The organism is Bacillus sp. es.036 (assembly GCF_002563635.1).
GTDB lineage: Bacteria > Bacillota > Bacilli > Bacillales > Guptibacillaceae > Guptibacillus.
Map to the genome: position 1 here is coordinate 3511116 of NZ_PDIZ01000001.1, position 57671 is coordinate 3568786.

The 57671-nt window shown below is 40.9% G+C and carries 50 protein-coding genes, 1 pseudogene and 1 riboswitch (2 of these 52 cut by a window edge); of the genes and pseudogenes, 17 read left to right on the plus strand and 34 right to left on the minus strand.

From position 1 onward, the window contains the following. From ATG70_RS17640 to ATG70_RS17650, 3 genes are all read right to left on the minus strand, one after another. On the minus strand, positions 1-516 hold the 5' end (the start) of the coding sequence (locus tag ATG70_RS17640) for a sucrose-6-phosphate hydrolase (protein WP_098445551.1). The gene continues 924 nt to the left of window position 1, outside the view; 516 of the gene's 1440 nt are visible here — the first part of the coding sequence; the start codon lies at positions 514-516; its stop codon lies off the left edge, out of view. Positions 517-582: 66 nt separating this feature from the next. After that, positions 583-1977 carry a sucrose-specific PTS transporter subunit IIBC gene (locus ATG70_RS17645; RefSeq protein WP_098445552.1) on the minus strand — a complete coding sequence of 465 codons (1395 nt, stop codon included), beginning with the start codon at positions 1975-1977 and terminating at the stop codon, positions 583-585. A gap of 180 nt (positions 1978-2157) precedes the next feature. Further along, positions 2158-3147: a LacI family DNA-binding transcriptional regulator gene (locus ATG70_RS17650; protein WP_098445553.1), complete on the minus strand. Its 990-nt coding sequence runs from the start codon at positions 3145-3147 to the stop codon at positions 2158-2160. Positions 3148-3367: 220 nt separating this feature from the next. Here ATG70_RS17650 and ATG70_RS17655 point away from each other — a divergent pair, with 220 nt between their 5' ends. Further along, the gene (locus ATG70_RS17655) at positions 3368-4765 is read left to right on the plus strand and encodes an MFS transporter (RefSeq protein ID WP_098445554.1); all 1398 of its coding nucleotides are present in this window, start codon (positions 3368-3370) and stop codon (positions 4763-4765) included. Positions 4766-4803: 38 nt separating this feature from the next. Here the strand turns inward: ATG70_RS17655 and ATG70_RS17660 are convergent, their stop codons facing one another. The 6 genes from ATG70_RS17660 to ATG70_RS17685 form a co-directional block, all read right to left on the minus strand. Then, entirely contained in the window at positions 4804-6135 is a 1332-nt protein-coding gene (locus tag ATG70_RS17660) for an NAD(P)/FAD-dependent oxidoreductase (RefSeq protein ID WP_098445555.1), read from the minus strand. Between the two features lie 120 nt (positions 6136-6255). After that, positions 6256-8139, minus strand: coding sequence for a cation:proton antiporter (locus ATG70_RS17665; RefSeq protein WP_098445556.1), 1884 nt, complete (start codon positions 8137-8139; stop codon positions 6256-6258). A gap of 342 nt (positions 8140-8481) precedes the next feature. Beyond that, complete coding sequence (locus tag ATG70_RS17670) at positions 8482-10644, minus strand: DNA topoisomerase III (RefSeq protein WP_098445557.1); 2163 nt, start codon at positions 10642-10644, stop codon at positions 8482-8484. Between the two features lie 126 nt (positions 10645-10770). Next, complete coding sequence (locus ATG70_RS17675; protein ID WP_098445558.1) at positions 10771-11679, minus strand: HD-GYP domain-containing protein; 909 nt, start codon at positions 11677-11679, stop codon at positions 10771-10773. Positions 11680-11778: 99 nt separating this feature from the next. Beyond that, positions 11779-12261, minus strand: a complete 483-nt coding sequence (locus ATG70_RS17680; protein ID WP_098445559.1) for a hypothetical protein — start codon at positions 12259-12261, stop codon at positions 11779-11781. Between the two features lie 228 nt (positions 12262-12489). Beyond that, positions 12490-14145: a glycoside hydrolase family 13 protein gene (locus tag ATG70_RS17685; RefSeq protein WP_098445560.1), complete on the minus strand. Its 1656-nt coding sequence runs from the start codon at positions 14143-14145 to the stop codon at positions 12490-12492. A 210-nt stretch (positions 14146-14355) separates the two neighbouring features. Next, positions 14356-14457, plus strand: a riboswitch (purine riboswitch). Positions 14458-14498: 41 nt separating this feature from the next. On the opposite strand from ATG70_RS17685, the gene ade reads away from it, so the two are divergent. After that, positions 14499-16214 carry an adenine deaminase gene (gene ade, locus ATG70_RS17690; RefSeq protein WP_098445561.1) on the plus strand — a complete coding sequence of 572 codons (1716 nt, stop codon included), beginning with the start codon at positions 14499-14501 and terminating at the stop codon, positions 16212-16214. Positions 16215-16255: 41 nt separating this feature from the next. Here ade and ATG70_RS17695 read toward each other — a convergent pair whose 3' ends face one another. Both ATG70_RS17695 and ATG70_RS17700 read right to left on the minus strand, forming a co-directional pair. After that, complete coding sequence (locus ATG70_RS17695; protein ID WP_098445562.1) at positions 16256-17419, minus strand: iron-containing alcohol dehydrogenase; 1164 nt, start codon at positions 17417-17419, stop codon at positions 16256-16258. 66 nt (positions 17420-17485) lie between these two features. Continuing rightward, positions 17486-18457, minus strand: coding sequence for a Gfo/Idh/MocA family protein (locus tag ATG70_RS17700; RefSeq protein ID WP_257147750.1), 972 nt, complete (start codon positions 18455-18457; stop codon positions 17486-17488). Between the two features lie 174 nt (positions 18458-18631). Between ATG70_RS17700 and ATG70_RS17705 the strand changes: the two genes are divergently transcribed. Beyond that, positions 18632-19117 (plus strand): CarD family transcriptional regulator, encoded by a 486-nt coding sequence (locus ATG70_RS17705; protein WP_098445563.1) that lies wholly within the window; start codon positions 18632-18634, stop codon positions 19115-19117. A 320-nt stretch (positions 19118-19437) separates the two neighbouring features. On the opposite strand, the gene gntK is transcribed toward ATG70_RS17705, so the two are convergent. Both gntK and gnd read right to left on the minus strand, forming a co-directional pair. Further along, complete coding sequence (gene gntK, locus ATG70_RS17710) at positions 19438-20970, minus strand: gluconokinase (RefSeq protein ID WP_179886341.1); 1533 nt, start codon at positions 20968-20970, stop codon at positions 19438-19440. Positions 20971-21163: 193 nt separating this feature from the next. Further along, positions 21164-22063, minus strand: a complete 900-nt coding sequence (gnd, locus tag ATG70_RS17715) for a phosphogluconate dehydrogenase (NAD(+)-dependent, decarboxylating) (protein ID WP_098445564.1) — start codon at positions 22061-22063, stop codon at positions 21164-21166. A gap of 154 nt (positions 22064-22217) precedes the next feature. Between gnd and ATG70_RS17720 the strand changes: the two genes are divergently transcribed. Next, positions 22218-23075 carry a MurR/RpiR family transcriptional regulator gene (locus tag ATG70_RS17720; RefSeq protein WP_098445565.1) on the plus strand — a complete coding sequence of 286 codons (858 nt, stop codon included), beginning with the start codon at positions 22218-22220 and terminating at the stop codon, positions 23073-23075. 150 nt (positions 23076-23225) lie between these two features. Next, entirely contained in the window at positions 23226-24344 is a 1119-nt protein-coding gene (locus ATG70_RS17725) for an NADH-dependent flavin oxidoreductase (RefSeq protein WP_098445566.1), read from the plus strand. A 39-nt stretch (positions 24345-24383) separates the two neighbouring features. Here the strand turns inward: ATG70_RS17725 and ATG70_RS17730 are convergent, their stop codons facing one another. From ATG70_RS17730 to ATG70_RS17740, 3 genes are all read right to left on the minus strand, one after another. Continuing rightward, positions 24384-24701, minus strand: coding sequence for a DUF1330 domain-containing protein (locus ATG70_RS17730; RefSeq protein ID WP_098445567.1), 318 nt, complete (start codon positions 24699-24701; stop codon positions 24384-24386). Continuing rightward, the gene (locus tag ATG70_RS17735) at positions 24673-26937 is read right to left on the minus strand and encodes a molybdopterin-dependent oxidoreductase (protein ID WP_098445568.1); all 2265 of its coding nucleotides are present in this window, start codon (positions 26935-26937) and stop codon (positions 24673-24675) included. The genes ATG70_RS17730 and ATG70_RS17735 overlap by 29 nt, the downstream gene beginning before the upstream one ends. A gap of 105 nt (positions 26938-27042) precedes the next feature. After that, a complete protein-coding gene (locus ATG70_RS17740; protein ID WP_098445569.1) occupies positions 27043-27738 on the minus strand; it encodes a helix-turn-helix domain-containing protein in 696 nt (231 codons plus the stop codon). Between the two features lie 131 nt (positions 27739-27869). Here ATG70_RS17740 and ATG70_RS17745 point away from each other — a divergent pair. The 3 genes and pseudogenes from ATG70_RS17745 (at position 27870) to ATG70_RS17755 (ending at position 31540) form a co-directional block, all read left to right on the plus strand. Beyond that, a pseudogene (locus ATG70_RS17745) lies at positions 27870-28762 on the plus strand (R2-like ligand-binding oxidase). Positions 28763-28780: 18 nt separating this feature from the next. Beyond that, entirely contained in the window at positions 28781-30310 is a 1530-nt protein-coding gene (locus ATG70_RS17750) for an aldehyde dehydrogenase family protein (protein ID WP_098445570.1), read from the plus strand. A 15-nt stretch (positions 30311-30325) separates the two neighbouring features. Then, positions 30326-31540 carry an iron-containing alcohol dehydrogenase gene (locus tag ATG70_RS17755; RefSeq protein ID WP_098445571.1) on the plus strand — a complete coding sequence of 405 codons (1215 nt, stop codon included), beginning with the start codon at positions 30326-30328 and terminating at the stop codon, positions 31538-31540. A 37-nt stretch (positions 31541-31577) separates the two neighbouring features. Here ATG70_RS17755 and ATG70_RS17760 read toward each other — a convergent pair whose 3' ends face one another. Together ATG70_RS17760 and ATG70_RS17765 are read right to left on the minus strand one after the other, a co-directional pair. Continuing rightward, positions 31578-32195, minus strand: coding sequence for an NAD(P)-dependent oxidoreductase (locus ATG70_RS17760; protein ID WP_098445572.1), 618 nt, complete (start codon positions 32193-32195; stop codon positions 31578-31580). Between the two features lie 72 nt (positions 32196-32267). Continuing rightward, positions 32268-33464, minus strand: a complete 1197-nt coding sequence (locus ATG70_RS17765) for a class I SAM-dependent rRNA methyltransferase (protein WP_098445573.1) — start codon at positions 33462-33464, stop codon at positions 32268-32270. 138 nt (positions 33465-33602) lie between these two features. Here ATG70_RS17765 and ATG70_RS22865 point away from each other — a divergent pair, with 138 nt between their 5' ends. Both ATG70_RS22865 and ATG70_RS17775 read left to right on the plus strand, forming a co-directional pair. After that, on the plus strand, positions 33603-33731 hold the full coding sequence (locus ATG70_RS22865; protein WP_257147751.1) for a hypothetical protein: 129 nt from the start codon (positions 33603-33605) through the stop codon (positions 33729-33731). A 77-nt stretch (positions 33732-33808) separates the two neighbouring features. Continuing rightward, positions 33809-35137, plus strand: coding sequence for an MFS transporter (locus ATG70_RS17775; protein ID WP_098445575.1), 1329 nt, complete (start codon positions 33809-33811; stop codon positions 35135-35137). A gap of 94 nt (positions 35138-35231) precedes the next feature. Here the strand turns inward: ATG70_RS17775 and ATG70_RS17780 are convergent, their stop codons facing one another. The 3 genes from ATG70_RS17780 to ATG70_RS17790 form a co-directional block, all read right to left on the minus strand. Next, positions 35232-36854, minus strand: coding sequence for a hypothetical protein (locus ATG70_RS17780; protein ID WP_098445576.1), 1623 nt, complete (start codon positions 36852-36854; stop codon positions 35232-35234). Then, positions 36851-37645, minus strand: coding sequence for an ABC transporter ATP-binding protein (locus ATG70_RS17785; RefSeq protein WP_098445577.1), 795 nt, complete (start codon positions 37643-37645; stop codon positions 36851-36853). The genes ATG70_RS17780 and ATG70_RS17785 overlap by 4 nt, the downstream gene beginning before the upstream one ends. 118 nt (positions 37646-37763) lie before the next feature. Beyond that, on the minus strand, positions 37764-39275 hold the full coding sequence (locus ATG70_RS17790) for an RQC-minor-2 family DNA-binding protein (RefSeq protein WP_098445578.1): 1512 nt from the start codon (positions 39273-39275) through the stop codon (positions 37764-37766). Positions 39276-39439: 164 nt separating this feature from the next. Here ATG70_RS17790 and ATG70_RS17795 point away from each other — a divergent pair, with 164 nt between their 5' ends. The 4 genes from ATG70_RS17795 to ATG70_RS17810 all read left to right on the plus strand — a co-directional run bounded on the left by ATG70_RS17795 (position 39440) and on the right by ATG70_RS17810 (position 42993). Then, entirely contained in the window at positions 39440-40888 is a 1449-nt protein-coding gene (locus ATG70_RS17795; protein WP_098445579.1) for a phospholipase D family protein, read from the plus strand. A gap of 76 nt (positions 40889-40964) precedes the next feature. Further along, positions 40965-41528 carry a helix-turn-helix domain-containing protein gene (locus ATG70_RS17800; protein ID WP_098443716.1) on the plus strand — a complete coding sequence of 188 codons (564 nt, stop codon included), beginning with the start codon at positions 40965-40967 and terminating at the stop codon, positions 41526-41528. Further along, complete coding sequence (locus ATG70_RS17805) at positions 41414-42355, plus strand: IS3 family transposase (protein ID WP_142329577.1); 942 nt, start codon at positions 41414-41416, stop codon at positions 42353-42355. Before ATG70_RS17800 ends, ATG70_RS17805 begins: the two co-directional genes overlap by 115 nt. Before the next feature lie 269 nt (positions 42356-42624). Beyond that, on the plus strand, positions 42625-42993 hold the full coding sequence (locus tag ATG70_RS17810) for a VOC family protein (protein ID WP_098445580.1): 369 nt from the start codon (positions 42625-42627) through the stop codon (positions 42991-42993). A 37-nt stretch (positions 42994-43030) separates the two neighbouring features. Here ATG70_RS17810 and ATG70_RS17815 read toward each other — a convergent pair whose 3' ends face one another. After that, positions 43031-43261 carry an excisionase family DNA-binding protein gene (locus ATG70_RS17815; protein WP_098445581.1) on the minus strand — a complete coding sequence of 77 codons (231 nt, stop codon included), beginning with the start codon at positions 43259-43261 and terminating at the stop codon, positions 43031-43033. Positions 43262-43382: 121 nt separating this feature from the next. On the opposite strand from ATG70_RS17815, the gene liaG reads away from it, so the two are divergent. Further along, on the plus strand, positions 43383-44234 hold the full coding sequence (liaG, locus tag ATG70_RS17820; protein ID WP_098445582.1) for a LiaG family protein: 852 nt from the start codon (positions 43383-43385) through the stop codon (positions 44232-44234). A gap of 127 nt (positions 44235-44361) precedes the next feature. On the opposite strand, the gene ATG70_RS17825 is transcribed toward liaG, so the two are convergent. The 4 genes from ATG70_RS17825 to nagA are packed head-to-tail and all read right to left on the minus strand — an operon-like array spanning position 44362 to position 47788. Continuing rightward, complete coding sequence (locus ATG70_RS17825; RefSeq protein ID WP_098445583.1) at positions 44362-45111, minus strand: SIS domain-containing protein; 750 nt, start codon at positions 45109-45111, stop codon at positions 44362-44364. A 13-nt stretch (positions 45112-45124) separates the two neighbouring features. Then, positions 45125-45847, minus strand: a complete 723-nt coding sequence (locus ATG70_RS17830) for a GntR family transcriptional regulator (RefSeq protein ID WP_098445584.1) — start codon at positions 45845-45847, stop codon at positions 45125-45127. Between the two features lie 14 nt (positions 45848-45861). Continuing rightward, positions 45862-46596, minus strand: coding sequence for a glucosamine-6-phosphate deaminase (gene nagB, locus ATG70_RS17835; protein WP_098445585.1), 735 nt, complete (start codon positions 46594-46596; stop codon positions 45862-45864). Further along, positions 46574-47788: an N-acetylglucosamine-6-phosphate deacetylase gene (gene nagA, locus ATG70_RS17840; protein ID WP_098445586.1), complete on the minus strand. Its 1215-nt coding sequence runs from the start codon at positions 47786-47788 to the stop codon at positions 46574-46576. Before nagA ends, nagB begins: the two co-directional genes overlap by 23 nt. Before the next feature lie 181 nt (positions 47789-47969). On the opposite strand from nagA, the gene nagE reads away from it, so the two are divergent. Next, positions 47970-49829 (plus strand): N-acetylglucosamine-specific PTS transporter subunit IIBC, encoded by a 1860-nt coding sequence (nagE, locus tag ATG70_RS17845; protein ID WP_098445587.1) that lies wholly within the window; start codon positions 47970-47972, stop codon positions 49827-49829. A 47-nt stretch (positions 49830-49876) separates the two neighbouring features. Here nagE and ATG70_RS17850 read toward each other — a convergent pair whose 3' ends face one another. The 4 genes from ATG70_RS17850 to mqo form a co-directional block, all read right to left on the minus strand. Then, entirely contained in the window at positions 49877-50437 is a 561-nt protein-coding gene (locus ATG70_RS17850) for a hypothetical protein (protein ID WP_098445588.1), read from the minus strand. Positions 50438-50449: 12 nt separating this feature from the next. Further along, a complete protein-coding gene (locus tag ATG70_RS17855; protein WP_098445589.1) occupies positions 50450-51637 on the minus strand; it encodes a ParM/StbA family protein in 1188 nt (395 codons plus the stop codon). Between the two features lie 522 nt (positions 51638-52159). After that, positions 52160-52360, minus strand: a complete 201-nt coding sequence (locus ATG70_RS17860; RefSeq protein ID WP_098445590.1) for a hypothetical protein — start codon at positions 52358-52360, stop codon at positions 52160-52162. 138 nt (positions 52361-52498) lie between these two features. Then, positions 52499-54061, minus strand: a complete 1563-nt coding sequence (gene mqo, locus ATG70_RS17865; protein WP_098445886.1) for a malate dehydrogenase (quinone) — start codon at positions 54059-54061, stop codon at positions 52499-52501. Between the two features lie 419 nt (positions 54062-54480). On the opposite strand from mqo, the gene ATG70_RS17870 reads away from it, so the two are divergent. Continuing rightward, positions 54481-55479 (plus strand): tRNA dihydrouridine synthase, encoded by a 999-nt coding sequence (locus ATG70_RS17870; protein ID WP_098445591.1) that lies wholly within the window; start codon positions 54481-54483, stop codon positions 55477-55479. Between the two features lie 148 nt (positions 55480-55627). Here the strand turns inward: ATG70_RS17870 and yiaA are convergent, their stop codons facing one another. From yiaA to ATG70_RS17890, 4 genes are all read right to left on the minus strand, one after another. Further along, a complete protein-coding gene (gene yiaA / locus ATG70_RS17875) occupies positions 55628-56092 on the minus strand; it encodes an inner membrane protein YiaA (protein WP_098445592.1) in 465 nt (154 codons plus the stop codon). 264 nt (positions 56093-56356) lie between these two features. Continuing rightward, the gene (gene rlmH / locus ATG70_RS17880) at positions 56357-56836 is read right to left on the minus strand and encodes a 23S rRNA (pseudouridine(1915)-N(3))-methyltransferase RlmH (RefSeq protein ID WP_098445593.1); all 480 of its coding nucleotides are present in this window, start codon (positions 56834-56836) and stop codon (positions 56357-56359) included. A 109-nt stretch (positions 56837-56945) separates the two neighbouring features. Further along, complete coding sequence (locus ATG70_RS17885; RefSeq protein WP_098445594.1) at positions 56946-57110, minus strand: CxxH/CxxC protein; 165 nt, start codon at positions 57108-57110, stop codon at positions 56946-56948. Positions 57111-57189: 79 nt separating this feature from the next. Then, a protein-coding gene (locus ATG70_RS17890) for a S1C family serine protease (protein ID WP_373560772.1) crosses the window boundary here: on the minus strand, positions 57190-57671 show its end. It continues 730 nt past the right edge of the window; the window shows 482 of its 1212 coding nt (coding positions 731-1212); its start codon lies beyond the right edge, outside the window; the stop codon is at positions 57190-57192.

Here is a 57671-nt window from a genome sequence, read left to right on the forward strand (position 1 = left end):
CCATTTACCTAAATGCTGCCACACTTTTGGATCACGAAAATGCGGTGTATATCCCTCTGGTAAGTGAAGTACCACACCTTTTTTCTCGAAGTGAATGCCATCTTCAGATACGGCTACACACTGATAAGTTTCTCGATTGCCTTCTTCGTCCTTCACATTCCCTGTATAAAATAGATACATTTTATCTTCATAAACCACTGCACTTCCTGAATAACAACCATTCTTGTCATACCAGTCTCCTGGAGCCAAGGCAATTGGTTGAAGTTCCCAGTTCACGAGATCTGTCGACGTATAATGACCCCAGAATTTTGCCCCATGATCCGTTTTGAACGGCATCCATTGAAAGAAAACATGATAAACGCCTTTCCAATGAATAAAGCCGTTTGGATCATTTAATAATCCAACGGGCGGCATTAAGTGAAATGCGGAACGATAATGATCTTTTTCAACCGTATTGCGATGTTCATTTATTTCTTTTATTGCTAACTCTTTTAATTCATCATTTCGATCGATCATATAAACCACCTAATTCGTCAAAATTTTGAAAAAGGGGACCCGCTTTTAATGAGGCCCCCCTTTTCTTTATTTATCTAGCATACCGTCTTTGTAGCCAAATGCCCAAGTCAGACCGAACGCAACACCGATTGAAATGATATTCACAAGAAGGTATAAAACGATCTGGCTGTTTAAGAACAAAAGGGTACCTGGAATAACCGTAACTGCAAGACCAGTTGCTTTAAGCTTAAAGAGTGATGCAAGGAATCCACCAACTGCCCCACCAATGAGTCCCATAATAAATGGCTTCATATAGCGAAGGTTTACGCCGAAGATTGCCGGCTCTGTAATCCCAAGAAAAGCAGATAATGAAGATGGAAGTGCTAGTGCTTTTAGTTTCTTCGATTTTGTTTTCATTCCGACTGCAAGCGCTGCCCCACCTTGAGCTGCGATGGCAGCTGAAATGATTGGGTTAAACGGATTATAACCAAGGTTTTCAAACAACTGAATTTCAAGGAAGTTGAAAATATGGTGAACACCCGTAATAACGATAATCTGATGGAAGAAACCAATGATCAGTCCGCTTAGTCCGAATGGAAGATCAAGAATGAAAATCGTACCATCCATAATGTACTCTTCTACTGTATGGAAAATCGGTCCGATCGCAAACAATGACAAAGTAATCATAATTAACAGGACTAGAAATGGCGTTAAAATAAGGTCCAGTGCTTCAGGAACCATTTTACGAATACGCTTTTCTAATTTTGCACCGAGAAAACCAGCAACAAATGCCGGAATAACTGAACCTTGATAGCCAACGACCGGAATAAATCCTAGAAACTTCAGAGGTTCTGCATTTCCTGCTGCTACTTCCCATGCGTTCGGAAGAGCTGGTGTGACAAGCATCAATCCGAGAACGAGACCAATAGTTGGATTACCTCCGAACACTCGGAATGTCGACCATGCTACAAGCGCTGGTAAGAAAATAAACGCTGTATCAGTTAGAACTTGAGTGAATAGAATAAAGTTTTCCGAAATGTCCCCTGGCGTTAAACCGAAAAGGGCGAGGATTTCTTCTTGTAAAACAAGACCACGAAGTCCCATAAACAGTCCAGTTGCAACTAGTGCCGGAATGATTGGAACGAACACGTCACCAAATGAGCGAATCGCACGTTGAAATGCATTTCCCTGTTTAGCGGACTCTTCTTTAATTTCGGACTTCGTTGAACCAGTCGCTCCTAGAGCCGTCACTTCATCATAAATTCGGTTAACTGTTCCTGTTCCAAAGATAACTTGATATTGTCCGGAATTATAAAAGGCACCCTTTACTTTCTCAACCCCTTCTACTCTTTCCTGATCGATTTTTTCCTGATCATGCACCATTATTCTAAGTCGTGTTGCACAATGAGCAACCGATTGGATATTTTCCTGGCCTCCAATAGCATCAATGACTTCCTGTGCAATCTCACGGTTTGTAGCCATATTATTAACTCCCTTCAAGGTTTATCTTGCTCGTGGTATCGATTCCACATTCTGCGAATAAGAATGCGAGCGTTTTCATTTACTCGCTCTTCTTTGCTAAATAATTCAGTATTAATTTTATTCGATGTGTGAACGATTCCACATTGATTAAAAAGAAATTGACATCGTTTTCACTAGTTACTATACACTATCTCTCTCGATAAGTCTATAATCAAGCTTAATTTTTTCTTTCTCCAAAACTTTCCCTGATAACTGTTCTAAAATGAGCTGGGCCGTCTTCTGTCCAGCATCTTCATTAAAATAGTCCACTGTGGATAGTGGTGGGGTCACATGTCGTGATAAATCTGATGCCCCAATCCCAAATAAAGCGATGTCCTCAGGGATTCGAATATTTTGTTCCTTCAAAAAGCCAAGCGCTCCGATCGCCATTCGGTCTGTTACAGCGAAGATCGCGGTTGGTCGTCGCTCTGATTGTTCCACTAGTTGACTTGCCGCTTCATAACCTGATTCAAACGTAAAGTTACCATATTGAACCCATCCTTTTTCAACTGGGAAACCGTGCTTTTCCATTGCATCAAGATAGCCTTGTTTTCGAACAACCCCAACAGAGTGGTCAGTCTCTTGTACACCAATAAACCCAATGTTACGATGACCTTTTTCAATAAGCAACTCGGTTACACTAAAAGCAGAATGATAATCGTCGTATACCACAGAAGTTACTCCGCTCAGCTCCTGTCCAATGGCAACAAAAGGGATCGAAGCTTCAGAAATCGTATCAAGTAAATCTTGATTGCGATTTGTGGCAAGCAAAATAATGCCGTCAACTTGACGACTTTTTAGTAGTTTAATATTTTGTATTTCTTTCTCCGGCTGTAGTTGTGTATTTGTTAAAAGAATTTGATACCCGTTGGCTGCAAGTTCTTTCTCAATGCCATTCACAACGCGACTGGCTGTTTCCGTACTAATTCTTGGCAAAATAACGCCAATGACACCAGAGCGCTTCGTTCGCATCGTTTTAGCATGTGCACTTGGGATATATCCCATTTCCTCAACGGCTTCAACGACGCGCTGCCTTGCTTCATGACTTACATAGCCATTGTCATTAAGTACTCGTGAAACTGTTGTGCGAGAGACTCCAGCACGTTTTGCTACATCTTTAATTGTTGGCATAACCGTTCCTCCATTAATGCAGTCTTTCCTTATTTCATCATAATCGATATAACCTCTAATGTCTATAACTGGGAAAATATGTACGGTTGAATCGTTTAGACAGGCAACTTAGTTTACAACTCCCTATTAGCCCTCTATGATTATATGGAGTGTGTATTATTTCGGGTTGCTAAATAAAATCTTGTTAACCGAATTTAACAATAACTAAAGGAGGGCAGCTATGTCAGACGACTATGAACACGAAAAATTGGATGCCTCGGCACGCAAAAAGTTAATTATCCTTGTTTGTACAATATTAGCTTTTGCTGTTATGAATGGAACGATGTTTAACGTAGCCATTCCCGATATTGCAGCATCTTTCAATCTTAGCCCTTCAGAAGTAAGCTGGGTCTTAACTGGATATATTCTTGTGTTTGCGATTGGATCTCTCATGTACGGCAAGTTGGCCGATATTTACCCAATTAAAACACTTTTCACTATAGGAATTAGTATCTTTGCTACTGGGGCTTTTATTGGCTTTCTTTCTCCAAACTACCCGACTTTATTAGCCGCGCGAATCCTTCAAGCGATTGGTGGTGCAACAATCCCAGCCCTTGCCTTTATCGTACCAATTCGATTCCTGCCTAATGAAAAAGGTAGAGTATTCGGACTGATTTCTTCTACGGTTGCATTTGCTTCAGGAGTTGGCCCGATCATTGGTGGCGTTGTAGGCGGCACTTTGAACTGGCGTTTTCTTTTTCTATTTTCTGTTGCCACAGTGTTCGCAATACCACTCTTTCGAAAATGGTTGCCGAATGAAGAAAAGCGATCAGGCTCAATTGATTTACCAGGCGCCGCTTTAATGGCTGTATCGGTTGCCTCACTGCTGTTCTATATTACAACGTTCCTATGGTACTTACTTGTAATCTTTATCGTCTTTTTCATTCTGTTTTTATGGCGGACATTTACGATCACCCACCCGTTTATCGATCCTGTGATATTAAAGAACACGAAATATACGATAACCGTTCTAACAAGCTTTCTAGGTACATCAGCGCTTTTCGGCCTGATTTTTGTGATTCCGATCATGTTGCGCGAACTAAATGGTTTATCCACCTTAAAGATCGGCCTTGTCTTATTTCCTGGCGCCATGGCAGCCGGATTGATTGGACAAATAGGCGGTAAAATTATTGAACAGCGTGGCGCCATTCTTGTCGTTAAAATTGCTCTGCTCCTAATTGCGAGCGGCACATTTTTTATCTCAACGTTTTCAGGTTACAACGCGTGGGTCATCGCACCTTGTTTATTAATTGCTTATCTTGGATTCCCGCTCATCCAAAGCTCAACTGCCGATTTACTATCTTCTATTCTACCTGACAACCAAAACGGCGTAGGGATGGGCGTTTTCAATTTACTGAACTTCCTTGCAGGGGCATTTAGCTCAGCTATTTTCGGAAGACTTCTTGAAATGAAAAACGTGTCATTTTCCATGAATCCCTTATCACTAACGGGAGAAAATCTTATCTTTAGTAACCTATACCTAGGGTTAACGTGTATTGCGCTAATTGCTTTTTCAATCTTCACGTTGAAGTTCTTAACGAAACGTGAAAAAGCACTATCAGAATCATCTGCTTCGTAACACTCACTAAAGAGATCGGCCATAGTGCCGATCTTTTTTTATATCATTTTTGCTACATATAAACCGCTTGCTGCTGCCTGTGATAAGGAATGCGTTTCTCCTGAGCAATCTCCAATTAAAAAGAGTCCGGTTACATCTGTTTCAAAGGAATCATTCGTTGGTATTTTTGCTTCATAAAACTTTCCATCTATGCCATATAACAAGGTTTCTTCATCAATAGGCTCTCCTATCAACTTTTCGAGACTATCAAAAAACTCCCGAAGAGCATCCAGATAGATGTTTGGCAATTCATCTATAAGGTTACCAGCTTCTCCATCAAGAGAAGGAACAATTGAATTTGAACTCAGAATGTGAGACGTTGTCGCCTGCTGTTTTTTTAAATCTTGAAGACGCTGAACAACGATTCGATCTCTTCCCCTATTGATTCCACCTATCACCTGTTGCGCAACAAGGTCGGCCTCCTCTTTCGAAGAATAAAAAGATGGTACAAATAAAGTAAAATTTATATTGTTTCCTGCGTTATCTTTTTCTCTCTTATTTTGCCCATCAGGCATCACAAGGCCATGTTGATATTTCCTTATTATTCTGCCGTTCGGGTTCATGCAATACGTCGTTCCTTCGAATGCCTCTCTTTTGATATGAAGTTTCGTTTCAAACGTATCTTTTAAGATTGCCTCAAGCTGGTTCCCTCGCATTTCAACGCGAATCCCTAAATCTAGACGAGCAGGACCAGGTAGGAGACCAAGCTGTTCACATTGACGATACATCCACTCACTCCCGCTGTTACCCGTTGATAGCACAACTTTCTTTGTTTTTATGTTTCCTTTTGAGGTATTTATTTCAAAGGAATCGCTTTTTTCAATCGAATACACGTCCGTTTCAAACAACAAATCAATTCGTTTCGTAAGAACCTCATATAAGCTTTGAAACACATGGTGAGATCGTTTCGTTCCAAGGTGTCTTACCGAAGTCGTCAACACCTCTAATCCTACGCTTTTTGCACTCACCTCTAACTCTGGGCTATGAGTATGATAGAGCTCAGCCTCTTCTCCACCAAAAGAACAAAGAATGCGGTCGACTTCCCACATCAGCTTTTCTGCTTGAACTGTTCCTATTTTTCTACCGAGATTACCACCAAAATCATTCGTATAATTAAACTTGCCTTCTGATTTACCAAGTCCAGCAAAACCAATGTATTGATCACAAACGTCACATGAACATTCTTGTTTGGAACGAGCCTTACAGTTCCGTTCTGAGAGTTTCTTCCCTTTATCAATCAACATAATTTTGGATTCTGGGTATCGCTTTATCAGCTCGTATGCCATAAAAATCCCGCTTACCCCAGCTCCGATGATGGTTACATCATACATGATCAACCCTCCCACTTTAAAGTAGCATATCATTACGGTACCCTATCAGTCTCTAGCTTTAGCACCCTTTCTATCGGACTGTTGCTTTGCACATGAAAAAAGCCCCACGCCGGGGGCTTTTTACTCATCTTCTAAATGACGTTCTTTTTCTTTCTCGCTTTTCTCATCGGTACGCTGCTTATCAAGCTTTTCACGGATACGATTAAATTCCTTACTTGGTGGCATCAGGCTTACAAGTACATCGCCTGCTTCCGCTCTCGTTTGAGAATCGTGAGCGAAAAATTCTAAGCTACCAGAAGGTTTCTTCACAAAGAGCATGATTGTTTCTTCATCTCGTTCTTTCAAATACCGATCATACGTATACTGCTGAGTAATGTTTGTTTTACGAAAAACATAGCCACTCTCTACTTTACGATTCAAGGTCTCCCACGTTGCTCCTTCTTTAAACGCCACGCGTCCACCAATCGTATGAACAAGCTCTTCAAGATCGTCGCCTCGATCGTTTCGTAAACTTAACTGGAAGAGGTTGTTCCGTCCAATTTCAGGAACGAATGTTGTACAAACAAGGGCGTTATAAGAATCGAGCTCAGTTGCCGCAATCATATACTCGTAAGGCGTTAAATCCAGACGATATTCGGTTTGTTCAGAAAGAATTTCTCCTCTATAAAACGGTACGCCTGCTTTTCTCGTTGTAAGCAGCCTTTGCCATGATGAATCCGTGATTAATACTGGGATCTTTAATTCTTTTAATGTTTTAGAAAGCGCCGTTGAGAACGTACTTCCTCCAACGATTAGAACTCCCGGTTGACCGTCACTTGCAAGTCCAAGCTTCTCTGCCGTCCAACGAATAGAAAATCCATGAACAACAACCGTTGCAAATACTAATGCAAATGTGAGAGACATTAGGATTTTTGCATCTTCAAATCCAGCATCAAGCAACACACTTGCAAAGTAACTTGCGACAGTTAATGCGACGATTCCTCGTGGCGCAATCCAACCAACAAGCGTTTTTTCCTGCCAGGATAAATCCGTTCCAATCGTGGATAACCAGATCGAAATTGGTCTTACCACAAATAGCATAAGTAGGACAAACGCAAGGATTTGCCAATGGAAGATTTCAAGCAATGTGTCAACGGATAAGGAAGCGGTTAGCATGATGAAGATCGTTGAGATTAAAAGAACTGAAATGTTTTCTTTAAAATGTCTCATATCATCAATCGATGAAATATGCATGTTCGCTAGCGTAATCCCCATTGCCGTAACAGCAAGCAATCCTGTTTCATGCGTAATTTCATCAGATACCGCAAAACAAAGGATCACGACAGCGAAAACGACTGGAGATTTTAAGAATTCAGGAACATATCCCTTCTCAAACATCCACCCAATACCACGTCCACATAGGAAACCAAATAGCGTTGCAAAAAGAGATCCTAAGAAAAAGACAAGAAGAACGGTAGCCGTTGCTTCCTCTACTTTTAGAAATTTAATAATTTCAAATGCAAAAACAGCAAGAAGTGCTCCAAGCGGATCGACGATGATTCCTTCCCACTTTAATATTTTTGCTGGTCTTGGCTTTAGTTTGGCTTGTCGTAGTAGCGGTAAGATAACGGTTGGACCCGTTACAATAAACAACCCGCCTATCACGAACGCAACACCCCAGGATAACCCTGCGACATAGTGCGCTGACAGTGAACCTAACAACCATGCTAGAAAAGCGCCTACCGTTACAATTCTTCCAACCGGTCGACCAAGACCCTTAATTTCTCTAAAATCAAGATTTAGACTGCCTTCAAATAAAATGATAGCTACTGCAATCGATACGAATGGATCGAATAAATCTCCAAATACATCTTCTGGATGAAGAAAGCCAAAAATCGGCCCGACAAGCAAACCAATAATAGACATAACGACAATGGCAGGGAAGTGAAAACGCCAGGCAACCCATTGCGAAAAGATGCCGAGGGCACCAACAAGCATAATATTAAATAATATCGAATCGACCATAGATAGCCTCCTTATGTTTAACAACTGCTCGTGCTTCATTCCTTATTCTGTCCTTCGTACTAACTTCACTATAATCGAACTGAACAGAAATGTTTGAAAATATGCTCACAATTGGCGTAATTAGTAAAAAATGAAACGCCTTTTACATGTCGTCATTTTATATGCAATTGGTCCGATTAGGCAACTATCTACTCTTTTCAATCAAAAGAACTATTATCAAGGAAATATGTAAAAGAAATAGTACCCTTTTATTAGTTAAACCAATCCATTTCCATACTATATTATTTTTTGTTAGATGAATAATAGCTAGATGAAAAAAGAAGCAGGTCACCCTGCTCCCTGTTATTTATCTTGATCTAATTTTAATTTCGCTAATGCATCAGCTAGAGCTGTATTAACCGGCTCGTCTTTCTGCTGGTTTTTCATATAGCTTGAAACATCTTTCTTCGTCGCTTTTGTATTTTTTTCTTTTTTGCGTCGTTCATTAAATGTCGACAGTTTTTCACGATGACCGCATTTGCATATAAAGGTTTGGGCATCACCTTGTCCATGAAGCTCAAGTTTCTTTTTACACTTTGGACACCTTGCGTTAGTTACTTTGCTTTTCCCTTTACGATAGCCACATTCACGATCCTGACAAACAAGCATTTTACCTTTTTTACTTTTCACTTCAAGCATCAAATTCCCACAATCAGGACATTTCGTTCCTGTTACGTTATCATGCTTATATTTCTTCGAACTGGACTTGATTTTCTGAACGGTTTCGTTCGCATAGGCTTTCATCTCTTCAATAAATGCCTGCTTTGAAAGGTTACCTTTGCCAATCGCTTCAAGCTTTTGCTCCCATTCTGCAGTTAAAGCAGGTGATTGCAATTCATCCGGAACGATATCAAGCAATTGCTTCCCTTTTGATGTGATCGTTAAATCTTTTCCATTCTTTTCAATTAAAAAGCTATTAAATAATTTCTCGATAATATCCGCACGCGTTGCAACGGTTCCGAGTCCACCGGTTTCACCAAGCGTTTTTGCAAGCTTGTTATCTTGCATGCTTAAAAATTGAGCTGGCTTTTCCATCGCAGTTAAGAGTGTTCCTTCGTTAAAACGAGGCGGAGGGTTGGTTTTCCCTTCTGTTCTTGTTAGAGAGAGCACGCGAAGTTCCTGGCCCTCTTTAAGCTCAGGAAGCACGACATCCGCTTCCTCTGTCTCGTATATTTCTTTCCAACCGGCAGAAAGCACTCTCTTTCCTTTGGCATCAAAGTTTGCTTCACCAATCTTAGCCTTTACCGTCACTTGCTCGTATTCAAATGGCTCGTATAATGCGGCTACAAACCGTTTAACAATCAAATCATATACTTTCCGATCCTTATCACTAAGTTCTCGAATAACGGGCGTTTGCTCTGTCGGAATAATCGCATGATGATCGGATACTTTTCGATCATCAATAATATGCTTCCCCGTTTGAATCGTTTTACCGAGTACTTTTCGCGCTGCTTTCTCATAAGGCGCTACAGCTTCTAATCTTTCTTTCAACGTGTCTTTCATATCAGAAGAAAGGAAGCGTGAATCTGTTCTCGGATACGTAACTAGTTTGTGCTGTTCATACAAACGCTGGGTAGCTGAAAGTGTTTCTTTCGCTGAAAATCCAAAACGTTTGTGCGCGTCTCTTTGTAGTTCAGTTAAGTCATACAATCCAGGTGCAAACGTCTTTTTCTTTGCTTTCTTCACTTCTTCTATCTTGGCTACCTTTCCTGATAACTGCTTAAGGTTAGAATCAATTCGCTCTCGGTCGAAGACACGTGAATCATTCGATTTTGGATCACGATACGTTAACGTAAAGCCATCCACCACTGCCGCCATTCCATAATAAGATTCAGGTTGGAAGGATTTAATTTCTTCCTCTCGCTTCGCAATCATCGAAAGCGTAGGCGTTTGCACTCTTCCACTTGAAAGCTGTGCATTGTATTTTGTAGTGAGCGCACGAGTTGCATTAAGACCAACATACCAATCTGCTTCTGACCTTGCTGCAGCTGCTTGATAAAGGTTTGTGTATTGATTCGCATCTTTTAAATTTTTAAATCCATCTCGAATCGCTTTGTCTGTGACGGATGAAATCCACAACCTCTTTAGTGGTTTTTTAGCTCGCGCTTTTTCAATAATCCAACGCGCCACTAACTCTCCTTCTCTTCCGGCATCCGTTGCAATGACAATTTCACTTACATCATTACGGTTCATTTGCGTTTTCACAACGCTAAATTGTTTTCCACTTCTTTTAATAACGACAAGTTTTAACGGGGCAGGAAGCATCGGCAAATCTTCTAACTTCCACGTCTTGTATGCCTCATTATAAATTTCAGGATCAGCAAGCGTCACTAGATGACCAAGTGCCCACGTTACGATGTAGCGATCTCCTTCAAGAAAACCATTTCCACCTTTTGTACAATTTAATACCCTCGCGATATCACGTCCAACAGAGGGCTTTTCTGCAAGAATGAGTTGTTTACCCACAATACCAATCTCCTCAAATTTCGATTATTTCTCTATCATACCAGCTTCAATGTTACACGTGAAACATTGCAAATCAATTGTCCTGTTTAACAAACAAAAAAGAAGATGTCTTCCATCTCCCTTCGGCTAGTTGCTATTCAGAATGCCTTCTTCAATTAAAACCGCTTCAAGAGCATCAACCACTTCAGCATCGTATAAGACGCCTGAAAGACGCTTTAATTCATTCATAGCATATTCAGGTGTATAGGCTTTTCGATATGAACGGTCGTCCGTCATCGCATCATAGGAATCGCTAACTCCAATAATTTTTGCACCAATCGTGATCTCTTCACCCTTCAAACCATCTGGGTAACCAGAACCGTTGAGGCGCTCGTGGTGCTGATGAATAATCGTGCTAATATCAGAATAATAAGAGTCTTTCACCATCTCTGCACCATCGGCTGGATGCTTTTTTATAATCTCATATTCCTCATCCGTAAGACCGCCTGTCTTATTAAGAATTTCTTCAGGAACTTTAATTTTACCTACGTCGTGGAGGACTGAAGCGACAATTAGTGTATCTAACTCATCTTTTAAAAGGTTGAGTTTTTTTCCTATTTTTATACTACTATTTTGAACCCTAACGCTATGTTTAAAAGTATATCTATCCTTTTCTTCAACCTTACTAACTACTTCTAGTAATAATGATACCTTTTGACTAATTAAATGGAAAACGGACTCATTTATCATCCAAATCATCGAGACTTCAGAAGCAGCTTCAAAAAAAACGATTTCTTTGAGATCTTTCACAAAAAAGTAATCGTCTTTTTTCAAAGTAATGGATAGTTCTTCACATACCAGTTCACCTTCTAAAATATAAAAGAATTCAAAACTTTCGGGGTTGTTACCTGGATATAGATAAAAAGTGGTTCCTTCATATACCACTTGTTTCATAACCTCAATACCAGAACCTCTTGCTAATAAACTAAGTTTGGCAGATTCTTGCACAACTTCTTCCATACACTCCTGCTTACGCCCTATAGATAAGCCGTCCAAATTTACACCTCTTTTTCCCCTAACGTACATTTTCTATATATCTTATTATATAGTACTAGACATATAATAAAAAGCATCTCAAAAGAGATGCTTTTTCAGTTAAACTCCTACGATTTGAATCGGATCAACCCATACCCAACGGTCTGCAATCTGCACATATACCCATGAACATTCTGCTTGTATGCCTTCTTTTGCAGCTTCCTCAATCATGTCTGCAGTCATTTTGTTCGTTTTGTCGATTAGATCACCGATTAGTTTATCAAGGTCCTTGTTGTACTTTGCAGTAAGCTCTGCTTTTTTTGTCTTTACTTCCTTTTCAAGCTTCGCAATGTCCGCTTCTGATGCTCCATTTTGTCTAGCCGTTTCTAGTTTTGCATCTAGCTTTGCTGCTTTTAGAGAAAGCGCTGACAATAGTTTGTCACCTTTAGCCTGTGCTGCTTGAATTTCTTGTTCAATTGCTACATTTGTTTCTTCAATCTTTTGTAATATCTCAGCGTTGTCATTTTCTGCTGCGAAAGCCCCAGTACCCATAAACGTAAAGAGCGCTACTACTGAAAATAAGGCGACAAAGAACTTTTTCATTTTAATCCTCCCTAATAAACTAGTATGTGTGAAAAGATAGATCTGGGTCATACCTCCCACTAACCAACACTATACGGTAAATTTTTCTAGAAATCTATTCATATTTACCCTAATGATTCGACAATTTTGGTAAATTATAGATAACAAAACGACTTTGGTGTGTATTTCCACCTGTAAACCTAGCAAAATAGACAGCCGTAAAGCACGGCTGCCTTCTAATGAAATATATTAAAGACGATAGACTCTTGCCTCATAAGGCTTTAATACAATAGAATCATTCACTTCTTCAATAACAGGATAGTTGTTCAAAAGCAGTTGGTTCATCTCCAACGTAAGATTCGAATCAAATACAGCTGGCTCGATCGATAGATTTGTGAGAACAAGAACTTTGTCATGCGCTGTTGTTCTTGTATAAGCATAAATTTGCGGATCTTCTTCAAGTAGTAAATCATAGCTTCCGTAAGTGAAAACAAGATTGTTTTTCTTCAGCTCAATCATCTTCTTATAGAAAGATAGAATTGAATGATCATCAGCTTCTTGCCTCTCAACATTTATATCCGTATAGTTTGGATTTACTTTCAACCACGGTGTGCCAGAAGAAAAGCCAGCGTTATTATCGGCATTCCACTGCATTGGTGTTCGGCTATTATCACGAGAAGATGCCCAAATTACTTTCATAATAGCATCATGAGCTACTCCTGCTTCTCGCTGAATGCGGTAGCGATTTTTGTCAGCTACATCATCATAATCTTCAATAGAAGGGTATTGAACATTGGTCATACCAATTTCTTGCCCCTGGTAAATAAATGGCGTTCCTTGCATAAGGAAATACATCGCTCCCATTGAAGTGGCACTTTCTCTCCAATATTCCTGATCGTTCCCCCAGGTTGACACAACACGTGGCTTATCGTGATTCTCAACAAACAAGGCATTCCACCCTTTGTTTTCAAGGCCCTTTTGCCAACGTGTTAGCACTTTTTTTAGTGAGACAATATCAAGATCAGGTTTCTCTTCGGCATCCCATAATCCAAGATGTTCGAATTGAAAAATCATGTTCATTTTGCCGTCTTTTTCATCTACCCATTGATCAGCTTCATCAATGCTTACACCATTCGCTTCTCCAACCGTCATCACATCGTACTTCGAATACGTTTCATCCTTAAATTCCTGAAGGAACTGCTGAATTCCCTTTTGGTTCATATGCATATCAAATGAAGAAACATACTTTTCATTTTTGGGGTTCGGCATATCAGGAAAACCTGAACGCTTCTTAATGTGGCTGATGGCGTCGATACGGAAACCATCAATCCCCTTATCGAGCCACCAGTTCACCGTGTCATACAGGGCATCGCGAACATTAGGATTTTCCCAGTTCACATCTGGCTGTTTCGTTGAGAAGACGTGGAGAAAATACTGATCTGTTTTCTTATCATATTCCCATGCCGAGCCTCCGAAAATGCTTTCCCAGTTATTTGGCTCCTTACCATTCTTTCCATCGCGCCAAATGTACCAATCACGCTTCGGATCTTCTTTCGATGAACGGGATTCAATAAACCACTGGTGCTCATCACTTGTGTGGTTTAAAACGAGATCAATGATCAATTTCATATCCCGTTTGTGAACTTCTTTTAACAACAAATCAAAGTCTTGCATTGTACCGAAATCTTCCATAATATCCTGGTAATCAGAAATGTCATACCCATTATCATCGTTAGGAGATTTGTACATTGGACATATCCAAATCACATCGATGCCAAGATCTTTAATATAATCTAACCTCTGAATGACGCCTTGTAAGTCACCAATACCATCACCGTTTGAATCCTGGAAGCTTCGTGGATAAATTTGATAGCCTACAGCTTCTTTCCACCAGATTCTTTTCATATCTCTACACCTCATCTATTTAGTAAGTTCGTAAAGTGCAAACGTTTGCCTAAAAATCGATAAAAAAAGCGCTTTCTTTTTTGCGTATTTACTTCTACCTACTTGTAGTTTACTTGGATTTATCTCATTTATCAATATGAATTTGAAAGTATTTTTTAGGTCGTAATGTTAGATGCTATTGACGAGCGCCCAAGACATGTATAAAATACGCTAATAATACGTACCAGGTTTCGTATAATTTTGGAGATATGGTCCAAAGGTTTCTACCAAACTACCGTAAATGGTTTGACTACGATGACAATTCTGGCAATGTGAATCTGTCATCCTCTGTCTAGACTGAGAGGAGCAAAGCAATGGATAAACTAATCCAACGAATTCAAACAGCTGCTGGAGAGCTCCCAGCCGATTGTGTAATTAAAAATGGACTTGTTTTAGATAGTTACAACCTCGAGTTTATCCAGGCTGACGTCGCGATCGTCGGTGGCGTTTTTGCAGGAATAGGAAAATTCGAAGGAAAGCACGTGATTGATGCAAGGGGAAAGTATGTTGTTCCTTCTTTAATAGATGCCCACGTTCATATTGAATCCGCAATGGTTCCTCCATCTGAATTTGCAAAAGCCGTCCTTCCTTGTGGGGTAACGACGATCATCACTGACCCTCATGAAATCGCAAATGTTTCAGGGACTGAAGGCATTTCGTATATGCTTCAAGATTCTGAGAATGTCCCAATGGACATATACTTTATGCTTCCCTCAAGCGTTCCTTCTACACCGTTTGAAAACTCAGGAGCGATTCTTTTGGCTGAAGACTTGAAGCCTTTCTATGAACATAACCGCGTTCTCGGTCTAGCTGAAGTGATGGATTATCCATCAGTCGCTAATACATCCCCTTCTATGATGCACAAATTGCATGACGCACAAAACAGAAAGATAGATGGCCACGCAGCAGGTCTTGATGCCCGTGCTTTGAATGTTTATAAAACGGCTGGCATTGGAACTGACCATGAATGTATCACGGCCGAAGAAGCACTTGAGCGAATTAAACGAGGAATGTATGTTTTTATTCGTGGAGGCTCCGTCGCGAAGAACTTAAAGCAGCTCCTTCCCGCTGTAACCGAGCGAAATGCAAGACGATTCATGTTCTGTACAGACGATAAGCATATTGACGACCTGATCACAGAGGGAAGCGTGGACCATAATGTTCGACTCGCTATCCGAGAAGGGCTAGATCCTCTCGTAGCGATTCAAATGGCCTCACTAAACGTAGCAGAGTGCTTTGGTTTAACAACGAAAGGAGCGATCGCACCAGGTCTTGATGCTGATTTCCTTCTCCTAGATGACGTCGAATCATTTTCTGTTGCAAACGTTTATCGAGCTGGAGAGCTTGTTGCAGAAAAAGGTAAAACGAAGAGGATCGCGAAGGTAACGCCTTCGAAAAGAATAACCAATTCCGTTCATTTACCAACGCTTCAAAAAGAACACCTTCATTTACCAGTAACGGACAAAGAAGCAAATGTCATTAAATTGATTCCTAATCAGATTGTGACAAAAGCAAAAAAGCTCATTGTTGATCGCAACGCGAACAATGGTTTTGTCTCAAGTGCTGAAAAGGACCTAATGAAACTAGCCGTTATTGAACGGCATCACCGTACGGGAAACATCGGACTTGGCATTGTAGAGGGTTTTCAGTTTCAAGATGGAGCGATAGCGACAACCGTTGGACACGACTCCCACAACTTAATTATGACCGGAACAAACGATGAAGATATGATGAAAGCGGCAGAAGTTATTCAAGAAATGCAGGGGGGCTTAGCGGTTGTGCGAAATCAGGAAGTGATTGCGAAATTACCACTTCCCATTGCGGGACTTCTTTCAACTAACGATTACCCATCTGTGGTGAGAGAACTAGAAGAAATCGATCTGGCGCTACAAGAAATAGGTGCCCCGAGGGATTTTAATCCTTTTTTAACACTCTCCTTTCTAAGTCTTCCGGTCATACCAGAGCTTAAATTAACCGACATGGGACTTTTTAATGTTCAAGAATTTCGCCACATTTCCATTAATGAGTAAAGAAGAAAGCAGCATGGCGCCGGCGCCATGCTGCTTTTGCATTAAAGGGAGCGTTTTAGAATATCTCGAACGCTTTCCCGATCAAGTTCTTTGTATGTGCCAACGCCTGGCTTAATAAAGGTTTTTTCAACCATACTTTCGAATTCAGCATCATCGATCTCATAATCTGCGAGACGAGATGGTGCACCAAGAGAGTTCCAGAACGTACGAAGTGCTTTCGCTCCTTCTACAGCCACTTCGTAATCACTTTTCCCTTCTGGCGATACGCCAAGAACGTTCACGGCTAACTGTTTCACTCGAGAAGGATCTTCTTCAAGGACATGTTCCAACCAGTTCGGGAATAAAATCGCCAATCCACCACCGTGAGGAATATCGTAAACGGCTGATACAGCATGTTCGATTCGGTGTGTGGCCCAATCACCGCCATCAGTGCCATTGCTCAATGTTCCGTTAAAAGCCGTCGTACTAATATACATCATCGTTTCACGATGATCATATGATTCTAGATCACTTAGTAGCTTTCGACCTGTTTGAATCGCCGTACGGAGAAGGGATTCAATAAATCCATCGACCATCGGCGTATTGCTTGTGCGGTGAAAATAATGCTCTAGCGCATGCGACATGCTATCAACAATGCCATAAACAGTGTGGTTTTCTGGAACTGAAAATAAGTATGTAGGATCAAGTACAGAAAACGTTGGAAATACGTGCGGTGATCCCCATCCTAGCTTTTCTTTCGTTTCCCAATTCGTAATAACCGAGACGGAGTTCATCTCCGAACCTGTAGCAGCAAGGGTTAGCACTGTCCCAAATGGTAGAGCTGATTCAATTGGTTCCTTTTGTGTAATCAAATCCCACGCTGAGCCTTCATAGTGCGCACCTGCAGCTATCGCTTTTGTGCAGTCAATGACGCTACCGCCACCTACTGCAAGAAGAAAATCAATGCCTTCTTTTTTACAAATGGCAGAGCCTTTTTCGACTGTGGTGAGACGAGGATTCGGTTCTACTCCCGAAAGCTCGTGCACTTCTGCATTTACTTTCTTAAGTTCAGTCATGACAGCGTCATAAACGCCGTTTCGTTTAATGCTTCCACCACCATATACCACAAGAACTTTCACCCCATAATGAAGTTCTCCTGTTAATTCCTTTATTTTGTCTTTGCCAAAATAAAGACGGGTCGGATTGTATTGTAAAAATGGTTTCATAAGGCACCTCATTGTCATTAGTCGAAGCTAGTGTACCATACTCCAATCGCCAAACTGTAGGATTGACTATCGGGGATTGATGACAACTTCAGACTTAGTTTTCTCTGCTTGATAAGCCGCTTCCATTAACACGGTTAGATCAAGAGCAAGCGCAAGGTTTTCATCTGTCCCTTTATCCGTTTGGATGTGGTCAACCCACTGTGAAAATGGAGAAGGTTTATCCGTTGGTATCATAACTTCTTCCCATTTCTCCGAAACTTTTTTGATTAGCTTTTTATCAGGTATGCCGTAGATAGCTGACCCTTTTGTGCCGTGTATTTCAATGGTAAATGGAGAGTGAGTCGTTACAAAACCCGTTTCTGCTATTCCATAAGAGCCATTCCTATACCCGAATGTTACGATAGCCTGATCCTCTACATCTTTCTTCGTTAAATATCCGAACTGAGCTGTAACTCGTTCAGGCATTCCAAGAAAAAGTCTCGTTAAGTACACTGGGTGACAACCAAGGTCAATTAATGCTCCCCCCTGACACTCCTCTTTGTTATAGAAATGGTTTGGAAGCCAATCAGCAATCGCTCCATTATGAGCAAGTCGCACGCGCGTCTGCGTCAGTTCTCCTAGCTCACCTGATTCAATCAAGTTTTGAACAGCTTCCGTATAGCCATCATAAACGCGCGGCAATGAAACAAATAACTTTACTCCAGCTTCTTTCACTGCATTCAGTATTAGGATCGCTTCTTCTTCAGTAGACGCCAGAACTTTTTCGGTAAAAATATGCTTCCCTGCTTGAGCTGCTTGTACCATTACTTCTTTATGACGATTTGTCGGTGAACTAACAACAACCCCCTCTATTTCTTTTCGGTTGAGAAGATCTTCTAAATCACTTATGTACTCTACTTCTCTTATTTGGGCTTCTTTTCTTCCACGCTCTTCATTCTCGTCCCAGATAGCTGCAATTTCCACATCAGGATGAATCCGCGCTTCTTCTGCATAATCTTTTGCATGGACGTGCCAGAAACTAATCATTCCAATCTTCATTTTTGTAACCGCCTCCATAGTTGGCCAAAACCAGATTTGTCTATAATTGTAATGGAATTTGCATCGATCAATCAATCAAAGTGCCATATCGAAAAAAATATTCCATTCGTACAAATTAATTGTTTATGTTATAATAGGAGATGTGCTATAATTTATAAATTTGGGGGTGGGCGCTTGTTTGAGGTAGGCGATAAGATTTTTTATCCCATGTACGGTGCAGGTATAGTCGAAGCAATCGAGGAAAAAGAAATACTGGGTGAAACTCAGATCTATTATATTCTTAATATGCCTTTTCGTGACATTCAGGTGATGATTCCAAAAGGAAAGACGGAAAACCTGAAAATCCGTGAAGTGTCTGACGTCAGCACAATGGATCAAGTACTTACTTCTTTTAACGAAGAAGTTGACGTAGAAGAACCCAGTGCAAATAGAAACCAGCGTTACAGGGATAATATGAACAAGCTTAAAACAGGAGACATCCACAATCATGTGGAAGTAATCCGTGAGCTCGTTGCCCTAAACAAGAAACGACCACTCGGAACTGACGATAAAAAACTACTGGAAAACGCCCAGCAGTTTCTCATAAGCGAGATCGTTTTGACAAAAGATGTTGAGTTAGATCAAGCAACTGTTATCTTAAAAGAAGCGATTAAACATTAATTTTAGCTATACAAAAAGGGACAGCCTAATGAGGCTGTCCCTTTTTGTATAGGTGAAGGCTTGACACATACGCTTTAGCTTGGGCTAGCTTCTGTGCCACAGACCCTCGGTCACTTCAGCCTTCAATCTGAACACAAAGAGCGTGTTCATTTTGAAGGCTTCCAGTGCCTGCCGGGTCTAAACGTGGCACATACGCTTTAGTTTGTGCTAGCTACAAAACCCCAGACCCTCGGCCACTTCACCTTTCAACCTGAACACAAAGGGCGTGTTCATTTTGAAAGGCTCCAGTGTCTGCCGGGTCTAAACGGGGTTTTTCCGCTTTACTTATTCCCCAATGTTTTGTTTTGAAAATTGGCTATGGCGGTGTATTCTTCGGTTAATTTTCTTGAGATTCTGATGTAGATTGGGAGTAGTTCTGAGTAGATTTGGACGTTTTCTTTTTTGGGTTCATGGCTAAATGTATCTCCTACTAGGTCTGAGACGATGCTTAGTGAGTCGATTTCGCCGAGCGCTTTTTTACCGAGAACGATGGCACCAAGGCAGGAGCTTTCATAGCTTTCTGGAACGGTTACTTCTTGGTTAAAGATGTCGGCCATCATCTGTCTCCAAAGAGCTGATCGAGCAAATCCACCTGTTGCTTTAATTTGCTTCGGTTCACCAATTAGCTCTTCAAGTGCAAGCAGGACACTGTATAAGTTATAAATAACCCCTTCAAGTACTGCACGGATCATGTGCTCTTTTTTATGATGCATCGCAAGCCCAAAGAAACTTCCGCGCGCATCAGAATTCCATAATGGAGCACGTTCGCCAGCAAGATAAGGATGGAAAAGAAGACCGTCAGATCCAGGATTCACCTGCTCGGCAATTCGAGTTAGAATTTCATACGTATCAATGCCAAGGCGTTTTGCTGTTTCTGTTTCAGATGCTGCAAACTGATCACGTACCCAGCGGAACGTGATGCCTCCGTTATTTACAGGACCACCTACAACCCACTTATCTTCTGTAAGAGCGTAGCAGAAGATGCGTCCTTTTGGATCTGTGACGGGACGGTCGGTTACGGCTCTAATTGCTCCGCTTGTCCCAATTGTTACGGCTACAACCCCTGGCTCAATGGCATTAACACCAAGGTTTGATAAGACACCATCACTTGCCCCAATGATGAAGTTGGTTTCAGAAGTAAGCCCTGTCTCTTCAATATAAGGTGCTTTTAATCCAGACATCATCTGTGTTGTGGACACCGGTTTAGACAGTTTGTCAGCTGTAATACCAGCGATTTTTAGCGCTTCCTCATCCCAATTAAGTTGCTCTAGATTAAATAAGCCTGTTGCTGAGGCGATTGAATAGTCAATCACGTATTCATGGAAAAAGCGATAGAAAACGTATTCTTTAATTGAAATGAACTTTGCAACTGATTGAAATAATTCTTTTTCATCATTTTTAAGCCAAACGAGTTTCGAGAGCGGAGACATTGGATGAATAGGTGTTCCTGTTCGGCGATAAATTTCGTGTCCATCCATATCATTTTTTATTTTCTCAGCCCACTGTGCACTTCGGTTGTCTGCCCATGTGATGCATTTTGTAAGCGGCTTTCCGTTTTCATCTACTCCAATTAAACTATGCATCGCTGAGCTAAATGAAACAAATTTCACTTGCTCCCCACGTAACTGATTATCCTGAATTACCGTCCGAATCGACTCTACGACGGCTAGTAGAATTTGCTCTGGGTCCTGTTCTGCCGTCGCGGGTGTTGGTGTAAAGAGAGGGTATTCCACATTATGTTTTGAAACAGGCTGACCGTCATCATTAAATAGAACGGCTTTTGTACTCGTTGTCCCGATATCGACACCAATCATAAATTGCTCTTTCATCGTCATAAGCCATTCCTCCTACTTGATTGATCTTCCACTTTTTTATTATAGCTTCTAGGAACGCATGTTACGAAAGTTGTCTTAAAACAACTGTAAGCGCGTTCAAATAAAGCAAACCAGTAGTCATTAAACTATCAGGAAGCATGTTTACGTCAACATGCTTCCCACGTCTATCTATTTAATTGCTTTTTTCAGTTGCGTGACCGCCGAATTCATTACGAAGAGCTGCAACGACTTTACCAGTGAAAGTATCGTCTTCTAATGAACGATAGCGCATCATTAGGGAAAGTGCGATAACAGGAGTTGCTGTTTGGAGATCAAGAGCTGTCTCTACTGTCCATTTCCCTTCACCTGATGAGTTCATCACACCACGAATTTCATCAAGATTAGCATCTTTTGAGAAAGCCTGCTCGGTTAATTCCATTAACCAAGAACGAATAACAGAACCGTTATTCCATACGCGTGCCACTTTTTCGTAGTCAAAATCGTACTCACTTTTACTTAATAAATCAAAACCTTCTGCAATGGACTGCATCATGCCATATTCTACGCCATTATGAACCATTTTCAAAAAGTGACCGCTACCCAACTCACCAGTATAGAGGTAGCCATCTTCAACGCAAATGTCTTTAAATAATGGCTCAATGGTTTCAAACACAGTGCTATCTCCACCGATCATCGTACAAGCGCCATTGCGTGCACCTGACTTCCCACCGCTTGTGCCTACATCAAAGAAATAAATGCCTTTTTCTAAAAGCATTTCGCCTCTGCGCTTTGAATCCTTATAGTGGGAATTCCCGCCATCAATGATTATATCACCACGGTCGAGAAGGCCCGACAATTCAGTTGTAACAGCTTCAGTGATATCGCCTGAAGGAACCATCATCCAAAGAATACGTGGTGATTCTAGTGATGCTACCACTTCTTTAAGAGAGTGCTTTCCTGTAAAGCCCTCTTCATTCATTTTCTGAACCTGCTCATCATTTGCATCGTGTACGATCACGTTATGTTCATGATCACGTAAGTTTAGAGCAAGGTTGTATCCCATTTTGCCAAGACCAATTAATCCGACGTTCATATGAAAAACTCCTTATACGAATGAAATATTTTTTCTTATATACTAATTATACATTAAATATTTTTTGTTTCAATTGGTTGAGCGGAATCTATTTTCATCTTAATTGTAATCGGTTACAATGATAAAATCAGGAGTGATAGAGAGGAGAATGAACATGTCCGATACGGAAACCCGTCATTGCCTTCCAAGAATCCGCTCTTCTTATTCGCAATTTAGCGAAAAAGAACGACAGGTGGCGGATTATATATTAAACAATTCGAATAAGATTATCCACAGCACAATTAATCAGGTTGCAGAAGACTTGAATGTAGCTGATGCAACAGTTTTTCGTTTTTGTAAGCGAATCGGTTTCAAAGGCTTTCAAGCGATGAAAATTGCCCTGGCTGCAGAAATTGTTAATCCGATTCAGGATATTCATGAAACCATCACAGAAACGGACTCCCCGAAAGAGGTTGCCGAAAAGGTGCTTCGATCAAACATTCGAACGCTAGAGGATACGTACCACATATTGGATGATGCGACGATTGATCAGGCCGTTCAAATTTTATTAAAAGCAACACATATTGAATTTTACGGAAATGGTGGTTCTGGAATTATTGCGATGGACGCACAGCATAAGTTTATTCGAACAGGATTACGCTCTACGTCATATAGCGATGCACATTTGCAAATCATGTCAGCCTCTCAGCTATCAAGTAGCGATGTGGCCGTCTTGATTTCTCATTCTGGTACGAATAAAGATATGCTTCGCGTAGCTGACATCGCACGTGAAACTGGGGCAACCACGATCGCTATCACGAATCTGGCTACCTCGCCACTAAGTAAAAAAGTTGATATTCCTCTCTATACCGTTTCACAAGAAACAGACTTTCGCTCTGAAGCTCTCGCATCTAGGATTGCACAGCTAAGTCTCGTTGATGCGCTTTATGTAAATATTATGATTGCGAGAAAAGAAAAATCAAAGCACTCACTGCAACTTATGCGTGAAGCCATCTCTTCAAAGCGAATTTAACTTAAACGACTACCGCCGATCCTGGCGGTTTTTTTATTTGAATGTTCCTTACTTCCAATAAAATCAAAGCACATCGTAAGACAAATTAAGAATCGTCGTGCTAAACTGTAAGGGTTAGAATTACAGTACGTGTACAAAAGGAGGAACACAATGACTTCAAATCGAAAAATGCTACAAACTTATACGCTACCTTCCGGGGTAGAATTAAAGAACCGTGTCATGCTTGCTCCAATGACCAATTTCTTATCAAATGATGACGGCACTGTATCCGCACAGGAACTTGCTTATTATGAAAAGCGCTCTGGCGGTGTAGGTGCAGTTATTACCGCTTGTGCTTATGTGCTTCCGCACGGAAAAGGCTTCGCTGGTGAAATTGGAGCGAACCGCGATGAACAGGTTCCAGGTCTCAAAAAATTAGCAGACACCATTCACTCTGAAGGGGCAAAAGCCATTCTACAAATCTTCCATGGCGGAAGAATGTGCCCTCCAGAGCTCGTTCCAGATGAAGAAATCCTTAGCGCAAGTGCTGTCCCAGCTGAGCGTGAAGGTTCGAAAACACCTCGTGCTATGACAGAAGATGAAATTCAAGAAACCATTCAAGCTTTCGGTGAAGCAACGCGAAGAGCTATTGAAGCGGGGTTTGATGGAGTAGAACTTCATGGTGCAAATACGTACCTTCTCCAACAGTTCTTTTCTCCTCATTCAAACCGAAGAGAAGATGCATGGGGTGGAAGCCTTGAAAATCGCATGAAATTCCCATTAGCTGTCTTAGAATCTGTCCAAGAAGCAATTAAAAAACACGCTAGTGGTGCTTTCGTTCTTGGTTATCGCATCTCACCTGAAGAACGTGAAAATCCTGGCATCACAATGGACGATACCCTTCAGCTTGTAGATGTGCTTGCCACACGCAATCTGGATTATGTTCACGTTTCACTATCCGATTTCTATCAAGGTTCGATGCGTGAGGAAGACCCTACACCACGCATGGAAATGATCAAAGAACGAATCGGTCACATTGTTCCTGTCATCGGTGTCGGCTCTCTTCATACTCCAGATGAAGTAGAAAAAGCACTTGATACAGGCGTACCTCTCATTGCCCTTGGTCGCGAAATGATCATGGAACCGAACTGGGTAGAGAAAGTCCAAAACGGAGACGAAGAAAACATTCGTGTAACGTTACGGAAAGATGCACAGCAAGAACTCGTTTTACCTGATCCGCTTTGGAACGCGATATTTAGCGTACCTGGCTGGTTCCCAATCGAAGAATAAAATGAAGAAAGCCCCCACATTTTTTTGCGGGGGCTTTCTTCATTTCAATACAGGGCGCAGATTTTCTAGCTTTTCAAACAAATGCCAAACAAAATCATCGACACCAAGCTCACGATGTGGATGCAAATCTTCAAGATGAGGATCATTCACGTAGTTGTAAATGCCCTCTTTCGACTCCCATTCAACAAGCATCATCACCTGCCTCGGCGCAATGTCCCCTTCTGGAGAGGAATCGAGCTTCCCAATAGCCACAACTTTTCCACCATATTGACGCAGCGGTTCTTCTGCCCTTCTAGCATATTCAGCATATTCTTCCCCGTCTTTTACATTAAATAGATTCAGTGCGTACAGTGCCATGCTTCTCCCTCCCACTCTTTGTTTTACTAACTGTTATTGGAATCCCATTTAAAACGGCGGTTCCGGAGACAGCATCACGTCTTTTTTCATCGCTTAATAGATTGGTATTCACGCCTTTGTTATCCTTTGCTACCGCCATTTTCACACCGCTAAGACCATGCCCATAGCCGTGGGGAATACTTCCTACTCCAGGCATAATGTCGGTTGTTAGCTCCACAATAACTTCAAGACGCCCTACTTCTGATTCCACAACAGCGACATCGCCATCTTGAATCTTAAGCCTCTCACCGTCTGATGGGTTAAGCCATAATGTACACCGATCTTTTCCTTTCATAAGCACAGGTAAGTTATGCATCCAAGAATTATTTGACCGCAAATTTCTTCGACCAATTAGGAGCATATCGGATCTGTTCGTCTCCTTCTTAAGTCTTGTTACGTCATCTACAATCAATTTAGGAGCGAGCTCGATCTTTCCTGTATGTGTGAGAAGTACTTCTGGAATCCGTGATTTTAACGCTCCCAAATCAATGCCATGCGGGTTCTCTTCAAGCTTCTTTAGACTTAAACCATCCTGCTTTTTAAAATGGTCTCCGTAAGGCCCTGAACGGAGCATATAATCTAGCATTCGCTCTGGACCTGTTCGTCCTTCTAATGCTTCCGATATGTCCTTTGGGTTGCGACCATAAATTGGTGAGCGATCATTATTAATATCTTTTTTGATAAGATATTGTATCGATGCATCATCTAATTTGTTTACGGCATCTTGATCTGGTTCTTCCTCTCCAACTAATGCTGCAAGCTTAAGAAGAATTTCCCACTCATCAAGCTGACCTTCATTCTTTTCAAAAACACGTGGCGAGTAGTGAGAAATATTACGAACCGAAAGTTGATAAAAGGAAAGGTCATAATGTGAGCGTTCAAGGGGTGTTGGTGCCGGAAAGATGACGTTTGCGTTTCTGGTCGTTTCATTTAAATAACAGTCAACACTTACCATAAAATCAAGATCTTCCATCGCACTTTGTAACCGCTTACTATTTGGCGTTGATAAAACAGGGTTACCCGCAACCGTGACGAATGCACGAATTTGCCCTTCACCAGGGGTATCCATTTCTTCTGCAAGACACGCAACAGGAAGTTCACCTAGTACTTCAGGCATACGACTAACTCTGCTTCTAAAACGATCAAAACGATAGCCTTTCTTAGACGTTTTTCCACCGGCAGCAGGCGTTGTGAACATGACGCCGCCTTCACGATCCAAATTACCTGTCACGTAATTTATCACGTCAATTAACCAGCTATTTACTGTTCCGAATGCCTGTGTACATGTCCCCATTCGTCCATACACAGCAGCGCACGTGGCAGAAGAAATGTCTCTTGCGATCGTACGAATCGTTTCTGCATCAAGCCCGCATGCGGCTGCCATTTTTTCAGGCGGGAAATCTTTTGCCAATTTTTTCACTTCCGAAAGGCCGTTTACATGCTGAGCAAGATGCGCTTCCTTCGTTAACTCCTCATCAAATAAGGTGTGAAGGATACTAAATAAGAAATACCCATCTGTGCCAGGTTTAATAAAATGATGGTCATTCGCCAGTTTAGCGGTAGCTGTACGAACTGGATCGACAACAACCAGACGTCCTCCTCTGTCCTGTAAAGCTTTCAGTCTCCCACGCATGTTAGGTCCCGTCATTAAGCTTCCATTTGAAACGATCGGGTTCGCGCCAATAACTAGAAAATACTGTGTCCGATCAATATCTGGGATCGGTATGCTAAAGTCGCTTCCGTACATAAACTCTGCTGCTAACTGTTTGGGAATTTGGTCAACTGTGCTGGCAGAGTATTGATTACGGCTTCCAAGCGCACGAAGAAACAGAGGCAAATAGAGCATGCCTGATAGGTTGTGCACATTTGGATTTCCAAGATAGACGCCTACAGCATCCCGCCCGTGCTTTTCAATCACACCCCGAAGGCCTTTCCTTACTTCCTTAAAAGCTTCTTCATAACTCACTGTAAACCATTCCGCCCCTTTTCGAATCATCGGCTCTCTTATCCGGTCTGGATCGTGATGCAATTCCTTTAAACTAAACCCTTTTGGACATAAATACCCTTTGCTAAAAGGATCTTGCTTATCTCCTTCAATATGCGTAACTTCTCCATTAACGGTGTGGATTTCTAACCCACACGTCGCTTCGCAAAGTGGACAGGTACGATAGTGAACGTTCTCCTTAACCGAATCCATCATAGTAACCTCCTTTATTCGATTTAAAAATACCAACTGGTCAGTATTTTAAGTTTACTGAAAATTCTATCATTATTCAAGAAAAAGAAAAATCCTGATTAGCAGCTATAGAATCCATTTTTTTCGTAATGCGTTTGCAACCGCTTCTGCACGATGGTTCGCATTTACCTTTCGAATCGCTGAACTCATATAATCTCGAGCTGTAAAATCACTTATATTAAGATGCTGAGCCATTCCTTTCGTACTATAACCATCAGCAGCATATTGAAGCACTTCGGTTTCACGTTTACTTAAAGGACTAGGGATTGTTGGAGTTGTTGGGAGCAAGTAAGCGAGTGCGTGTTGAAAATACATCATCACTTCTTCAATAAGACCTTGATGAATCGTCACTCCTTCTTCTCTCTCGTCAAGAAGGACACAACCAATTGCAATACGTTCAATGCTTAGAGGAATAATTAAAACAGATGTTAAATCGTACGCTTCGATGTATTCTTCGGGGAAAAGCTGGTGATGCTGATCCATCATTAAAAAAGCCGGTTTGTTCATAAGAAGGGCACGTTGAATAGGCGGTATCCGCCTTACGTCTTCACGAATAGCATTCATAGAGAAGACGCCATGGCGATCCACGCGAAGGATTCCTTCTCCTATACTAGTAAAGTAGGAAAAAGTGAACATGCTCGCACGCATGAATGGAAAATGAGCAAGGCACTGCTGAATCATGACTTCACAACGGTGGATTGGATCTTTGATCGAAAGCATTCGATGAAAAGAGCGCACCCACGCTTCCTCATGCATCGACATAATCCCCCCCTATCTTTTCAGGAATATAACCTTTGGACATCATTCGTTACACTAGTTATGTAAGCGCTTTCTATGATCGTTCTTTTATTATAGAAGGTGCTCATTGAAATCGCAAGGAAAGGCGGTCTATTATGCGAAAGGAAATGATCACAACGAGTGTGCGTGGGCTTAACGAAGATTCACTACCATTTAGACTCTATCAAAAAGCTAAGAAATTTGGCGGATGGGACCCAAGGGATATCGATTTTACTCAAGATGTGAAAGACTGGCAGTTTCTTACCGGTGATCAGCAGGAAGAAATTCTAAGACTCGTATCTCAATTTCAAGCTGGTGAAGAAGCCGTAACGCTTGATCTTCTTCCTTTAATCATGGTGATCGCAAAAGAAGGAAGATTGGAAGAAGAGATGTATTTAACAACCTTTCTGTACGAAGAGGCCAAACATACGGAATTTTTTCGATTGTTTCTAAATGAGATTGGTCAGACTGGCGACCTTTCACGTTTTCACTCTGACACCTATCGCACCATTTTTTACTCGATCTTGCCGGATGCGATGGAAAAGCTACAGCACGATCATTCACCTGAAGCATTAGCGGAAGCCTCTACCGTCTACAACATGTTTGTGGAAGGTGTTCTTGCTGAAACCGGCTATTTCTCTTTCTATGAATCTCTTGCAAAAGCAAATGTGATGCCAGGATTAATGAAAGGCATCGGTTTACTTAAACGAGATGAATCGCGTCATATTGGCTACGGAACATTCTTGCTACAGCGACTGATCGCTGAACATCCCCACCTCTCTTTGACCTTGTTCAGAACAAAATGAATCAACTCGCTCCTCTTGCCGCACAGCTTACACAAGAAGGAATCGGAGGAAGAACACATAGTGCATTCGGAAATACGCTTGATGCGACTATGGCTTTTTCGATGAAACAACTTTCTGTTCGTATGGATATTCTGGCACGTGCAAAAGGAAAAAGTATGAACGAGATTTATCGCACTACTGAATCAGATGTTGGCGTTCTTTAATGTAAAGGAGGAAAAAAGATGTCAGTTAACGTAGAAATCAAATCATTTCCCCTCTTCATCAATGGCGAATGGACTCCCTCGAAAGGAGGAACGCTGTTTGATGTGACGAACCCTGCAACAGGCGATGTGATTGCGAAAGTAACAGGTGGTACAGCTGAAGATGTAGATCAAGCTGTTGAAGCTGCTACTCAAGCTTTTGAAAGGGAAGAATGGCGGGAGATGCCCCCGAAAGAGCGGTCTAAATTGTTGTATACCATCGCTCAGAAAATCATGGAAAACGGAGAAGAGCTTGTCGCGTTAGAAGCACTTTCATCAGGCGGCACAGTAAGAAGGCTTGCTTCAAATGACATTATTCAAATGGTCGACCTTTTCCAAACGCTCGGCAAATTCGTGCTCGACTATACGTATTCAGAAACCCTTCCTTCTCCACCGTTCCCTGGCCCGGCCCATAACTTTATTTGGCGCGAACCAATTGGCGTATGTGCGGCCATTACGCCCTGGAACATGCCGATGCTGATTGCAACCTGGAAGATCGCTCCAGCACTGGCAATGGGAAACACCATTGTCATTAAGCCTGCTAGCTACACGCCGCTTACTACGCTCCGCCTTGCTGAGATCATTTCAGAAGTCGTCCCTAAAGGCGTCATTAATGTTGTAACTGGTAGCGGAAAAAACGTTGGTGAACCTCTTGCAACTCATCCTAAAGTTGACAAAATCGCATTCACTGGGTCCACAGAAGTAGGGCGGCACATTATGAGCCTCGCTTCTAGCACGGTTAAAAACACAACCCTCGAACTCGGCGGGAAATCACCTTCCATTATTCTTGAAGATGCTGACCTTTCACTCGCTCTTCCTGGTAGCCTATTCGGCGTTTTTCTTCACTCAGGTCAGCTCTGTGAAAGCGGAACAAGGTTGTTTGTCCCAGATAAATTATATGATTACGTCATTGATGGCCTTAAAGAACTTTCAGAAAAGCTTGTGCTTGGTAACCCGATTGACCCAGCAACGGATATGGGACCCGTGGTTTCTGCCACACAAAAAGAAGCCATTTTATCGTATATCGAGAAAGGAAAGCAGGAAGGTGCTCGTCTCATTTGCGGTGGTCATGAGGTAAACGTGAAAGGCTGTGAGAAAGGACATTTTATCGCTCCGACGATTTTTGCTGATGTGACAAACGACATGACCATTGCTCGAGAAGAAATTTTCGGACCCGTGCTATCCATCATTCGCTATAGTGACGTAGATGATGCGATTCAGATGGCGAATGATACAATTTACGGCCTTGCAGCGGGGGTTTGGACATCTGATGTGAATAAAGCCTATAAAGTTGTTCGCAAACTGCGTGCAGGCGTTGTTTGGATTAATGACTGGCATATGCTAAGGAATGATGCGCCATTTGGAGGATACAAGCAAAGCGGGATTGGTAGAGAAATGGGCAAGCATTGCCTTGATGCGTATACGCAGGTAAAACATGTGCATACGTCTATGGTTCCAGAAGCTGAGCGGAGATCGTGGTACAGTCTTCTCTTTTCAAATCAAACTAAATAAAGGAGGGCGAAACGTATGTCTTTAACCTATTCACAATATATGCTTCGAACCGCCATTCATAGTGGCGCCGGCACTCGCGCACTCGTTCCAGACCTTTTCAGAGGACTTGAAGCGAAGCGAGTGGTTCTCTTTAGTGACCGTGGGCTTGAGCAGGCAGGAGTTGTTGAAAAGATCAAAGAAATTTTTGAGCTAACACCACATGGGACAGGTCCAGAACTTGCAGGAGTTTATCTTGATATTCATCAGGATGCAGGTAGCAATGATGTGAACGCTGCACTTAAATTTGCTAGAGAAGTAAGTGCAGATGGGCTCCTCGCTGTTGGTGGCGGAAGCGTAATGGACACCGTAAAAGGAGTTAAATATGCCCTTCATCACGGCTTAACCGATATTAAAGAAGCGATCCCAGGCGGACTGCTTTATTTATCATGGCCAGAAGCGACCTACATGCCAATCCCTCATATTTCCATTCCGACGACAGCTGGGACAGGATCCGAAGTATCGCCCATTGCCGTAATCTATAACGAAGAAATAAAGATGAAGACAAATATCATTCACCCTTTCATTAATGCGGACATGGCCATTTTAGATCCCGAACTAACAACCGGTTTACCGGCTAAAATCACTGCATTTACTGGATTTGACGCCTTAACTCATGCCATTGAAGCGCTGGCCTCACCAACTGCTACTGCTCTAACAGATGCGTATGCACTACAGTCGATACGCCTCATCGAATCCCATCTTCCCACCGCAGTGAAACATGGAGAAAATCTTCATGCGCGCATGGAAATGTTGCAGGCGAGCATGATGGGAATTACGGCATTTAGCTTTGCCCTTAATGCTATTCCCGTGCACAATTTCGCACATGCATACGGTGCCCTATTTCGTATTCCGCATGGACTCGCCAATGCTGTTTTCTTACCCGTTGTGATGGAAGTACTTCCAGATCTTTACCTTCCGAAAAGTAAAGAGCTTGCTGAAGCTCTGCATTTAGAGACATCTGGGAAAGAGAAACAGACGCTATTAACAGCGGTAATTGAAAAAATCCGAAACATGCAGCAGGACATTGGACTCCCTGCTAATTTTAAGGACTATTCAATTCCACCTGAAGCATTAGAGACAACTGTTGTCGCCGTTAAAATGGATCCAGCCGCTCTCAACTATCCGCTTCCTCCAGAATTGATTAAAGCAGTTGGAGAACGAGTCATTCATGCTAAAAAAGTAACAGTATAAGCAAAAGCACCGTGAGGGTTTCCCTCACGGTGCTTTTTTAGTAAGCAAGCCCAATTGATTCTCGAATATAAAGATGATTGCTTACCGTTTGAAGCAGAAAAGAAGCCACATCTTCTCGTGATATTCGGCGTCCACCTTTTGGTATTCCCGTTCGCGCCTTTCGGTATTCCCCCGTCAAGTCATCATTCGTAAGTCCCATCGGACGAGCGATTGTCCACTCTACTTCACTTGCACTAAGTAGATCAGCAGCTCTTCTGTGATCAGCCAAAACGTTTTGCAAAAGTTTACCTGCAATGAACCCTGTTACACCCGGAATTTCTTTGTTAATTCCTGCGGAAGCCATATACACAATGCGATTCACACCATGAATACTCATCGCATCGAGAATATTCGCGGTCATCGTCGAAAGTTCCGTTGTTTTTCCAAGTCCACTTGCCCCAAGGCAAGAAACAACCGCGTCGACATCAGAAGACATGGCTTGCTTCACATCAGCCGATTGCATCGCATCGCCAATTTCAACTAACAAATTCTTATGAGACGTTTCAAGCTTTGAAGGTGTTCGAACAAATGCTGTTACGGTATGCCCTGCCGCAATCGCCTGCTTGATAAATGCATTTCCAGTACCGCCAGTCGCTCCGAATACGAGTAGCTTCATTGTATTGACCTCTCCCCTTCTCATGCGTTATATCTCTTTCATCCCTTTTTGTAAGGAATGTGAAACACCGTGCTACTTTACTTTTTTAATGAAAACGACTTTTAGATAATTTCCTTCTCTAAACTCTTTAATCGTTCGAAAATCTTCGGGAAGGGTAAATTCTTCTAGAAGCTGATAACGTCCATTCGTTTCTTTAAAGGCTTGATCAACGAATCCTTTAAATTTTTTCATATCGTAACCGCTATAGTTCGTTGAAGCGACGATTATCCCATTATCTTCTGTAATGGAAATCGCATCTTTTAAAAGATCTTTATAGTCTTTTGCTGCGCTAAACGTATGTTTCTTAGAACGCGCAAAGCTTGGAGGATCAACAATCACCATATCAAACGATAAATTCTTTTTTACAGCATATTTAAAGTACTTAAAGACATCCATGACAAGGATGTTCTGTTCTTCATAATCAATTCCATTCACGCTGAATTGCTCGATTGTTTTATTTAAGCTTCGATTGGCAAGGTCAACGCTTGTCGTATGAACGGCTCCACCTTCAACAGCAAAAACGGAGAAAGCGCCCGTATAAGAGAACGTATTTAGTACCGTTTTTCCTTTCGCATATTTATCTCGAATTAATATACGAACCGGACGCTGATCAAGAAAAACGCCTACCATTGCTCCTTCATTTAGATACACGGCAAAGTTCACACCGTTTTCTTTTACAATTAGTGGAAACTCCCCGCGTTCACCTGCGACAAAATCATCATCTTCCACATACTGCCCTTTAGCATCAAACCGCTTTTTCTCATAAATGCCTTTATAATCTACAAGCTGCTTCAACGCTCCAATGACAGCGTGCTTAAATGAATAGACACCCTCACTATACCAGTTAATGAGGTAGTATCCATCAAAATAATCAATCGTTAAACCTCCAAGACCATCTCCTTCGCCATTCACAATGCGAAAAGCAGTGGTCGTCGGATCGTTAAAAAAGGATTCGCGGTGTTGAAGCGCTGTTTGAATTTTTCTAACAAAAAAATCCAGATCGATTTTTTCGTTTTCGTTTTGCGATAGAACCCAGCCAAAACCTTTGTTTTGTCGTCCATAATAGCCTTTTGCAAGAAATTGGCCCTTCTCATCTTCTAGCCTAAGAATGACCCCTTCTTCTTTTAGGGTGTCTGCATTCACGATCGCTTCTTTAAAAATAAGGGGATAGCCTTTTTCGAATTTTTTCTGATGCTTTGCTTGCACCTGCACGCTTCGTTCGTTCCTCATCGTGTCATCCTAACTTTTCATGTTTTTTAATCTGCTTGCATTATATCACGTATTCTTTCTCCTCCATAAGTGAGTATTCTCAGGTGGATAAATCAATACATCCGTTCAAAAACTAAGAGTGAAAGGTGGTGAACCATCGTGAAAACAAAATCAGGAACAGATGTCGAGGAGGTAAAACGCCTTAACGCAAATTCCGGCCTCAGCTATAATCAAGTCAAAGAACAGTTAGCTAAAAAAATGATGAAGAAAAACAATGAGCTTCATTGAAACCTTGAAATGAGACGAATCGCGTCTTTATCGTTTACAATAAGCTGGTGCTTTACTAACGCATCAGGAGGGTTTAAATGAACGAAAAAACAACTTCAAGCTATTTCAAAACCATTCTTCTTTTAAGTGTGGCTGTCTGGCTTGTAGTCATGAATACAACTATGTTTAATGTAGCACTACCTAACGTATTAACTGAGTTTAATCTCTCACCTGCTGATGGCGCCTGGATCGTATCAGGTTACTCGATCATCCTCGCGATTTTTACGATTACGTACACACGCTTATCGGATTACCTTCCGATCAGACGGCTGTTAATTGCAGGGATCGTCATATTTGGAATAGGATCTGTTCTTGGTTTCTTTGCTACAACATTCCCTCTTCTTCTTGCTGCACGCCTTTTACAAGCGACAGGTGCAGCAGCCATTCCAGGATTATCGATGGTATTCGCAGGACGGTTTATTCCATTTGCAAGACGTGGAAGAGCAATGGCGATGATTGCCTCTGCCTCATCACTTGGTTTCGGTCTTGGCCCGGTTGTAGGCGGAGTTGTGACGGAGTATCTTAATTGGAATTACTTATTTACCGTAACGTTATTTGTCGTTTTGCTTATTCCGATTCTCTTTCGTCGTCTTCCTGAAGAAGAAGTCCGAAAAGGAACCTTTGATATTGTAGGTGGAATCTTAACTGGAGCCACCGTCACAAGCTTCTTGCTCTATATTTCAACATTTAACTGGTTATTTTTGGCGATTGGTATCATTGTAGGTGGACTGCTTTGGCTTCGAATCACTCGAACAAAGGCTCCTTTTATTCAGCCATCTCTTTTCAAAAACAAAGGATATCGAAAGCTTCTGTATATGAGCTACCTTGGCTTCACGACACACTTTGCTATCTTATTGCTAATGCCGCTCATGCTTCAGAACGTTTACGAGAAGGGTCCATCTGTTGTTGGGTATATTATCTTCCCTGGAGCTATGCTTTCTGCTGTTGCTGCCATCTATGTTGGCAGACTGCTCGATCGCTATGGGAACATGAAAGTTATTTACCTTGCTCACGGACTGCTTCTCATTTCAACCGTGCTTTTCTATTTCCTTTCTCCACTTAATGAGTACATGATTATGATTGGCTATATGTTCACAAGTTTCGGTTTCTCTAGTCTTTCTTCAAGTACGACAAATGAAGTATCACGCATTCTTCCTTCCGAAGAAATCGCGACTGGCATTGGCATGAAGCAACTCATTCAATTCGTCGGCAGCGCGTCGGGATCTGTAGCCGGAGGAATACTATTAGAGCTAAACGGATTAACCTACAGCACACAATCCTTTCAGCTCACGTATGCCTTCTTGTTCGTCTTAATGGCTCTATCAGCAGTCATTATGATTGTTTATGCAAGAAAAGCGAAATCGTAAATTGGTATTTAAACAGAACACAATATGACCCACATGAAAACCCACCCTAAAACACTAGGGTGGGTTTTCATTCGACAAAAAGCGCGAGTGCCTGTCACCTCAAGCCCCTCTGCCATGTAACCGGAACAATAAACAGCAGAAGCACGAGATAAATCCATATACCAAATGGAACATTTGTTACTACAAAATGTAGGCCTCCAAATACAGGAATTAAAAGCGCAAAAGGAATCGTCTTCCAGCCATCACTCTGCCCAGCAGACTCGAAAGGCTGTGAGAAAGGAAGCTTTCCTTTCAACATTCGAAAGCAAATGACGCTGTAAATCAAAGCGATTAAGAGTACGATAACCAAATCTGGTATGATCCGGATTCCAAATAAAAAACCATACAACATACTAATGACAACAAATACCGGAGCAAAGAGACGGATTAGGAAGGCTTTTAACGTACCTTTAATGATCACTGCGTCACTTTGCAGGGGTGTAACGTGATAAATCCACGAGCCTTTGCTCTTGCTGGAATACTGAAGCATAATCACAATCCCTGGAATCATCATCATGCTTGCATAAATGGTTAAATACATTCGCCCAGAAGTGATACTATCTAAAGATCCACCAGCAGAGTATCCATTGTAAAGGAAAACAAAAGGAAAGATGATGGCAAAGCCTAACGAAGGATAGATTTTAAGCTTTAAATCACGCTCATTCTTCAACATTCTTTCTGCAAAATGATAAAAAGCATGCTCTTCTTTACTTGTTGTTAGAAGAGAAGCTAGACGGTTCATACCTTTCGTCGTTTTCTTTTTCGACGGTCCTGCCTGATCCATTAATTTCAGTAGATTTTTTTCAAATGTAGGTAATAACGAAAGGTAAATCCATAAGGCGATTAAAGGGACTAGAAGTGCTAAAGCCATAAAAACATAGTAATAAGCTCCGCTAGCACCATTTAAAATAACGGCAAATGGCGCTCCAAACCAGACCGGCGGCAATAACACGTTCCACCATGCTGCTTCAAAGCTAGACTGTAATCCTTGAAACTCAAAGGCACGTGCAAGTACTTGGTAACCTATGACAATTGTAAAGGAAAGCCCTATTTGCACATAGTTAATGACGTCTCGCAAACGTTCTCCACCAAAAAATTTTAGAATCACATAATAGAGTAACGCTGTGATGGCCACAATGAACAAGTCGCTAAACAAGACCGTTACACTAAATAGTAATGCAAAGATAACGCCAAACTGAACAATGCCAACGACAAGAGGAACACTCACAATCGCTGCTGTTAAAAAGAACAAATAGACGGTCACATGAATCCCACGTGCAGCACTGATGGTCCTGTGATCAACTGGCCTTGTCCCTATTACCGTCTGATCACGAACGTCCAACAGTACAGATGAGAAATCGGAAATCATTGCCGTCATAATTAAAAACATTAACACTCCAAAAATCAAACTCATCTTAAACATAAAATTGTCGCCAATAAACAAAATGGGGATTAACGTTAATCCAATGAAAGCATAAAACCAGAGCGATTTCAGAAACTGGTTTGAATCCTGCTTTTTCTCCCCGCCCCTATTTTGACTCATAATCGTGGTAGGTCGCCTACCATCCATCGTCAGCTTTACCTGAAGAATACGCCTCATTGTCGGATAATCAATTTCAAATCGCTCAAATACCACTCGAAACAAATCTAGTATTTTTAACGTAGTAAAATTCTTCATCTATGATCACGCTGAACGATCTGTACAAAATTCTCTGCAAGATTTTGGTGCTCATTAAATCCTGTCAGCTGATTGAAAATTTCCTCTAAAGACCCTTCTTTGTTTTTCTGACGAAGCTGTTCAAAGCTTCCATCCGCTACGATTTTGCCATCGTTTAATAGAAGGATGCGACTGCTGATTTTTTGAACAACCTCCATAATGTGAGAAGAATAAAAAATCGTTTTCCCCTGTGATGAAAGTTGTGCAAGAATTTCCTTAAACACCATGACACTGTTCGCATCTAGCCCATTAATCGGTTCATCTAGGAACAGAATATCAGGATCATGCAGTAAGCTCGAAATCAATAAAACCTTCTGTTTCATTCCTTTTGAGTAAGAAGAAATGCGCGAATCATAAACATCTTCAAGGTTAAACACACCCATAAGTAATCGCGCTTTGTAATCGGCCGAATCCGCGGTTAAGCCATAAAGCTCTCCTGTAAACGTTAAATATTCTCTCGCAGTTAAATTATCATAAAGGTCCGCAGCTTCTGGTACGTACCCTATTCTTTTCTTGTATGCTACCCCACTTTCCTTAATGTTCTGGCCAAAAATTTCTACTTCTCCCGAATAAGACGCTTCTAGTCCAAGCATGATTTTAACCGTCGTGCTTTTTCCTGCTCCATTCGGACCTATGTAACCAATGATCTGCCCCTCATATACGTCAAGATCAATATCATCGAGAACAAGTTTCTCACCATACCATTTTGTTAATCCTTTTAAAGAAAGTATCTTGCCCGGTCCGTGGTCCATGAAATCCCCTCCGTGTGTAAGCTTCTACATCTTTCTACGAAACTTACAAAAAAAGGTTTCACTCTAAATTAGGAGCTTCAAAGAAAAGACGATGCATCATACATCGTCTAACCTCTTCTTATTGGCTCTCTCTACCTAATAACGAATTTGCCTTCTCTGTCAGCGCATAGCCTTTTGAAAGCTTTTCGAGCATGCCATCCTTCTCAATCAATTTGATTGCTTTCACAACGTGTTTTTCTTCCCAGTCGTTCAACAAACCATAGTTTTCATCCTCATGCAACCTTTGTATTCGCAGGGCATTTGTTGTTTGTCCAATTAATACTTTCGACATCACATGTAGCGGCTGATTCTCATGCATCGAAATGAACTGAAGTACACCTTTTAATTCCCCGAAAGTGAGCACATTTCCCTTTATCGTTACATACTGCTCCTCATTTCTTGGACTGTGCGTACTTAGCGAGATTAGGTTGTCTAAATAAGCACGTACACGCGTAAACTCCGTTTCATTCACAATAGGCAAAATCACTCTCGGTTTAAAAGGTTCAATGGTATCTGTAGAGATTTTTGAAAGCCATAGTAGCGGAGAACCTTCTCTCTCTTCAGGGAGACTTACCTTTCTTAACTGCTCATAAAAAGTCACTGTATCCGGCGCCTCGTCTATTTCTAATCTACTTTTGAGGTCCAGCACATCGTTATAAAGGTCTACAACTGGTTCAAACGACGAGAGTGCTTTTGCTACCTCATCAATCTTTTCAACTAAGCGAGGTGTTTTTTCTACCATTTCATTAAATTGACGTTCAATTGTCGCAATACGTTTCTGCGCACGTTCCATATTGATCTCTTCTTTTAGACGCACCCGCTCTTCCGATACGTTATAATAAACCGAAAATCTACACGAATCACAACAATATTCAATCTCCGAGCTCGCAGCGTGAAAAATCATTTGTTTTTCATGTGAGCAAATGCTTTCACCCCTCCATAACCACGCATCAGGAATTTCCCGATACGGTCGCATGACAATCTCTACACGGTGTCGCCAAAAAGAAAGATCTTCAGGAGAGTTTAACAAAGAAATTAACGGAGAATGATTGATTTTTTCTACTGCTTGAACAACTTCTTCCTTTTCTTTTGCTAGTTGAATAAAAGGATGGCGTTGAAAACCATCGACAATTTGTTGTTCCAAATCATGTCGAGTCTGTTTTGCGACATCAGCACAAAATAAATAATCGCGAAGCACCTGATCGAGATGTTGATCAAGTTCTTCCGTTGAAAGATTTATGTACGATTCACGATAGGTGGAAGAGCTATGAATTGGTATACCGTGCATCGGCGAAAAAGATTGCCAGATTAATTGCTCAGGTTTAATCAAATGTGGGTATAATTCATCTTCTTTATTTAAAGGAATCGGTAATACAGCCTCGGTATCTTGTTCAAGAAATGCCTGCAATTTCATGCGTTCTTCCCTAGTAAAAGCATCCATTTTTCGTTTCACATGATCATGAAGGCGATGAAGCAATCCTTTTTGTACTTTTTGTCCAACTGATCGAATTCGTTTGTTCTTCTTTCCCATTGGCACAAAAGCAAACATTGGATAAGCGTCAAAATGGTACGTATGTTGTTCCACAGACATTATGCAAAACCTTCTTTCTACCTTCCAGTTGGTTATCCATCAGTATAAGCCTAAGCTCACATTTCAAACAACCATTCGACATGCAAAAAACACATTCAAAATTGGGATATTTTTGTACGACATAGGGTATATAAAAAGAAAATCGAAGTTAGGGAGCAAGTCCTATGAAGAAACGGTCATGGTACAGAAGAAAGCGTTGGATTTTATTTAGTATTGTTATTCTCATTTATATCTCCGTTATTACATATCATCGTTTTAAGCCTTTACCAGAAGGAGTTTCTTATGCAAGTAAGGTTCATGAATTAAGCAGTGATGAAATCGAATTCCTGTATGATTTAACGTACGATAAAGATAATGAAGAAGTGTATGACCATAGTATCTTTGACGAAGTCAACAAAACGATTAAAGAAGCGGATGAATTTCTCATTTTAGACCTCTTCTTATTTAATGGATATACAGATGGAAAACGTGATTATCCGAAAATTAGCGAGGAATTGTCAAAAGCTGTTGTTGAAACGATGGAAAAGAAACCTGACCTAAATGTGATTCTAATAAGTGATGAAGTGAATACAACGTACGGTTCTCATGAAGCAAAACAAATCAAGAAAATTGAAGACATGGGGGCGGAAGTGATTTTTACAGATTTAGAACGACTTCGCGACCCTAGTTTGTTTTATTCAGGGGTATGGAGAATGGCGTTTTCCTGGTTCGGACAAGATGGAAAAGGATGGCTTCCAAATCCAATGGCTCCTTCTGCACCGAAAGTGACGGCACGGTCCTACCTGGAACTCTTAAATGTAAAAGCTAATCATAGAAAAACGGTTATCACAGAAGATGCAGGAATGATCATGTCTGCCAATCCACATGATGCGAGTGGTTTTCATTCGAATATCGCTTTCAAGGTGAAAGGTACAATTTTAAATGAGCTCATCAAATCAGAGAAGGCTGTTGCCGCGTACTCAGGAGGGGATGTGTCAAAGTTTCCAGACAAACCAATCTCTAATGCAAAAGCGACAGAAGAAGTAAAAGCGCAAATCGTAACCGAAAGTAAAATTCAAGATAGCGTTGTAACCGCGATTGATGATGCTAAGGAAGATGATCTTATTTATATCGGCATGTTCTACCTTGCTGATCGAGATATTATTGATGCTATCGTTGATGCGACGGAACGAGCAGTTGACGTAAGACTGATACTCGATCCTAACCAAAATGCCTTCGGACAACAAAAAATAGGCTTACCTAATCTACCTATTACTGCAGAACTGACGAAACAGGGAAATAAGCACCTCTCTATCCGCTGGTATGATACGAACAAAGAACAGTTTCATACAAAACTCCTCTATGTAAAAGGAAAAGAAGAAAGCACGATCGTCGGTGGATCAGGAAACTATACCTCTCGAAACATGGATGATTATAACATGGAAACAAATATCCATATAAAAGCATCAAACGATCAGAAAGTGATGGAAGACGTTGATCGCTATTTTGAAAGAATGTGGACGAATGAAGATGGTACGTATACAGTCGATTACGAAAAATATCAAAATTCCTTATCATCTTATAAGTATGTCATGTACATTTTACAGAAATTATTCCAGGTAACAACCTATTAAACCTAACTAAAAAACCCCGGGCGGGTGGTGCACCCCGAAAGTTAGAGTTAAAAACTAACTTTCGGGGTGTTTTTGTATGGCAAAGTATAGTGAAAAATTTAAATTAGAAGTGGTAATGGAGTATCTCCAAGGATCTCTGGGATACACTTTATTAGCCAAAAAGTATGGAATGCCTCATAAATCTCCCATCATTGGTTGGGTTCGTGCTTATCAAACCTTTGGAGAAGAGGGATTGAAGAGAAAGCGTTCAAGACAAGTCTTCCCTGTCCAATTTAAGTTAAATGTATTAAACTTTATGAAACAGACAGGCGCTTCTTATCGGGAGACTGCGATTGCCTTTAAAATGAACAATCCTTCGTTAATTGCGAATTGGTCTAGTACATTACGGAAGGAAGGAATCGGAGGCCTCCAAGAAAAAGCGAAAGGACGGCCACCTATGCCAAAAAATCACAAACAACAATCATCGAAATCAGAAAAAGAGTTAACGCGTGAAGAACAACTAGAACGCGAAAATGAGCTTCTGCGATTAGAGATTTCCTATCTAAAAAAGTTAAAAGCTTTTCAGGAGAACCCGAATGCCTATCTCGAAAAGCACAAGCAGCGCTGGTATTCGAACTCAAAAAAGAAGGATTCAAATTAAAGGACGCTTTGCGGAGAGTAGCCATTCCCGAGGCCACCTATCATTACCAGGTAACGCAATTAAAGAACGAAGATCCAAATAAAGAGTGGAAAGAAGTGATCAAGGAACTCTTCCATAAGCACGAGGGAAAATACGGATATCGCCGCATTTACTTAGCGCTTCGAAACCAGGGATATGTCATCAACCACAAAAAAGTGCAACGAATGATGAGTGAGTTGGGATTGAAGTGTGAAAAATTCACTCGGAAATCCCGGTATAAATCGTACAAAGGTACGGTTGGAAAAGTGGCTCAAAACCGATTGAAACGCAGATTCAATACGTCCGTCCGTCTCCAAAAAATTGTCACAGATGTGACTGAATTTAAATGTAGAGGAAATGAAAAGCTTTATTTGAGCCCGATGATGGACTTATTTAATGGAGAAATTGTTTCTTTTGGGATTTCCAACCGACCCGCACTCAATCTTGTTTTAAAGCCTTTGACTGAAGCGTTAGAAACCATTCGAACGGAAGCCAAATATCGGACCACCATCCACTCAGATCAAGGCTGGCATTATCAGCACAACACGTGGGTGAAGACATTAAAGAAGAATCGAATCTTCCAGAGTATGTCCAGAAAAGCAACCTGTGCCGATAATGCGGCCATGGAGAACTTCTTCGGGATTCTCAAACAAGAAATGTATTATGGAGAAGAGCTTGTCTCTTATGAAGAACTGAAAAGAAAACTTGAGGTATACGTGGACTATTATAACCATGAACGCGTAAAAGCAAAATTGGCTGGTTTAAGCCCGATACAATATCGAACTCAAACCAGCCAAACAGCTGCATAATAAAAACTCTAACTTTTAGGGGTCACTACCGCGACCGGGGTTTTTCTTTACCGTGTTCTTCGTTTATTTCGCATTTTTTTCACAATCGGATAAATAATCGGACCGTATTTCATCGCTTTTTTAATCAGGTTTCTCATAAAAAGATACCCTCCTCTGTTACTTAGGACTATTCCCGTTTTCCTATGACATAAACGAAAAAAATTAAAGGGATTTCATCTTATGAAGTAGAAATAGCAACTAAGCTTAAAACTAGGAGGAAAATCCCTTTTATGATCAAACAAGTGAGCCAGATTGCGATTCCCGTGAAAAAAATGGAACGAGCTGTCCAGTTTTACAAGGAAATTCTGGAGCTACAGTTATTATTTGAAACTGATCAAATGGCCTTTTTTGATTGTAACGGACTGCGTCTTCTTCTTAGCCTCCCGGATAAAGAAAAATTTGCTCACGCTAGCTCTATTGTTTATTTTGAAGTAAAAAACATTGAAAAAAGCTATGAGCGATTAAAAAAAGATGGCGTGCTATTTAATAGTAAGCCTCATTTGGTTGCGAAAATGGATTATACCGAAACCTGGATGGCTTTTTTCGAGGATAGTGAGCAAAATACGCATGCCATTATGAGTGAAATTTCTACGAAGTAAAGAAAGGATGCCAACTGGCATCCTTTCTTTACTGTCATTAATCTTCATCTTTTACATCAGGATCTTCTGGAATTGGCTCATTCGCTTCCTCTTCTAATCTTAGCTTCATTTTTTCAAGCTGTTCAAAGTGAGTGTTAAACTGCTCTTTATATAACAAATGCTGCTCACCATCAAAAATGGTACGAACGCGGTTTTCACGAATGAGCGTTTCAATATAAGATTCAGGTAGAGATAAATATTCTGCAGTCTCTTTAATTGTGAGGTACATACCGTGGCCTCCAATGCCATTATTTACGTCTTAAGTCTTAGTTCATTTACTGCTCTAGTTTCTACTTTAATGATCTCAACTACTATAAGATTACCATAGAGAATATACGGGAGGGAACGACATGAGAAGTGGATTTTATGTCATTGTTGGTTTGCTAGCTGTTGGAGCAGTACTATTAATTCTATATGAAAACACCTCACTTTTTGCAGGAGGAAGCGATGAGAATAGCATAAAAGTGACGGAGCGAACGGAGGAAATTAACATAATCACACACAGTAGTGATATGAAAATCGTCCCTGAAGCTCGAAATGATGTAAAAGCAGCATTGAATGGGAATGGAGAGTTATCTTTACGTAACCGAGGGGATAAGATTGAAGTAGAAGTGAAGCAGAAATGGTATCAATTTTTCAACTTTAATGGAGAATCAGATGTTACTGTCTACTTACCCGCAGACTTTAATCAAAACCTTAAGCTTGAAGTGGGTTCAGGAAATGTTGAATTAAAAGGAGCTAGTTCTCTCGTTTTAAATGAGGTCGATATTGAGATGAGCTCTGGAGATGTTGAACTTTCTAACTTGCAAACGAAAAGCTTTAAACATGATGGATCATCAGGACGACTGATCATTGATCAGCTCTCAACCGAAAAAGGAAGCTTTGATATTAGTTCTGGTGACGTGATCCTAACGAAATATTCTGGACCACTAAAAGGAGAAATGTCATCCGGTGAAATGAAGGTTCAAATGGACCAGTTATCTGGAGATGTATCGTTTGATTTAAGTTCAGGCGATGTAGAATTAGACCTTCCCGATGATGCTAATTTCACACTCGATACAGAAGCAAGCAGTGGTGATATCTCTACAACTTTCACGTTAAAAGACCAAACGATAACTAACAATCAAATTTCTGGTGTCCATGGTAGTGGAGAACACCAGGTAAATGTTTCTCTTTCAAGCGGAAACGCTCGCGTGTATTAAATCGAAAGGATATTTTACTAACGAAATCTCTTCCATTATTCCCGGGGGAATGATTGGTAGAAGAATGCGTGAAACCAAGTAATACGGCTCTCACTAAAAAAGCTCTCCACGACGGAGAGCTTTTTAACTAGGAGTGAGGTTTACTTTCAAGTAAAGGTATGCGTGATTTGTATTTCTTAATTAATGTTTGATTCCACTCATCTGATCCATCTACATTCCCACTTTTAAATACAGGAGGATGAATTCCTCGTTCAATTAACTGCTGAATGGCTTCTACTGTAATACCGTTCATAACGGCCATCCCGAGTATTGTTGAAGTCGAACCAAATGAGATTTGATTCTTCTCATTATGCATCGTCGCATCGCCTGATGGAACTTGATGATCAATCACCAGATCAACCATTTCATACAAATACTTTCCTGAATGATGTCTGGAAGTTTGCCCAATTGAAGCTTTTCGAGAAGTCACTCCAATTACGTATGCTCCTCTTTCTTTGCTAAGAAGAGCTACATCAATTGGAACTGGATTACGCCCTGACGTGGATACAACAATAACGACGTCTCCTCGTTGGATATCTTGATGAGCCATAAACTCTTTGGCCAGGTCATTGGTTCTTTCTAACGCAGAAGAACGCAACCCCCCCCTATGAAGCATTAGGTCTTCAATTAAAATTGGACGAATTGGAGCAAGTCCTCCTGCACGATAGAAAACTTCTTCTGCCATCATATGCGAGTGACCACAGCCAAAAACATGGACGATTTGTCCGTTTTCGATACTCGTTGCGACAGCAGAACTAGCTCGCTTTATGGCGCTTACTTCTTGTTCTTCAATGACTTGAAGTGCTTGATTAATGTGATTGAAGTATTCGCTAAACAAGCGGCATCCTCCTTTAACGTTTCAGTGTAATCATAAATTTATAACGATCCGCTCGATACGAAGACTTTACAACTTCTAGTGGTGTTTCGTCAGCAAGTTTCGTATTCCGCTGAATGAGCAGGATTGGTGCACCCTTTTGGATATTGAGGTACTCGGCCTCTTGCTGTGTCGCTACAGACGACTCCAGCACCTGAGTAGCCTCTTCGATCTTGATAGCGAGCTGATTTTCAATGTGATGATACAAGGAATGTTGAACAGTTTCTTCTGTTAGTCCTTTGACGAGGTTCGCTGAAATGTACGTCTTCTCGAGAGCCATCGGAATGCCATCTGCAAGTCTAATCCGTTTTATTTCGTATACTGGCGCGTGTTCTTGTATTTTTAACTGCTGCGAAATGTAAGAAGGAGCTGGTACGATTTCAAATCCAACAAGTTTACTGCTAGGCTCCATTCCTCGAGATTTCATATCTTCAGTAAAACTGGTTAACCCCATCAACTGCTGCTCAATTTTTTTCTCGGCTACAAAAGTTCCAACGCCTTTTTGGCGATAAAGGTACCCGCCGTTCACAAGCTCTGTAATCGCCTGTCTTACCGTCATACGACTAATGCTAAATCGTTCAGCATATTCTCGCTCTGAGGGCAATGAATCACCTGGCTTTAATTCGCCACGTTCAATTAGCCCTTTTATCCACTCCACTAACTGATAATAAATCGGTAATGGGGAAGTCTTATCAATCATCGAACAAACTCCTTTCAGCGCACACTTACGCCAGACAACGCTTCTTTATCAGCAATAATTGTAACATGAGAATGCTTGTTTAATATCGATGCAGGAAAAGACTCGTCGACTTCACCTTCCATTAATTTTTTCATCGCATCGTTTTTCGATTCACCCGATACAAGTAGTAAAATTTCTTTGCTTTTCATAATCGTTGCAATCCCCATCGTAATGGCCTGATATGGCACTTCCTTTATATCATCAAAAAATCGTGCGTTGGCTTCTCTTGTTGATTGCGCCAGTTCAACAATTTGCGTCGTTGCTTGAAAGGATGTTCCCGGCTCATTAAAGCCAATGTGACCATTACTCCCCATGCCAAGAAGCTGTACATCTATCCCACCCGCTTCCTCAATACGCTCTTCATAGCCTTTACATTCTTCTACGAGATCAATAGCGGTTCCGCTCGGGAGGTGAACATTTGTCGTAGGAATGTCGACTTTTTCAAATAAATTGTCGTACATAAAGGCGTGGTAACTATTTGGGTTTTCTGACGAAAAACCTACATATTCATCAAGGTTGTATGTTGTCACCTTTTTATAGGACGTGCCGTTTTGTTCATGGTCTTTGATCAGTCGCTTATATGTCCCAAGTGGCGTTCCTCCAGTCGCAAGGCCGAGTACAATCGCTGGGTTTGTTTGAACCTTCTCTATTAGGTAATTTGCTGCAAGTTCACTCATGTGTTCGTAATCATTCGCTTGAATAATTCTCATTCTCCTCACTCCTTCCATTCGAATATCCAATATGCCCTTTACAGAAAGTCATCATCACTTCCCCGTCTTCAGATCGTACGAAAAGATCTGCCTCTTTTCCTACAGCCAGACTGCCTTTACGATCAAAAACTCCGAGCTGTTTGGCAGGGTTTTCTGATGCCATTTTAATCGCACTTTCAAGGGAGCATCTTGTATACTCTTGAATATTAGTAAGGGCCTCTTTCATTTTTAATACACTGCCCGCTAACGTGCCGTTTTCTAATAGCGCCTTACCATCTTTCACATCTACTTCCTGTCCACCTAAATCATAACGACCATTTTTAAGACATTTCGCTCGCATTGCATCCGTTATTAAAATCACGCCTGCATCCGTTTTTTGCTGATAAGCTAATTGAATCATTTCCGGTCGAACATGATAACCGTCTGCAATCACTTCTGTTTTTAATTGTTCATTCAATAATGCAGCTCCTACAACACCTGGCTCTCGATGATGTAGTCCTTTCATTCCGTTATAAAGATGCGTAATATGCGTAGCACCACATTTTACTGCTTCCACCACTTGCTGATAAGTGGCATCAGAATGACCTATTGATGCGATTACACCTCGATCAGTCAAATAACGAATAAGCTCCAGACCGCCTTCTTTTTCAGGAGCAAGCGTCACGAGTTTAATCTTGCTTTTTGCAAGCTTATTCCAAGCTTCAAAAACTCGAACGTCCGGTCGCTGCATCGCATGCAGTGGCTGCGCACCTGCTCTCTCACTATTTAAAAATGGTCCTTCTAAATGAATGCCAAGCACTTCAGCACGACCTGGCTTTTGGTTCTTCTCCACATACTCTCCTGCATTCTTCACAGCACGCTCGATTGCTTTTGCTTCCTGAGTAATGGTCGTTGCTAGAAAGCTTGTGGTACCTTCTGCAGGGAGTGCTTTAGTGATTGTATCTAAGGCTTCCGTCGTTGCATCCATCGTATCCGCTCCATTCACCCCGTGAATATGAACGTCAATCATACCTGGAAGCAAAGATACTTTCTCATGGAACGTATATACTTTTTCACCATCACTTTTATTACGTTGGTTTGCCTGTCCAATTTCAGTAATGATGCCATTCTCAACTTTAATGTAACCATTCTCAATCGTTTCTCGTTCGCTAAACACTGTTACCTGATCGATAACGAAACTTGTCTCAGTCAAACCAAACACTCCTCGCAGTTCTGTTAAATGAATGTTACCACCATTAAGTACAGTTGTCTATACCAGTAATCAACCCGACGTTAGATTGAACTACATAATTGGTATAGACAACTATATTTAGTGCTGTTATGATGAACAGGATAATAAAACGTTTTCAAATTTTGAAAGGGGTTGAACGTTTATGCTCGGAGCTTTACAACGCATTGGTAAGTCATTGATGCTTCCGATTGCCGTACTTCCGGCTGCAGCCTTGCTACTAAGGTTGGGACATCCTGATTTTTTTGACTTACCCTTCGTAGCTGCAGCAGGAAAAGCGATATTTGATAACCTTGCCCTTATCTTTGCAATCGGGGTTGCAATCGGGTTTTCAAAAGATAGTAATGGTGCTGCTGGTTTAGCTGGTGCTATCGGCTATCTGGTGCTTACACAAGGAACACTTGCGATTGATGAAAACATTAATATGGCTATTTTAGGAGGGATTCTCTCAGGTGTAGTGGCCGGATTACTTTATAACCGGTTCCATGATATCAAACTACCAACATGGCTTGGATTTTTTGGTGGAAGGCGCTTTGTGCCAATCGTAACAGCTACTGCTATGATCCTGTTAGCTGGTATTTTCGGTTTTGTGTGGCCACCTATTCAAGATGCAATCAACGCCCTTGGAGAATGGATTATCGGTGCAGGAGCATTAGGTGTCGGTGTATTTGGGTTCTTAAATAGACTTCTCATTCCATTTGGCTTACATCACGTTTTAAATAGTTTTCTATGGTTTGTTTTCGGTGAGTATAATGGCGCAACAGGAGATCTGAATCGATTCTTTGCAGAGGATCCTTCTGCCGGAATTTTCATGGCTGGCTTCTTCCCGATCATGATGTTCGGGCTACCTGCAGCGTGTTTTGCGATGATTGCTGCGGCTAAAAAAGACAGAAGAGCTGAAGTAAGCGGAATGTTAATCGGTATTGCGTTTGCATCGTTCTTAACAGGTATTACTGAACCGATTGAATTCGCCTTCATGTTCTTATCACCTTTATTATATGGGATTCACGCTCTTTTAACAGCTAGCTCAATGGTCCTCGCTTACGTTCTAGACATCCACCATGGATTTGGCTTCTCTGCCGGCGCAATTGACTTTTTCCTTAACTATGGACTAGCACAGAAAGCAGGACTATTACTTGTTATTGGTTTGATTTACGGAGTCATTTACTTTGTGGTCTTCTACTTCTTAATAAAAAAATTAAACTTAAAAACACCTGGTCGAGAAGACGAAGATATGTCCATAGAAGCGCCTTCTCCTTCTGAAGGTGACAAATACGATGTGATGGCTGGACATTTTATTCGCAGCATTGGCGGCATCGATAACATTTCATCCATCGATAACTGCACAACAAGACTTCGTTTACAAATGAATGATATGTCAAAAGTAGATGAAGCAGAATTAAAGCGTTATGGGGCTCGAGGCGTCGTCAAAGTGAATAATCGTAACCTACAAATTATCGTCGGAACAGATGTTGAATTTGTGGCGGATGCAATGCGGGGCACACGCTCAACTCCTTCTAAAGAGACTACTAACGCTAGAACATTAACAAAAACGATAGCAGATCAAGCGTTTATTATGCCAGTTAAAGGAAAGATTATTCCATTGAAAGAAGTTCCAGATGAAGTCTTTTCTGCAGGAATGATGGGGGATGGTTTCGCCATTCTTCCTGAAGACGGCCATTTTGTTTCGCCTGTTGACGGCGAAGTAATAAGCGTATTCCCTACAAAGCATGCAGTCGGTATCAAATCTGAAAGTGGAGTCGAAATATTGATACATGTCGGCATCGATACGGTCAATTTAAAAGGCGAAGGGTTTACGACTCATGTAAATGAAGGAGACACAATCAAGAGAGGGGATAATCTAATGACTGTTGATTTAAGTAGCCTCAGACGTACTGTACCATCTCTTGCCACTCCAGTCATTTTCACAAACTTACAAACGTTAAAAATTAAAAAGACAGGAAACATTCCTCAAGGCGATAGCGGGATCATTTCAATTGATTAATCGCTAGAAAATGAAGAAAGGCAGCGGATATTCCGCTGCCTTTCGTTTTATTTATTCATTTTATCAAGAAATCCGCCGAGCAAATCATCTACGCTCTCTTCTTCCTCTTCTTCAACCGCGGAGCTTTGCTCTTGTTTTGCCTGATCCCAATCAAAATTCATTAGATCATCATCAGACATCTGTGGTAAAGCCTCAACAGGTTCTGGTGCTTCTCTCTGGACTGCTCTTTCTTCCTGCAAATAAAGTGCCTGATCAATATCAATCGAGTTACTGTTAAATGATGCAAGAAGAGATGCAGCGCGTACAGGATCTGATAAAATTTGGTAAACGATGTTTCCAAGAAGCGCTTCTGAATGCTCATGTTTTAACCAATCCCTTTGGGCTTTGCTTAATCCCTTGGGCAAAGGTACAGTAATCGCATCATTATCGCGTCTGATCGTTTGCGTGACACCATCTAAAACATACTCCGCAATGCGGCTTGAGAAGTTCCGTTTTTCTTCCTCTTTTAACTTCTGCAGCTGCTTTAGAATATGATCAGGTGTATCAGAAGGAAGGCGAAAAGTGATCGCCTGTCCTCTCTGTAACCCCGTCATCCCCGCCTTTTTCATCAAATCACCCTACTAGTTTTTGACCTTGTTCTTTTCTTCTTTCTTATCTTGGTGCTGAGGCTTGCTATTTTTACGAGTGAAGTCAGAGATGAGCTTGTAGTAAGCATTCGACATCATCCAGATGCTTTCTTTCTCATCTTCAAAGAAATCAATGTTGTACCCATCAAGGTTATTGTTCAACGTTTTAAGGTAATCTTTCAATACAATTGAACCGCCGCCAACGAAATAGCAGATTTCAGATTGAGAGTTCTTCTGCCATACGTTACGAAGGTGACGATATTGTTTCTTTGCAAGCTCCAAGAGAATACGATCTGTAATATCATGAACGCTTGTACGACTTCCGCGGACCATAATGTGATTACGATCGTTCTTCTTCGTAATAATATCTACAACATCACGACGGCTATCGAGTTCTACTCCGTGCTTCGAGCGAATTTCTTCACGAATGGCTTCAAGCGACTCAGCGACGCCAAGGTTAAAGCCCTGTGCCTTATCATCGTCGACATTACGGTTTTTAATAACCGCGATATCGGTAGAAAGACCACCAATGTCTTGAATTAAAATTCGCTTGTCGATCAAATCTTTATTAATGATATTTAAGTCGCTATCCATAACAAGGTTAATGTAAGCTGCAAATCCTTCAGGATAAACTTTCACTTCATCAAATTTAATATTTACTTTCTTACCTTGATATTTCGGTGTTACAAGAAACTCTACCTGGTGCACAGATCCAAGAAGTCTTGAACGATAACCAACGTCTTTTCCTTCTTTTACTTCACGAAGCGGAAGACCTGTACCAAGCGTGTAATTGGCATCAATCACGCCGTTTTGGTTTTTGAAATTCGCTGAGTTCTTTGGATCAACTGCATCTAAAGCTAGAGAAGCAAACAGCATGACTAGTGTTTGGTCTTCTTCTGACTTTGCACTTCCAGGATCTAATTCAGTCGGGTTGTCACTCTTTGTTGCTAGATTACCAACTCGGTAGATCGCATTGTTATCCTTCAAAGCAGGGGAGTGAACGCGAATGTGAATACCGTCAAGCGGATCTTTCGTATCCAATTCTTCAATTCCAATAACCGGGCGATCTTCTATATCTCTTGCAATCACATTTGGTATGTATAGGTCAGATTCGATTTTTCCATAGATTCCTTTTAGTGAGTCGTTACCTACATCGACTGCTGCAATTCTTGAATTACTCATAAAAATAATCCATCCTTTCATATTTAAAATCTAGTATTTCTACTATTACATTAAAATTTATAGAATTTTTCAACCGAAGTCAATGAGCCATTCTATCTAGTTTACAATTATGTTTACAAGTACACAAAAACGTGTACACGTAAACATAAATTGTATACATGTACACGTTTTTGTACGCATATTGATATAAAGGCATGTGTACGTATTTGTATACTTGTGTACATAAAAAGTTTACAAGTATACAAAAATGTATTCTTGTAAACAAAATTCGTACACATACATTTTTTCTATTCAGATTTTGTTTTAGCTACTTCCTTACATTCTTACTCTTACTCTCTTGTTAACAAAGATAGTTAAAAGGATGGACCAATTAGAATAACTAGTTTATTAATTTGAAATCTATTGATAAGAAAAAGACTACACGAGAGGTAGTCTTTTTAAGAAGTTTATATAAAAGGGGGTACATGAAAAAAACGACTCCTGCCCAAAACCATATTTTCAAACCTAACGTAACAAAGCCTGTTACACTGCTATAGCAAATCCTTTCTTAACCGGGTTTTTCTTGCCGATTACCCCAAAAATGATGGCCAGAATAGCCAATGGATAAGGAATTAGAGGAATTAAAAAGAGGACAAGGCCGATAATGCCCAATACCATTGAGGATACAGCTAGACCATTACTGCTACTCTCTGGTTGAGGTGCTGTATTTACGTTACCTTCCATATCAAATTCCCCCTTTTGAACCTGTTTTATTTTCATAATTGAATGTATTTGAATAATGAGCAGTTTATTACAAAAAAGAAGCATGTAGCAGTTTCTTTACGCCACACGCTCCCATTTTTTTCTATATCTTCGCAGTGATCAGCTATAAACAGGCTCGCCTTCATTAAGGCCAAGGGTCTGTGCAATTAAGTGATTAATTTCCTTGAATAGATCTGGATTCTCTTCTAAAGCATATCCATGTGATGGGATCATTTCTTTAATTTTAGGCTCCCATTCTTGTAGGTATTCAGGGAAACATCTTTCAAAAACCTCTAACATCACATGTACAGCAGTGGATGCACCTGGTGATGCACCAAGTAGCGCTGCAATTGAGCCATCTGAAGCCGTAACCACCTCTGTACCGAATTGAAGCGTTCCTTTGCCCTGTTTTTCCGTATCCTTTATAACTTGTACACGCTGTCCAGCTACAACAATATCCCAGTCTTCCTTTTGGGCTGTCGGAATAAATTCACGCAATTCTTCTATGCGCTTATCCTCGGATAACATTACTTGTTGGACAAGGTATTTCGTTAATCCCATTTCCTTAACGCCAGCAGCCATCATCGTTAATACATTATTAGGCTTTACAGAACTAATTAAATCCATATTTGAACCAGTTTTAAGAAATTTAGGTGAAAATCCTGCAAATGGACCAAATAATAGGCTCTTTTTATTATCAATGAACCTTGTATCAAGATGAGGAACAGACATTGGAGGCGCTCCCACTTTCGCTTTGCCATAAACCTTACCATGATGCTTTTCAATCACTTCAGGATTATTGCAGACCATGAACAGTCCACTTACTGGAAAGCCGCCAATTTGTTTTGATTCGGGTATACCGGTTTTTTGGAGCAATGGAAGGCTACCGCCCCCTCCTCCAATAAAGACAAAGTCTGCGGTATGGAATTCTAAATTATCGTTAGCCATATCTTTTACTTTTACTTCCCACATGCCTTCTTTCGTACGTTTAATATCCTCTACGCTACTCTTATAGTGAATGTCTACATTCTCGCGTTCTAAGTGCTCAAACATGAGACGGGTTAATGCCCCGAAATTCACATCTGTACCAGAATCGATTTTTGTCGCAGCCATCGGTTCATCCGACGGACGACCTTCCATAATAAGTGGAATCCATTCCTTAAGTTTTTCAGGGTCCTCAGAAAGTTCCATGCCCTGAAACAGAGGATTTTCTGACAACGCTTCCAAACGCTTTTTCAAAAACTTTACGTTATCTTCTCCAAAAACCAGACTCATATGGGGTAATGGTCTAATGAATTGTTGTGGATTGTGGATTAAGCCTTTGTTAACGAAATAAGACCAGAACTGTTTAGAGAGCTGGAACTGCTCGTTAATCTTGACCGCCTTGCTAATATCAATTGATCCGTCCGCTTTTTCAGACGTATAGTTTAGTTCGCATAGAGCAGAATGACCTGTCCCTGCATTATTCCATTCGTTCGAGCTTTCTTCTCCTGCACTTCCAAGTTTCTCAAAGACTTTAACATTCCATTCAGGTGCTAATTCTTTTAATAAAGATCCCAAAGTTGCACTCATGACTCCAGCACCAATTAAGATAATATCTTTTGTTTGATTCTTGCTCATGATACCCTTCCTTGTCTCATTTATTTGTAATAAAAAGAATAGGCGCTCATGCTCAGATGTCATAAAAAGCAAGGCGACACTTAGGTACACAACATGTTCTATCCTAATTATACCTTATCATAGACAATTGTTATAATTGTAGAAAAAATAACAGATAATCTGATGCATTCTTACTAATTTTTACACATTATTAACTAGTAAAATGGTGAAAATAAAGATGGATAAGAAACCAAAGTAGAAATCAGACCAGTTAAATAGGACATTTTAGTATGCTTCCCCATCCACCTAGTGTACAGACACTTTTGTTTCGATATGAGGCTCTATTAACATAAATCGACTCGTTCTCTTGCACTTTTCGTATAATACTATTAAAGTATATATCGGTTGAAACCGAGTCTAACTTGCGATAGATCAGACGGAAACTTTTTTACTTTTTAATTTTGGGAATTGTTTTTCCCTTAAGGAAAGGGTTTAGATATAAAATGAAAGAGAATTTTTGGAAAGAGTTGCCACGGCCGTTTTTTGTTCTGGCTCCAATGGAAGCTGTGACAGATGTCGTTTTTAGACATGTCGTGAGCGAAGCAGCAAGACCTGACGTATTTTTTACAGAGTTTACAAATTCGGAAAGCTACTGCCATCCGAGAGGAAAAGACAGCTTACGAGGAAGACTGACGTTTACGGAAGATGAACAACCAATCGTCGCTCATATTTGGGGAGACAAGCCTGAATACTTCCGTGAAATGAGTATTGGTATGGCAGAAATGGGGTATCGTGGAGTTGATATTAACATGGGCTGTCCTGCTCCTAATGTTGCACCAAAAGGAAAAGGATGCGGACTGATTCGTCGTCCTGATGTTGCAGCAGAAATCATCCAGGCAGCAAAAGCAGGAGGGCTACCCGTGAGTGTAAAGACTCGTCTCGGTTACACAGAAGTAGAAGAATGGCGCCACTGGCTGAGGCACCTTCTGGAACAGGATATTGTGAATCTTTCCATCCATCTCCGTACGAAGAAAGAAATGAGCGATGTTGATGCTCACTGGGAGCTCATTCCAGAGATTAAGAAACTTCGTGACGAAGTTGCCCCTGATACGCTGCTGACGATCAACGGAGATATTCCAGACCGTCAAAAGGGACTTGAACTTGTAGAGAAATACGGAGTAGACGGAGTTATGATCGGACGAGGAATCTTCCATAACCCGTTTGCTTTTGAAAAAAAGAAAAAAGAGCATACGAGTGAGGAATTGCTTGATCTGCTGAGACTTCAGCTCGACCTTCATGATAAATATGATAAAGAACTCGAGCCACGCATCTACAAAGCGCTTCCCCGTTTCTTTAAAATTTACGTTCGCGGCTTTCGCGGAGCAAGTGAATTGAGAAATCAACTGATGAATACAAAATCTACAGATGAAGCACGTGCTCTTCTCGATGAGTTTATAGAGAACAATGGTTTAAAGGGCCAGAATGGTTTTACGGTTTCTTGAGTTAAATTGGTTCGTAAAAATTTAGGTTCTTTAAAAGAGAGAAAGGCCAATCGCGCTTTTCTCTCTTTTTTTATCGTTATTTAAGCAAAAAAGCATTGGTAAACAATTAAGCTTCCAAATGCTTTTATTATTTTAGCTCTACTGACTATTAATCTCTATCTCTAGCCACTTGAGTATCTCGAATATTTTTTTGAATCGTGATGGCCGCAAATAGACTAAGAACAAATGACATACCATAGAATCCTTTTTCACTTAAAATAATACTTCCAGCGTTATAAAGTCCGATTGCCATCAAGCCAATGGCTACAATAACCGCTAACCAACTAAGGCCATAATAAATGCCCGAAACAGGGATATCCTCTTCCTTATCTCTCACGGCTTTTTGCAGGGACACAGCTGCATACAGGCCGAATACCAATACGGCGAAGTAATACCCCTTCTCATTAAGTTCCATGGCGGCATTAAACAGGCCAATAAGATAAGCAGAAACACCGATCACCAAAGCGGTCCAACTTGCCCCTTTAAACGCAGCAGTCGGTTCACCTTCTTTCCTTTCCACCTTGATCTTTTTTTCATTCGACTCCATTAACGGATTTTCATTCATATCAGGCATTAGACGCCTCCTTCTACTTTATTCAATTTATAAGTTTCCTATAAAAACCATTATAGCAATTTCCCACAAATTGTCTTTATTAAAATTGAAGGATTGATGTATTGATTAACCATATGATCATACTGAAGAACACCAACTCATCCATCACAGCTTTAAAATAAGAGAGAAAAGGGCCCAGATCATGGTTGTGATCCGGGCCCTTTAGAATTAAATAAAAGTTTCCTAGTCTACTGTTTCATATGTGATATCTATTTCATACCGCATTTACTTATGATACGGTTCCCCTCGATTAATCTTAAACGCTCGATACACCTGCTCCACCAAAATAAGCCGCATTAGCTGATGAGGAAATGTCATTTTGGAAAAAGAAAGCGTATCGTTTGCTCGTTGGAGAACCTCATTACTTAATCCAAGTGATCCACCAATGACGAAGGCAATTTTGCTTTTCCCGTATGTCGCTAACTGATCAAGCTCTCGAGCAAGTTGCTCAGATGTTTTCATTTTTCCGTTTATGGCAAGAGCAATGACGTGTGCATCCGATGGAATCTTAGATAAAATTCGATCCCCTTCTGCTTTTTTCACCTGGATCATTTCCGTCTCACTTAAATTTTCTGGTGCTTTTTCATCAGGAACTTCAATCACGTCGACTTTAGCGAAAGGCCCTAATCGCTTTGTGTATTCTTCAATTCCCTGTTTCAAATATTTCTCTTTCAGCTTTCCTACCGTTACAATACTAATATTCAAAAGTTATCCCCACCTGTGTATCATTTTGTAAGTCCACAGCAAATAAACAGGTTATCCACAGATTCTATCCACATATACACATTTTTCATCCACATATCGTGACCGAATATTAGTTCGACACCATATATGTTGCGTTATTTTTACAATACTCACATTCTGTGGACAACTTTTCTGTGTCATTTTCCACTTTCTCTAGTACAGGAAACTGTCCTGTTTCATCTACAGCCACATCAAGAGCCAGCTCTACATGTTCTTCACAACAATAAATTTTCATACAATCGCTCCTTTCTAATTATGTCGTTTCTAAGGTGTTTTTCCAAAAGGAAACAGGAGAGTTTCCTCCCCTGTTATGGTCACGAATGTTGCTGCTCAGCTAGCGTAACTTCAACCTCTTGCTTTGTTCCTTCACGATAGATCGTTAATTTCACGCGATCGCCAATTTCTTTTTTTGTGTAAAGAAACTTACGTAGATCAATGGAGTTCTTAATCTTATTCCCATCCATCGCTGTAATCACATCTAACTCTTTTAGCCCCGCAATTTCTCCAGATGATGTTGGAAACACGCTCATTACCACAACCCCATAATCGACCTTATCAGGCAGCTTGAGAGACTCGCTCCAATGATAAGTTGGAATTTCAGATAGTGATTTTGTTCCAATTCCAATCTCTGGTCTTCTTACTTCACCGTACGATTCAAGATCGTTGATAATTGGTTCAGCAATATTGATTGGGATTGAAAACCCAATTCCTTCTACGCTTGATTGAGCAATCTTCATAGAGTTAATTCCTACAAGTTGACCTGAAATATTGATTAACGCTCCACCACTATTTCCGG

Coding starts and splice junctions, on each gene's coding strand:
- ATG70_RS17685 (WP_098445560.1), bottom strand. CDS start 14,145: ATGAAAAGAATCTGGTGGAAAGAAGCTGTAGGCTATCAAATTTATCCA.
- ATG70_RS17850 (WP_098445588.1), bottom strand. CDS start 50,437: ATGAAAAAGGCGGGGATGACGGGGTTACAGAGAGGACAGGCGATCACT.
- ATG70_RS17730 (WP_098445567.1), bottom strand. CDS start 24,701: ATGGCACTGTACGCACTGAATCTATTTAATGTAAAAGACGGGGAAGAA.
- ATG70_RS17800 (WP_098443716.1), top strand. CDS start 40,965: ATGGCAAAGTATAGTGAAAAATTTAAATTAGAAGTGGTAATGGAGTAT.
- liaG (WP_098445582.1), top strand. CDS start 43,383: ATGAGAAGTGGATTTTATGTCATTGTTGGTTTGCTAGCTGTTGGAGCA.
- ATG70_RS17885 (WP_098445594.1), bottom strand. CDS start 57,110: ATGAAAATTTATTGTTGTGAAGAACATGTAGAGCTGGCTCTTGATGTG.
- ATG70_RS17870 (WP_098445591.1), top strand. CDS start 54,481: ATGAAAGAGAATTTTTGGAAAGAGTTGCCACGGCCGTTTTTTGTTCTG.
- ATG70_RS17650 (WP_098445553.1), bottom strand. CDS start 3,147: ATGCCAACAATTAAAGATGTAGCAAAACGTGCTGGAGTCTCTCGCACA.
- ATG70_RS17755 (WP_098445571.1), top strand. CDS start 30,326: ATGTCTTTAACCTATTCACAATATATGCTTCGAACCGCCATTCATAGT.
- yiaA (WP_098445592.1), bottom strand. CDS start 56,092: ATGCCTGATATGAATGAAAATCCGTTAATGGAGTCGAATGAAAAAAAG.
- ATG70_RS17790 (WP_098445578.1), bottom strand. CDS start 39,275: ATGTCTGTGGAACAACATACGTACCATTTTGACGCTTATCCAATGTTT.
- ATG70_RS17735 (WP_098445568.1), bottom strand. CDS start 26,937: ATGGATTCGGTTAAGGAGAACGTTCACTATCGTACCTGTCCACTTTGC.
- ATG70_RS17780 (WP_098445576.1), bottom strand. CDS start 36,854: ATGAAGAATTTTACTACGTTAAAAATACTAGATTTGTTTCGAGTGGTA.
- ATG70_RS17660 (WP_098445555.1), bottom strand. CDS start 6,135: ATGTATGATGTAACCATCATCGGAGCTGGGGTAAGCGGGATTTTTATG.
- ATG70_RS17810 (WP_098445580.1), top strand. CDS start 42,625: ATGATCAAACAAGTGAGCCAGATTGCGATTCCCGTGAAAAAAATGGAA.
- nagE (WP_098445587.1), top strand. CDS start 47,970: ATGCTCGGAGCTTTACAACGCATTGGTAAGTCATTGATGCTTCCGATT.
- ade (WP_098445561.1), top strand. CDS start 14,499: ATGGATAAACTAATCCAACGAATTCAAACAGCTGCTGGAGAGCTCCCA.
- ATG70_RS17750 (WP_098445570.1), top strand. CDS start 28,781: ATGTCAGTTAACGTAGAAATCAAATCATTTCCCCTCTTCATCAATGGC.
- ATG70_RS17665 (WP_098445556.1), bottom strand. CDS start 8,139: ATGGTCGATTCGATATTATTTAATATTATGCTTGTTGGTGCCCTCGGC.
- ATG70_RS17815 (WP_098445581.1), bottom strand. CDS start 43,261: ATGTACCTCACAATTAAAGAGACTGCAGAATATTTATCTCTACCTGAA.
- gnd (WP_098445564.1), bottom strand. CDS start 22,063: ATGAACGTCGGATTAATTGGTCTTGGCAAAATGGGATACAACCTTGCT.
- ATG70_RS17680 (WP_098445559.1), bottom strand. CDS start 12,261: ATGAAAAAGTTCTTTGTCGCCTTATTTTCAGTAGTAGCGCTCTTTACG.
- ATG70_RS17785 (WP_098445577.1), bottom strand. CDS start 37,645: ATGGACCACGGACCGGGCAAGATACTTTCTTTAAAAGGATTAACAAAA.
- ATG70_RS17655 (WP_098445554.1), top strand. CDS start 3,368: ATGTCAGACGACTATGAACACGAAAAATTGGATGCCTCGGCACGCAAA.
- ATG70_RS17720 (WP_098445565.1), top strand. CDS start 22,218: ATGTCCGATACGGAAACCCGTCATTGCCTTCCAAGAATCCGCTCTTCT.
- ATG70_RS17740 (WP_098445569.1), bottom strand. CDS start 27,738: ATGTCGATGCATGAGGAAGCGTGGGTGCGCTCTTTTCATCGAATGCTT.
- ATG70_RS17725 (WP_098445566.1), top strand. CDS start 23,226: ATGACTTCAAATCGAAAAATGCTACAAACTTATACGCTACCTTCCGGG.
- ATG70_RS17775 (WP_098445575.1), top strand. CDS start 33,809: ATGAACGAAAAAACAACTTCAAGCTATTTCAAAACCATTCTTCTTTTA.
- ATG70_RS17700 (WP_257147750.1), bottom strand. CDS start 18,457: ATGAAGATTGGAATGATTAGTTTCTGGCACGTCCATGCAAAAGATTAT.
- ATG70_RS17795 (WP_098445579.1), top strand. CDS start 39,440: ATGAAGAAACGGTCATGGTACAGAAGAAAGCGTTGGATTTTATTTAGT.
- ATG70_RS17695 (WP_098445562.1), bottom strand. CDS start 17,419: ATGAAACCATTTTTACAATACAATCCGACCCGTCTTTATTTTGGCAAA.
- ATG70_RS17760 (WP_098445572.1), bottom strand. CDS start 32,195: ATGAAGCTACTCGTATTCGGAGCGACTGGCGGTACTGGAAATGCATTT.
- ATG70_RS17830 (WP_098445584.1), bottom strand. CDS start 45,847: ATGATTGATAAGACTTCCCCATTACCGATTTATTATCAGTTAGTGGAG.
- mqo (WP_098445886.1), bottom strand. CDS start 54,061: ATGACATCTGAGCATGAGCGCCTATTCTTTTTATTACAAATAAATGAG.
- nagB (WP_098445585.1), bottom strand. CDS start 46,596: ATGAGAATTATTCAAGCGAATGATTACGAACACATGAGTGAACTTGCA.
- ATG70_RS17765 (WP_098445573.1), bottom strand. CDS start 33,464: ATGAGGAACGAACGAAGCGTGCAGGTGCAAGCAAAGCATCAGAAAAAA.
- ATG70_RS17860 (WP_098445590.1), bottom strand. CDS start 52,360: ATGGAAGGTAACGTAAATACAGCACCTCAACCAGAGAGTAGCAGTAAT.
- gntK (WP_179886341.1), bottom strand. CDS start 20,970: ATGATTGGTGTCGATATCGGGACAACGAGTACAAAAGCCGTTCTATTT.
- ATG70_RS17855 (WP_098445589.1), bottom strand. CDS start 51,637: ATGAGTAATTCAAGAATTGCAGCAGTCGATGTAGGTAACGACTCACTA.
- ATG70_RS17645 (WP_098445552.1), bottom strand. CDS start 1,977: ATGGCTACAAACCGTGAGATTGCACAGGAAGTCATTGATGCTATTGGA.